Below are 57160 nucleotides of genomic sequence, written 5' to 3'. Positions count from 1 at the left end.
AGAACGCACTGGTCGAGCTGCGCCGGCGCATCGGGATGATCTTCCAGCACTTCAACCTGCTCTCGGCCAAGACGGTCGCCGAAAACGTCGCGCTGCCGCTGAAGGTCGCCGGCGTACCGCGCGAGCAGCGCGAACGGCGCGTGGAGGAACTGCTCGAGCTCGTCGGCCTCGCCAGCAAGCGGGACACCTATCCCAGCCGGCTCTCCGGCGGCCAGAAGCAGCGCGTCGGCATTGCGCGTGCGCTCGCCCACCACCCCGAGATCCTGCTGTGCGACGAGGCGACCTCCGCGCTGGACCCCGAGACGACGCAGGCCATCCTGCAGTTGCTGCGCGAGATCAACCGCAGGATGGGCATCACGATCGTGCTCATCACGCACGAGATGAGCGTGATCCGCGAGATCGCGGACGACGTCCTGGTGCTCGAGCAGGGCGAAATCGCCGAGTGCGGCCCCGTCTGGCAGGTGTTCGGCTCGCCCCGGCACGCGGCCACCCGCGCCCTGCTGGCGCCCCTGCAGCATGAGCTGCCCGACGACATCCGCCGTCGTCTGCAAGCCACGCCGCCCGAGGGCCCATACGAAACCATCGTCCGCCTGCGCTACAGCGGCGACGGCGGTCTCGAACCGGAGCTGGCGCGCATCGCTGCGCTCGCCGGCGGCCGCGCCCGCCTGCTGCACGGCGGCATCGACCGCATCCAGGGCCACGCCCAGGGCCGGCTCCTGCTCGCCGTTCCCGGCACACGAGGCTTGTCCGAGGACGCATCCCACCCGTCGAACCTTTCCGGTATCGCTCACGACTTCGAGGTGCTCGGCCATGTCGCTCTCGCCTGATCGCTACTGGCAGGCCTTTCTGGACACGCTGATGATGGTCGGCGTGTCCGGCGGCATCGCCCTGCTCGCCGGCATCCCGATCGCCGTCCTGCTGATCGTCACCGCCCCCGGCGGGTTTCTCGAGTCGCCGCGGCTCAATCGCGTCGTGGGCGGCGTGGTCAACGGCTTTCGCGCCACGCCCTTCATCGTGCTGCTGGTGGCGCTCATTCCGTTCACGCGCATCGTCGCGGGCACCACCATCGGGGTCTGGGCGGCGATCGTGCCGCTGGCCATCAGCGCCACGCCGTTCTTCGCGCGCATCGCGGAAGTGAGCCTGCGCGAGGTCGACGCCGGCCTGATCGAGGCGGCGCAGGCGATGGGCTGCCGCAAGTGGCACATCGTGCGGCACGTGCTGCTGCCCGAGGCGCTGCCCGGCATCATCGGCGGCTTCACCATCACGCTGGTCACGCTGATCGGCGCCTCCGCCATGGCGGGTGCCGTCGGCGCCGGCGGCCTGGGCGACCTGGCCATCCGCTACGGCTACCAGCGCTTCGACACACAGGTGATGCTGATCGTGATCGCGATCCTGATAGCGCTCGTCACCAGTGTGCAGTGGATCGGTGATCGCGCCGTGCGCCGCCTCAAGACTCGCTGAACCCGCCCGTTCCCTCCCCCGGGCATCCGCGCCCATGCAGCGCGGGTGCCCGCCTCTTTCCGCCTTTCTTGCCGGACTCTCCCATGATTCGCATGCCTGCCCTGCTGCGCGGCCTGGCCGCCTCCGCCTTCGTGCTCGCCTTTTCCGCCCACGGCCAGGGCGCCCCCCTGAAGATCGGCGTCACGCCCGGCGCCATCGCCGACTCCATCAACACCGCCGCGGCGGACGCGAACCGGCAGGGCCTGCCGGTCGAAGTCATCGAGTTCTCCGAGTGGCGCGGGCCCAACACCGCGCTGGCCGCCGGCGACCTCGACGTCAACTACTTCCAGCACCTGCCCTTTCTCGCCAACGCCGTGCGCGAGGGCAAGTACGACTTCAAGCCGGTGGCGATCGGCCTGCTGCCCAACGTGGGCCTCTTCTCGTTGAAGTTCGACGACATTCGCCAGGTGCCCGAGGGCGCCCGCGTTGCCGTGGCGAGCGACCCGGCGAACCAGGGTCGCGGCCTGTTGCTGCTGCAGCAGGCCGGTCTGCTGCGTCTGAAGCCAGGCATCGAGGGCAACGTCAGCCTGGCCGACATCGCCGAAAACCCGCGCCGGTTGCGCTTCGTCGAGATCGAAGGGCCGCAGCTCGTGCGCTCGCTCGAGGACGTGGACCTGGCCTACGGCGTGACGTCGCACTACGTCGCCGCCGGCAAGGCCGATGTCGCCGCGCGGCATGGCCTGCTCTTCTCGGGCGTCGAGGACGGACGCTGGGCGATCCACTTCGTGACCCGGGCGGACAACGCCGACGACCCGCGCATCGCGCGCTTCGTGCAGATCTATCAAACATCCCCCGCGGTGCGCGAGCGCATCCATGCGTCGTACGCGAGCAACGAGAAGTTCTATGCCTTGCCCTGGCTAGAACGCAGCCCACCCCCTACGCGCTGACGCGCGCCCCTGGAGGGGGCGGCACTGGCGGACCGGCAAAGCCGGATCCGCTGTGCCCTGGATCGCATCGCCGCAGCGCCATAGACAACTGAAAAGAGCCATTGCGGCCCCGGGCTGGCCAATACTGCGCAAGTGGCCTGGCCACAACCCCCCAACTGCCGCATTAGCTTATGGGCCCAAACGATCTTCTCCATGAATATCAAGGCCTTGCGCAATCCCGGGATACCCATATCCAAATGCGAAATGCGTCATTCCCGTGAACGGGCTTCGGTGGTGGAATATCGCCATCGCCCCGTTCTCCTGATTCCATGACCCAACAAACTCCCGCGACCGATCCGGCCCGCCGCGTCGCTCCGCCCGGCACCGTACAACGCATCGCCGACGACGCAGAGGCGCTTGCCGTGGCGCGTGAACTCGCCGCCGTGTTCCGGCGCGAGGCTGCCGAGCGCGATCGGCAACGCCGCCTGCCCTGGGACGAGCTGGACCTCTACAGCCGGAGCGGCCTGGGCGCGATCACCGTGCCCCGCGCCCATGGCGGTGCGGACGTGAGCTATCGCACGCTCGCCGAGGTCTTCGTCATCCTGTGTTCGGCGGACGCATCGCTCGGGCAGATTCCCCAGAACCACTTCGCCCTGCTGCAAAACCTGCGCGACATGGGCTCGCCCACGCAACAGGCGCGCTGGTTTGCCGCCGTCCTGCAGGGCCACCGCCTGGGCAACGCGGGCCCCGAACGCAAAGCGCGCGCTGCACGCGTCACCGACGCGACGGCGCGCATCGTACGTTCGGCGCACGGCCTGTCGGTCTCGGGCACGCGCTTCTACTCGACGGGCGCGCTGTTCGCCCATTGGATTCCGTTTCGCGCCGAGGACGAAGCGGGCCGCCCGGTGCAGGTGTGGGTCCCCCACGATGCGCCGGGCGTGCGCGTCATCGACGACTGGGACGCCTTCGGCCAGCGTACGACCGCCAGCGGCACCGTCGTCCTCGACGACGTGCCGATCGAGCAGGACGACGTGCTGCCGCTGTACGCCCACACCGATCGGCCCAACCTGTCCGGCCCGGTATCGCAGTTGATCCAGGCCGCGATCGACGCCGGCATCGCGCGCAACGCTTTCGCCGACGCGCTGGACTACGTGCGGACGCACACGCGCGCCTGGGTGGACGCCGGCGTGGCCGCGGCGACCGACGACCCCTACATCATCCAGGAAGTCGGCGAGCTGGCCATCGCGGTCGAGGCGGCCGAGGAAGTCCTGTTCCAGGCGGCCGACCGGATCGACGCGATCGCCGCGCTCCCCGTGACAGCGCAGAGCAGCGCAGAGGCTTCGGTGGCGGTGGCGGAAGCCAAGGTGCTCACGACCGAAGCCGCGCTGTTCGCCAGCGAGCGCCTGCTCGAACTGGCCGGTTCGTCAGCCACCCGCGCGCAGCACAACCTCGACCGCCACTGGCGCAACGCACGCGTGCACACGCTGCACGATCCGGTGCGCTGGAAGCACCACCTCATTGGCAACTACCTGCTGAACGGCGCGCTGCCACGCCGTCACCAATGGAATTGAAGGCCTGCCCGACATGACCCTCGAACTTTCCGACCCTCCCGCCGCGACCGGCGGCGTGCACCGGATCGGCGACGACGCCGAAGCGATCGAGCTCGCCCGCGCGCTCGCCGAAGACTTCGCGCTCGAGGCGCGCACACGCGACCAGGAACGACGCCTGCCGTATGCCGAGGTAGAACGCTATTCGCGCAGCGGCCTGTGGGCCATCACCGTGCCGCGCGCACATGGCGGCGCCGGCGTCTCCACGCACACGCTGACGCGCGTCATCGCCCTCGTCGCGGCAGCCGACGGCTCGCTCGGCCATATTCCGCAGAACCACTTCTATGCGCTCGAAGCGCTGCGCGTCGGCGGCACCGAGGCGCAACAGGCCTTCTTCTACCAGCGCGCGCTGGCGGGCGATCGCTTCGGCAACGCGCTGGCCGAGATCGGGCACAAGGACTATCGCCGGCGCACCACGCTGCGCCGCGACGGTGCCGCCTGGCGGCTCGATGGCCGCAAGTTCTATTGCACCGGCGCCCTGTTCGCCGACTGGATTCCCACGCTCGCCGTCAGCCAGGACGAGTCCGGCGAGAACAGCCACCTGGTGTTCGTGCCTGCGGACGCGCCGGGCGTGCAGGTTACCGACGACTGGGACGGCTTCGGCCAGCGCGTGACCGGCAGCGGCTCGGTCCATCTGCAGGACGTGCACGTGCAGCCCGAGTGGATCGTGCCCTTCAAGGCGTCGTTCGAGCGGCCCACGACCATCGGCCCGTTCGCTCAGATCATGCATGCCGCGATCGATGCGGGCATCGGGCACGGCGCGCTCCAGGCGCTGCTGCCCTGGGTCCGCGAGCATGCCCGCCCGTGGGTGGACGCGGGCGTGGAGCGCGCCGACCAGGATCCGCTTCTGGTGGCGCAGATCGGCGACGTGCACGTGCGCCTGCGGGCGGCCGACGCCTTGATCGCGCGGGCCGCGCGCATCGTCGATGCGGCCCGCCGCGCCCCGGACGAGCAGAGCGTGGCCCGGGCTTCGGTGGCGGTGGCGCAGGCCAAGGCCGCGAGCACGCGCGCCAGCCTGCTCGCGGCCAACAAGCTGCTCGAGCTCGGCGGCACCTCGGCCACGCTGAACCGGCACGGCCTGGACCGCTACTGGCGCAATGCACGCACCCACACGCTGCACGATCCGGTGCGCTGGAAATACCACGCCATCGGCAACTATTACCTGAACGGCCGCATTCCACCGCGCCACGGAGCCATCTGATGTCCGGCCCGAAAAAGCAGATCCTGGTCAATGCCTTCACGATGAACTGCGTTGGCCACATCCACCATGGCATGTGGACCCATCCGCGCGACCGCTCGCTCGAACACGGCGAACTCGGCTACTGGCTCGACCTCGCGCGCACCCTGGAGCGCGGCCTGTTCGACGCGGTGTTCATTGCCGACATCATCGGCAACTACGACGTCTACGGCGGGAACGTCGACGTCACGCTGCGCGAATCGGTGCAGATGCCGGTCAACGATCCCTGGATGCTCGTGTCCGCCATGGCGAGCGTCACCGAGCACCTGGGCTTCGCGGTCACCGCCAACGTCGGCGCGGAACATCCCTACACCTTCGCGCGTCGACTGACTACGCTCGATCAGCTCACGCGCGGGCGCATCGGCTGGAACATCGTCACCGGCTACCTGGACAGCGGCGCGCGGGGCCTGGGCCTGGACGGCCTGGCCGCCCACGACACCCGCTACGACCGCGCCGACGACTTCCTCGCCGTGGCCTACAAGCTGTGGGAAGACAGTTGGGATGACGACGCCGTACGCGCCGATCGCGCCGCGCGGCTGTATGCCGACCCGGACAAGGTGCGGCCGATCCAGCACGACGGGCCGTTCTACCGGGCACAGGGCTATCACATGAGTGCGCCCTCGCCGCAGCGCACGCCGGTGCTGTTCCAGGCGGGCAGCTCCGGGCGCGGCCAGCGCTTCGCTGCCCGCCACGCCGAAGGGATCTTCATCCATGCGCCCACGCCGCAGGCCGCGCGCAAGGCCACGCGCGAACTACGCCAGGCAGTCGCCGATGCGGGCCGCGACCCGTACGACGTGCGGATCTACGTCGGCATCGCGGTCGTGCCCGGAGCGACCGACGCCGAAGCCCACGACAAGCTCGCCGAGTATCTGCGCCATGCGAGCCCGGAAGGCGGCGTCGCGCACTTCGCCGCGAGCACCGGCATCGACTTCGCGCGCTACGGCCTGGACGAGCCGATTCCCTATGGCGAATCGAATGCGATCCAGTCCGCCGCGAGCGCCGCGCGCGAACGCAACGCGACCCGGCGCCAGTTGCTCGAACAGCATGCGCTGGGCGGGCGCTATCACGTCGTCGCCGGCACCCCGGCCAGCATTGCCGACGAGCTCGAACGCTGGGTGGACGAAGGCGACATCGACGGCTTCAACCTCACCCGCATCGTCACGCCCGAGTCCTACCAGGATTTCGCCGAGCTCGTCGTGCCCGAGCTGCAGGCGCGCGGGCGCTACCGCACGGCCTACGCCCCCGGCACGCTGCGCGAGCGGCTGCTGGGCGGCAACGGCCGGCTCGCTCCCCGCCACGCCGGCGCACGCGCACAGCGCCTGGCCGACCTCACCTTCTGATGCCCCGACCCGCCATGCCCCTCGCCCATTCGCCCCGCCCCCTGCGCGCCGTCCTGCTCAACGGCAGCCTGTCGCGCCCGTCCCGCACCCAGCAACTGCTCGAGGCCATCGGCGCCGCGCTGCAGGATCACCGCCCCCTGGAAATCGTGTCGGTCGAACTCGCCGACCTGGTCCCGCATCTCGGCGGCAGCCTGTCCGCGCAGACGCAGAGCGCGGCCGTGCGCCAGGCCATCGCCACCCTGGGCGAAGCCGACCTGCTGGTGGTCGGCTGCCCGGTGTTCCGCGGCAGCCTGCCCGGCCTTTTCAAGCACCTGCTCGATCTCGTCGAGCAGGACGCGCTGATCGGCAAGCCCGTCCTGCTCGCGGCCACCGGCGGCAGCAGCCGGCACGCATTGGTGATCGATCACCAGTTGCGCCCGCTGTTCGCCTTCTTCCAGACACTCACGCTGCCAATCGGCGTGTATGCCACCTCGGCCGACTTCGCCGATGGCAGGATCGTCGACCCGGCACTGGCCGCACGCGTGCGCCTGGCCGCCGAACTCGCCGCGCCGGCGCTGGCCCATCTGGGCGGCCCCGCGCGCACCGGCTGGCTGGAGCAGGCGGCATGATGCCCGCAGCCACGGCCAGGCACGGCGACCTGGCGCCGGCCTACGACGTGCCGCGCGGCGAGCCGCTCGCCGTCGCCCGCGCATTGGCGCGGCAGTTCGCGGCCACCGCAGCCACGCGCGACCTGGTCGGCGGCACGCCCAAGGCCGAGCGCGACGCACTGCGCGAAAGCGGCCTGCTGGCGCTCGCGATCCCGCGCGACTATGGCGGCCTGGGCGCCGACTGGACGGAGACGCTGGTCACGGTGCGCGCCATCGCGCAGGCCGACGGCTCGCTCGCCCACGTGTACGGCTTTCAGCACCTGCTGCTCGCCACGGTCCGCCTGTTCGGCCAGCCCGGGCATGGGAACCCTGGTTCGTACAGACGGCGGCCAAACGCTGGTTCTGGGGCAACACGCTCAACCCGCTCGATCGCCGCACGCTCGCGCACCGGCGCGACGGCTGGTGGGAGTTCTCCGGCAAAAAGAGTTTCTGCTCCGGCGCGCTCGACTCGCAGATGCTGATCGCCTCCGCGCTCGACGAGACCAGCGGGCGGCTGCTCATCGCCGCGATCCCGACCGAGAGGCGCGGCATCTCGCTCAACGACGACTGGAACAGCATCGGCCAGCGCCAGACCGACAGCGGCTCCGCCCTGTTCGAGAAGGTGCGCGTCGAGCACAACGAACTGCTGCTCGACCCCGGGCCGCTCGCCACCCCGCTGGCCAGCCTGCGCCCCTTGCTTGCCCAGCTCACCTTCGTGCAGCTTTTCATCGGCCAGGCCGCCGGCGCCCTCGAGGCCGCGCGCCACTACACCCTGCACGAAGCCTACCCCTGGGTCCGCTCGCCCGCCGAGCGGGCTGCCGACGACCCGCACGTGCTCGCCCGCTATGGCGAGTTCTGGGCAGACCTGGAAGCGGCCATCGCGCTCGCCGATCGCGCCGCGGCGCAGTTCGACGCCGCCTGGCGGCAGGGCGACTCGCTCGACTGGGATACGCGCGGCAAGCTGGCGCTGGCGATCGCCGCCGCCAAGGTGAGTTCGGCCCGCGCAGGGCTGGCGATCACCGGCGGCATGTTCGAGGTCACCGGCGCGCGCGCCACGCATGGCGCCCTCGCTCTGGACCGCTACTGGCGCAACGTGCGCACCCAGACGCTGCACGACCCGTTGCACTACAAACTGCAGGAGCTGGGTGAATGGGCGCTCAAGGGCGAGCTGCCATCCCCGTCGTTCTACGCATGACTCGCCCCGATTCCACACCTGCGCTTGCGGCATGGCCGCTGCGCGCCGCGCCGGGCCAACCGCTGCCGGGCAATGCCCGGATCTTCGAGGACGAGCGTTCGCGCGCGTTGCTCGACACCATGCGGCGGATCGGGCCGACTGACGCCGGCATCCTGATCGTGGGCGACACCGGGTCCGACAAGGAGACCGTCGCGCGCCATCTGCACGATCTCAGCCGGCGCCGGGACGGCCCCTTCGTGTCGGTCAACTGCGGCGCGCTGTCCGAGCCGATGGTCGATGCCGAACTCTTCGGCTACGAGCATGGCGCCTTCACCGGCGCATTCGGCGGCCAGCCCGGATGGCTGGAGGAAGCCCACGAGGGCACGCTCTTTCTCGATGAACTGGAAGCCTTGCCGCTCGCGGTGCAGACCCGTCTCGTGCGGGCCATGCTGGACAAGAGCGTGGCCCGGCTCGGCGGACGCACGCGCCGCCGGGTGGACGTGCGCGTGCTCGCCGCCGCCACCCCGGAGCTGGAACAGCGCGTCGCCAGCGGAGCCTTTCGCAAGGATCTCTACTACCAGGTGAGCGTGGTGCGCCTGTCGGTCGCGCCGCTCGCCGAGCGTCCCGGCGACATCCTGCCCCTCGCCCGGCACTTCATCGCCACCTACTGCCAGCGCCTGGGCCACGCACGGGCCGAACTCACGCCGGCGGCGCAGTCGGCGCTGCGCGAACATGCCTGGCCGGGCGACGTGCGCGAACTCGAAAACGCCATCCATCGCAGCCTGCTGCTGGCCCAGGGCCGCCGCATCGATGTGGCGGCCCTGGCGCTGCAACCCGCGCCGGCGGCGCCCATGCCCGAAGCGGGCCACGGCGGCTCCGACCTGGAGCGCGCGCTGCATGCGCTGTGCCGCAGCGAAGCCGAGGGCCTCGAACAGCAGGTGCTCGACCATCTGCTGCTGGCCGCGTGGCGCCACAACCGCTGCAATCAGGTACAGACGGCGCGCCAGCTCGGCATCAGCCGCAGCGTCGTGCGCGCCCGCCTGCATCGCCTCGGCCAACTCGCGCCGCCCGCCGGGACGGGCGCCGCCGCCCCCCCAACGGAGACGACCTCGTGAGCCCCGACATTTTCTGGTTCCTGCCCACCTCGGGCGATACCCGCTACCTGGGTACCTCGGCATTCGGCCGCGCGCCCTCCAACGCGTATCTGCGCAGCATCGCCACCACCGCCGACGAACTGGGCTATGACGGCCTGCTGATTCCCACCGGCAGCTCGTGCCTGGACCCCTGGGTGGTGGCGGCCAGCCTGGTCCCGGTCACCCGGCGCATCAAGCTGCTGGTCGCTCTGCGCACCTCGCTGGGCGGCCCCGCGCCGGCCGCCCGCCAGGCGGCCACCCTGGACCAGGCGCTGGGCGGACGCCTGCTGCTCAACGTCGTGCCGGGCGGAGACGCGGCCGAGCTCGCCGCTGACGGTGTGTTCCTCGCGCACGACGAACGCTACCAGGCCGCCGACGAATACCTCGCCATCTGGCGTGCGCTCATGCGCGGGGAGACCGTGGATTTCGAGGGGCGGCACCTGAGCGTGCGGCAAAGCCGCAACCTCTTCCCGCCGGTGCAGCGGCCCTATCCGCCGCTGTATTTCGGCGGATCGTCCCCGGCCGCTCACGAACTCGCCGCCAGGCACGTCGACGCCTATCTGACCTGGGGCGAACCGCCCGCCGCCGTGGCGCAGAAGATCGCCGACGTGCGCGAACGCGCCGCCCGCCATGGGCGCACCCTGCGCTTCGGCGTACGCCTGCATGCGATCGTGCGCGAGACCGCGGCCGAGGCCTGGGACGACGCCGACCGCCTGATCAGCCATCTGACCGACGAGGACATCGCCCGGGCGCAGCGGGTGTACGCGCAGATGGACTCGGTCGGCCAGCAGCGCATGGCCGCCCTGCACGGCGGCCGGCGCGACCGGCTGGTGGTCGCGCCCAACCTCTGGGCGGGGGTGGGCCTGGTGCGCGGCGGTGCGGGCACCGCGCTGGTCGGCAGTGCCGACGAGGTCGCCGCGCGCATGTACGAATACATCGAGGCCGGCGTCGATACCTTCGTGATGTCCGGCTATCCGCACCTGGAAGAAGCCATCCGCTTTGCCGAGCTGGTCTTCCCGCGCCTGGGCAAGGCGGCCGTCACGCTGAGCGACCGCGCGCTCACCGGCGGCGCCTTCGACGGTCGCGCCACCCAGCCGGTCCAACCCTCACCGACGCAGGAACCTGCATGACCCGCATCATCGACATGCGCTGCCGCCCGGCGTATCTGCACGACTTCTTCGGCGCCACGCCGGGCTCGCCGGAACACGCCACGGCGCGCTGGCTGAACCGGCGCGTCGGCACGCGCGGGCCCGACGACCACTTCGAGCGCTCGCTCACGCGCGACGGCTTTCTCGCGGAAATACGCGACGCCGGCCTCGCGCGCGCGGTGGTCGTGGGCCGGCACACGCCGGCCCAGCAACTGCCCAACGATACGATCCGCGAGATCGTGGGCGACAGCCCGCTGCTGCTGGGCATCGGCGCGGTGGACCCGGCCCTGCAGGGCACCGACGCCGCGCTGGCCGAGGCCGCGCGCGCGATCGACACCCTGGGCCTGGCCGGTATCGATCTGGAGCCCGGCTTCGGCGCGCCGGCCCGGCATCCGGACGACCCGGTGTACTGGCCGGTCTACGAGTACGCCGCGCGGCGCGGCGTGCCTGTGTTCCTGATGAGCGGGCCGACCACGCCCGACCTGCGCCACAACGACCCCGCGCCGCTCGCGCGCGTGGCCCAGGCGTTCCCGGACCTGCCGCTGGTCGTCTACCACGGCTACTGGCCCAATGCCCAGCAGGCCGTCGGCCTGGCGTTTCGCTACGCCAACGTGCACCTGGTGCCCGACATGTACCTGTTCCAGCCCGGCAGCCAGGTCTATGTGCAAGCCGCCAACAGCTTCCTGCGCGAGCAGTTGCTGTTCGGTTCGTCCTATCCGTTTCGTCCGATCCGCCAGAGCATCGAGGATGCCGGCGGGCTCGGCCTCGGCGACGCGGCGCTGCAGGCATTCTTCCACGACAACGCGGCGCGCCTGTTCGGGCTGGACGGCGGCTGACCCGCGGGCGAGCGGCCCGGGATGGCTACCGACTCGCCGCGTATCACGTGCGCTCGGGCTGAGGCGCGGGCGGTTCCTTGCGCTGGCCGTCCTCGTCGTAGACGGTGTCCAGCTCGTTGCCCAGCACGTCGGCCTTGTCCTTGGCGTGCGCGGGCTGCGCCGCGGCGAGCGGCCGGAACATGGCGCCGTTGCCCGGCGCGTTGCCTTCGAGCACCTCGCGCGCCTCGACCGTGTGGACGTTGGCGGCGGGCGCCTGCCCGTTCTTGTCCTGGCCGAAGTAGACCACCGTATGCGGGTACGGCAGCTCGATGCCGGCGGCATTGAAGTGCTTCTTGACCAGGCGGTTGTACGCCCGCTGCACCGCCCACTGCATGCCCGGGGTGGTCTTGATGAGCACGCGCACGGTGAAGCCGCGCTCGTCGAGCTTGGTGACGCCGGCGATGGTGATGTCCTCGAGCAGCTCGGGGGCCAGCACTTCGTCCTGCTGCATCTCGTCGTAGGCCGCGCGCAGGTGGAAGAACACGTCGTCGACGTTCTCGCGATGCGCCACGGTGTACTCGCCCCAGTGGTACGAGAAGTCGCGCATGTGGTTGGACACCTTGTCGACCGAGGAAAACGGGATCAGGTGATAGCCGCCATCCAGCGTGCGGATGCCCACCGAGCGGATGGTGAGCTTTTCCACCGTGCCGAAGATGCCGGCCACCTCGACCACGTCGTTCTGGTTCATGCCGTTCTCGAGCTGGATGAAGACGCCGGTGATGACGTCCTGCACCAGCTTCTGCGCGCCAAAGCCGATGGCCAGGCCGACCACCCCGGCGCCGGCGATCAGCGGGCCGATGTTGATACCGATCTGCGAGAGCAGCACCAGCACCGTCATGGTCACGATCACCACCAGCGACGCATTGCGGAACAGCGACAGCAGGGTCTTCTCGCGCGCGCTGGGCAGCTTGGTCTTGCCCGCGGCGTCGGGGCCGAGGTTCAGGCGGTGCTCGATCACGCTGGCGATGACCGTCCAGACGGCCATGGCGACGAACAGGATGATCGCCACGCGCACCACGGTGCCGATGAACGCCGCTCCGCGCTCGGAGGCGACCCACGCCGACAGGTTGAACGCGTGCCAGGCATCCAGCACGATCAGCGCGACCGCGACCAGGATCACCAGGCGCAGGCCCTTGAGCGTCGCGGGCACATAGGAATTCAGCCGCGCCTCGAGCATCGGCAGGCGGCGGTTCAGATCGGCCGACAGGCGGATGTGGCGCGACAGCAGCAGCGTGAGGATGGCCGAGATCAACATCCCGATCCCGACGGCCAGCACGGTCTGTGCGGTGGCGGCGGCCATGAAGGGCAGCGCGCCGGCCGGATCGACCTGGCTGGCCACCAGCAGCACGGTGAAATAGGCGATGGCCAGCACGTGCCAGGTGCGCGCCAGCACGCGCAGCAGCGTGCCGAAGAACGCCGTCGAGGCATGCTGGGCGCGCCGGGTGATGCGATCGCGGATGAGCTTGCGGTTGCGCCAGATCACCGACACGGCGTAGACGTACACGCACAGCATGATGACGAACCCGGCGAGCTGCCCGATGGCCGGCGACAGCATCGCGCCCAGCACGGGCACCACCACCAGCAGGCCGTAGCCCGCAATGCTCACCAGACGCTCGAGCCAGCGGTCCCAGTACTTGGCGACGTCATCGGCCATGGGCAGCAGGCGCAGGTTCTCGAAGCGCGTGGCAAACACCATGCGCACCAGCGCCCGCGCGATCTCGACGGCCACGAAGGCATTCACGAACAGCATGTCGAAGATGCCCACGAAACCGCGCACCCCCATGAAGACGGCCGTGCCGTAGCCGACCGCGCCCGCGAGCAGGATCACCGCCACGTCCACCACCAGGGCGAGGACGATGGCCGCGACTCGCGTGGACCACAGGTGGACGCGGCTGCCCAGGGCGGAAAAGCGCGTGCGCAAGCCGGGCTCGGCGGCGGGCGGGGGCGTCTTGCCGCGATGCACGACCCACTGGTCCAGCCGGCGGAAGAGGCCGGTCGCCAGGGCGCGCAGGATCAGGAAGGCGACGATGGTGGCCACGGCGACGACGGCCAGTTGCCCCAGCATCGCCGGCCAATCGACCACACGGCTTGCGGGCTGCGCCTCGCCCGTGAAGAGATCGCGCAGCGTGACGGCGGCGGTGCCGGCGTCGTCGATCAGATCGCCCACGAAGCTCTGCATGCCGTCGGCGATGCGCCCGGCCAGCGACACCTCGGCCAGGCGGTTGTTGGCTGCAGCCTGCCCGGCCCGGTCCTGGGCCGGGGAAGCGGTTGCAGGCGGCGTGGCCGAGGCGGGATCCGCCGCCGCGCTCGTGGCCGGCGCCGCGGCGCCGGCGGGCGGCTGCTCCGCGGCCAGGGTGCGCAACTGCTCGATGAGCCGCTCGCGCGTCGCGTCGTTCTCGAGCACGTCGGCCAGCGTGCCGTAGTTGGCCGCGGCCGAAGGCGCCGACGCAGAGGCCTCGGCCGCCACCGCGGTCTGCAGGAAGCACACGCTGCACAGAACGACAAGCCAAGCCATCAGCCAACTTCGGCCCCACGTCCCGATGCGCTCGAAACTTGGGGAATGGATCGGGATTGCTTGTCGTCTTGCCACTACGCAGGTCCTCCGGTTGAGCGCGCTGCGAAGCCTCGGACGCCCCGCCTACGAGTCGCGCTGGTGAGGCGGGCATTGTCGCCCGAACCCCCGGATCCGGCCAAATCGGGTGGGTTCGCCCCTGGCGGGGGCGATCTAGCCGCTAAAATAGTGGATTCGCTTGCGAAAAACCCGCGCCGGGCGCGAAGCCCCCGGGCGCCGCGCATGCAGACGCAAATACGATGGGCTTTCCATGCTTACCTTTCAGCAACTGATTCTTCGCTTGCAGGACTACTGGGGCAACCAGGGCTGCGCGCTCCTGCAACCCTACGACATGGAAGTAGGCGCGGGCACCTCGCACACCGCCACCTTCCTGCGCTCGCTCGGCCCGGAACCCTGGCGCGCGGCCTACGTGCAGCCCTCGCGCCGGCCCAAGGACGGCCGCTACGGCAACAATCCGAACCGGTTGCAGCACTATTACCAGTATCAGGTAGTCCTCAAGCCCGCCCCCCCGGACATCCTCGAGCTGTACCTCGGCTCGCTGCGCGCCATCGGCATCGACCCGGCGGCGCACGACGTGCGCTTCGTGGAGGACGACTGGGAGAACCCCACGCTGGGCGCCTGGGGCCTGGGCTGGGAAGTCTGGCTGAACGGCATGGAAATCACGCAGTTCACGTACTTCCAGCAAGTCGGCGGCCTGGACTGCAAGCCCATCACGGGCGAGATCACCTACGGCCTGGAACGCCTGGCCATGTATCTGCAGGGCGTGGAGAGCGTCTACGACCTGGTCTGGACCGAAGGTCCGTCCGGCGTCATCACCTACCGCGACGTGTTCCACCAGAACGAAGTCGAGCAGTCGACCTACAACTTCGAGCACGCGATGCCCGAGATCCTGTTCGCGCACTTCAGCGACTACGAGAAGCAGGCGCAGGCCCTGCTCGCGCTCGAGACGCCGCTCGCCCTGCCCGCCTACGAGTCGGTGCTGAAGGCGGCGCACACCTTCAACCTGCTCGATGCGCGCGGCGCGATCAGCGTGACCGAACGCGCCGCCTACATCGGCCGCATCCGCAACCTGTCGCGGGCCGTCGCACAGGCCTACTACGATTCCCGCGAGCGCCTGGGCTTCCCCATGCTCCCGGGCGCCCAAGCTGCACAGAAGGAACCCGCATGACCGCCGGCACCGACCTCACCGTCCGCCCCCTGCTGGTGGAACTGTTCACCGAAGAACTGCCGCCCAAGGCCCTCGCGCGCCTGGGCCAGGCCTTTGCCGACGGCATCGCCCAGGGCCTGGCCAAGCGCGGCCTGATCGCCGGGGGCGCCGCCGCGCCCGAGGGCTATGCCAGCCCGCGCCGCCTGGCCGTGCTGCTGCCCGCCGTGCTCGCGCAGGCCGCCGACAAGCCCTACAGCGAGAAACTGATGCCGGTCTCGGTCGGCCTCACCGCCGAGGGCCAGGCCAGCCCGGCGCTCTCGAAGAAGCTCGCCGCCAAGGGCCTGGCCGACATCGACGTGGCCAGCCTTGAGCGCGAGTCCGACGGCAAGAACGAACAACTGGTCTACCGCGGCATCGCGCGCGGCGCCGTGCTCGCCGCCGGCCTGCAGGAGGCCCTGGACGAGGCCATCGCCAAGCTGCCCATTCCCAAGGTCATGAGCTATCAGCTCGCCGACGGCCAGACCACCGTGCGCTTCGTGCGCCCGGCCCACAGCCTGATCGCCCTGCACGGCGAGGACGTGGTGCCGGTCACGGCGCTGGGCCTGGAAGCCAGCCGCGTCACGCGCGGCCACCGCTTCCAGGCGCCGCGCGACCCGCTCACCGTCACCGCCGCGCAAGACTACGCGCGCGACCTCGCCGAGCACGGCAAGGTGATCGCCTCCTTCGCGGAACGCCGCGCACAGGTCGAGCAGCAACTGCGCGCCGAGGCCGCGCGCCTGGGCGCCTCCCTGGGCGACGAGGCCGACGTGGCGCCGCTGCTCGACGAAGTCACCGCCCTGGTCGAATATCCCACGGTGTACGTGGGCGAGTTCGAGCCGGCCTTCCTGGAAGTGCCGCAGGAATGCCTGATCCTCACCATGCGGCTGAACCAGAAATACTTCCCGCTGTTCGACGCCGACGGGCGCACGCTGACGAACCGCTTTCTGATCGTGAGCAACATGCAGCTCGACGATCCGGCCAACATCGTGCAGGGCAACCAGCGTGTGGTGCGCCCGCGTCTGGCCGACGCGCGCTTTTTCTTCGAAACCGACCGCAAGGCCACGCTCGAGAGCCGCGTGCCCGCCCTGGGCAGCATCGTCTACCACAACAAGCTGGGCAGCCAGTTGCAGCGCACCGAGCGCGTGGCCGCGCTGGCCGGCTGGGTGGCCGAGGCCATCGGCGCGGATGCCGCCGCCGCGCGCCGCGCGGCCACGCTTGCCAAGGCCGACCTGGTGTCCAGCATGGTGGGCGAGTTCCCCGAGCTGCAGGGCATCATGGGCGCCTACTACGCCGCCAATGACGGCGAGAGCGCCCCGGTGGTGCAGGCGATCCGCCGCCAGTACGACATCCGCCTGGACGCCCCGGTGGCCGCCGACACCGCCGCGGGCGCCGCGCTCTTCATCGCCGAACGCGCCGAGACGCTCGCCGGCATCTGGGCCATCGGCCTGCAGCCCACGGGCGACCGCGACCCCTACGGCCTGCGCCGCGCGGCGCTGGGCCTGATCTCCGCCTTCGAACAGCTCACCGCGGGCGGCCAGCTCGACGTGCGCAACGCGCGGCCGGCGCTGACGCTGGACGCGTTGCTCGAGCGCGCGGTGGCGGGCTTCGTCCCGGCCGTGGTGCCGCAGGACAAGCCCGCCGGCCTGGTCGACGAGCTGCGCGGCTTCGTGCACGAGCGCGTGCGCAACCAGCTCGGCCAGCAGTACGAGCGCGACGTCATCGACGCCGTGCTCGCCCTGCAGCCGCCGCTGCACCAGGTCCAGGCGCGCGTGGCCGCCCTCGCCGCCTTCCGCCAGCAGCCCGCCGCCGAGAGCCTGGCGGCGGCCAACAAGCGCATCGGCAACCTGCTCAAGAAAGCCGAGAACGTGGGGGCCGAGGTCGACGCGGCGCTGCTCAAGGAGCCCGCCGAACAGGCGCTGGCCGCCCAGGTGCGCGAACTGGCGCCGCAGGCGCAGCGCCAGGCCGCCCAGGGCGACTTCGCCGCGGCGCTGACCACCCTGGCCGGCGCGCGCGAGGCGGTCGATACGTTCTTCAACGATGTCATGGTGATGGCGCAAGATCCCGCCGTGCGCAACAATCGCCTGGCCCTGCTCGCTCAACTGCACGGGCTGATGAACCAGGTGGCGGATCTGGGCCGCCTGGCTTGACGCGCTACGCGGGAGTCGCCATGAAACTCGTCATCCTGGATCGCGACGGCGTCATCAACCAGGACAGCTCGAACTTCGTCAAGACACCGGACGAATGCATCCCGCTGCCCGGCAGCCTGGAGGCCATCGCCCGGATGAACCGGGCGGGCTGGCGGGTGGTCGTCGCTACCAACCAGTCCGGCCTGGGGCGCGGCCTGTTCGACATGGACACGCTCAACGCCATGCACAACAAGCTGCGCGACGAACTCTCGGTGCTGGGCGGGCAGATCGAAGCCTTCTTCATCTGCCCGCACCTGCCCGACGAGCGCTGCGACTGCCGCAAGCCCCTGCCCGGCATGCTCCTGGACATCGCGCGCCGCTTCGATGTCGATCTCGCCGGCGTGCCCGCGGTGGGCGACTCCATGCGCGACCTGGAAGCCGCCGCCGCCGCGGGCTGCACGCCCTGGCTGGTGCGCACCGGCAACGGCGCGCGCACCGAGCATCAGTACGAACTGCCGCAAGGCACGCAGGTGCGCGACGATCTCGCGGCCGTGGCGCTCGCCCTGGAAGCCCTGTAATGCTGGCCCGGCTGCGCTCGACGCTCTACGCGCTCTTTCTGGCCATCACGGTCATTCCCTACGCCTTCGCCTGCACGCTGGCCGCGCCGCTGCCGCTGCACTGGCGCTACCGCTTCACCATGGGCTGGCCGCGCCTGGCGATCTGGGGCGCCCGGACCATCTGCGGCGTGCGCTACGAAGTGCGCGGCTGGGAGAACCTGCCCGCCGGGCCCGCGGTGGTGCTGTCCAAGCACCAGTCGGCCTGGGAGACGCTGTTCTACCCGTCGCACTTTCCACGCGAACTGTGCTTCGTCTACAAGGCCGAGCTGCACTGGGTGCCGTTCTTCGGCTGGGGCCTGAAGCTGCTCGACATGATCTCCATCGACCGCAACGACAAGCGCAGCGCGATGCAGCAGGTGCTCAGCAAAAGCGCCGCGCGGCTCGAGGAGAACCGCTGGCCGATCCTGTTTCCCGAGGGCACGCGCGTGCCGCCCGGACAGGTCGGGCGCTACCAGACCGGCGGCGCGCGCATCGCGGTGAACGCCGGCGTGCCCGTCGTCCCGGTGGCCCACAACGCCGGCGAGTGCTGGGCGCGCAACGCCTTCGTCAAGAAACCGGGGCTCATCACCGTCTCCATCGGCCCACCGATCGCATCGGATGGCCTGTCCGCGGCCGAACTCAACAGGAAGGCCCAGGACTGGATCGAAGGCGAAATGCGGCGCCTCAGCCCGCATCGCTATCGCGATGCGGCCGCCTGAGCCTCAGCTCGCCCTGCCGTGGGGCGAACCGGGGGCCGAGCCGCCGGCGCCCGCCGCGCACGCGCCCGCGTCCGCCGCCCCCCCGGCCGGGCCCGTGCGCGCGCAGCCGCCCGCCACGCTGCCGCCCCAGGCCCGCTGGCGCGAAGTGGCGCTCGAGGACCAGACCATCGGCTTCGTGCTGCAGCGCTCGCGCCGGCGCACCATCGGCTTTCTCATCACCGACGACGGCTTGCGCGTGACGGCGCCGCGCTGGGTCTCGCTCGCCGAGATCGACAACGCGGTGCGCGGCAAAGGGCGCTGGATACTCTCGCGGCTCGCCGCCTGGCAGGAACGCCAGCGCCGCGTCGCCCTGCATCGCACGCGCTGGGAGGACGGCGCGCGCCTGCCCTACCTGGGCGTGCAGATCGTGTTCCGCACCGGTGGCCGCGCGCGCAGCTACGACGGCGACATCGATGCGCCGCGCGATGGCGACGTGCTGTGGCTGGGCCTGCCGCCCGACGCCGACGCCGGCCGCATCCGCGATGCCGTGCAGGCCTGGCTGCAGGCGCGCGCCCGCGCCGTCATCGGCCAGCGGCTGGAATATTTCCTGCAGCGCACCGGCCTCACGATCAACCGCTGGCGCCTGTCGTCGGCACGCACGCGCTGGGGCTCGTGCACCAGCCAGGGCAACATCATGCTGAACTGGCGCCTGGTGCATTTTCCGGCCGGCGTCATCGACTACGTCGTCGCACACGAACTCGCCCATCTGCGCGAGATGAACCACGGCCCCGGCTTCTGGTCGGAGCTGGGCCAGATCCTTCCCGGCTACCGGGAACACCAGCAGGCCCTGCGCCAGCACGACCCGGCCAGCCTGCCTTCGTTCAACTAGGAGAAACCCACATGCGTATCCTGCACACCATGCTGCGCGTCGGCAACCTCGAGCGCTCGATCGCGTTCTACACCAAGGTGCTGGGCATGCGGCTGCTGCGCCAGAAGGACTACCCGGACGGCAAGTTCACCCTCGCCTTCGTCGGCTACCAGCCCGAATCCGAAGGCCCGGCGCTGGAGCTTACCTACAACTGGGACACCGACCAATACGACCTGGGCACCGGCTACGGCCACATCGCCCTGGAAGTCGAGGACGCCTATGCCGCCTGTGCGCGCATCAAGGAACTCGGCGGCAAGGTCGTGCGCGAGGCCGGCCCCATGAAGCACGGCACCACCGTGATCGCCTTCGCCGAGGACCCGGACGGCTACAAGGTCGAACTGATCCAGGCGGCGGGGCGGGAAGACTGAGGACGGCGGCCCACGGTCAACCTCCGGTAAAACCACGGCAAACGAATGGCAAACCTCGACGGGCGCGAAGCACCTACATTGAGGCTTCCGTCCGGCAGCGATGCGCACAAGCACCTGACCGGACCCCGAGGAGACATAACCCATGCCTATTTGCAAGCCCCCGACGATGCCGTCGGGCCATCAGGAGTCCCCACTCGCCGAATCCGCAACGCCCATTTCCCGCCGCCGGCGCCAGATCAGCCTTTTGATCGGCGCGGCATCCGTATTGCCCGCGCCGGTGCTGTCCGCGGAGCCCTACCCCAGCCGGCCCATCCGCATGGTATTGCCGAATGCGCCCGGCTCGTCCGTCGACACCATGGCGCGGCAGATCGCCCATTGGTTGACGGGGGCGGTCGGACAGTCCGTCGTGGTCGAGAATCAACCGGGCTCGGGCGGGGTGATCGGTGTGCAGCAGATCCTGCGCGCGCCCAAGGACGGTTACACGATCGGCGTCGTGGCGAACAACTTCAACATCAGCGCCTACCTGTACAAGCTGCCCTACGATCCGGTCAAGGACGTGGTGCCGGTGACGATAGCCACCACCGGCCCGATGGTGCTCCTGGTGAATCCCAAGGTCCCCGCCAACAGCCTCGCCGAATTCATCGCCATGGCCAAGGCGCGTCCGGACAACGCCACCGTCACCTACGGCAGCGCCGGCGTGGGCACGCTCGGCCATCTGGCAGGGGCGCTGCTGGAGTCGATGGCCGGCGTCACCATGCTGCACGTACCGTACAAAGGCCAGAACACCTTCACTACCGACTTGATGAGTGGGCAAGTGGAGGCCGGGTTCATCGCCCCCTCGATAGCGCTCCCGCTGATCAACCGGGGCGACCTGCGCGCGGTGGCGGTGTCCACCGCAACCCGGTTTCCGCTGCTGCCGGACGTGCCGACCATCGCCGAGGCCGGGCTGCCGGGCTACGAGATCGCCGGTTCGCAGGCCGTCATCGTGGCGGCGGGCACGCCGACCCATGCCATCGACCGCCTCAACACCGAGGTCGTCCGCGTCCTGAACTCTCCGGAATTGACCAGGTTCGTGGAAGAACAGGGCAGCCAGGTCGTCGGCAGCACGGTGGAGGAAGCGCAGCGCTGGTTCGCGCGCGACTTCGAGGTCTTCGGCCAGCTCGCGCAGCGCATCGGCCTGAAGCCCGAGAACTGAGCGATGCCCAGGCCCCGGGGGTCATCCGCCCTGCCCATCCCCCCGGGCCGCCTCGCGGCAATGGGCGAGGAAGAGCCGCGCCGGACCGGCCAGCCCTTCTTCGCTCGCGCTCGCGCGCACGCCCAGCAACAGTTGGCGCCGGGCCCACGGCTCGTCCAGTTCGATCACCTTGATGTCGCCGGCGCGCCGATAGTTGCGCGCCGCTTCGCGCGGACACACGCCCACGCCCAGCCCCGCGCCCACCATGCGGCACAGCGCGTCGCTGCTCTGCACGTGGATGCGCGTCCTCAAGCGGCCGGCGCTCTCGATCATCAGCAGGTGCACGATGGAGCTGCTGCGCCCCAGGACGATGAACTCGTACTCCAGCGTGTCCGCAAAGCGCACGTGGGTGCGCCGTGCCAGGGCGTGGCCGCGCGGCACCACCAGGCACAGGTGGTCGCTGCGATACTCGTACGTGGTCAGCTCCGGATTGTCCGCCGGGCCGAAGAAGATCCCGATGTCCACGCGCCCTTCGAGCACCGCGTCCACGACGTGCTGCGAGGTCGACTCGGTCAGGTCTATGCCCACGTTCGGATGCCTGTCGGCAAAAAGCTTGAGGTCTTCCGGCAGGAACTGGGCCACGGCGGAGCCCGCGGCCGCGACGCGCACCGTCCCTACCCTCCCCTGCGCAAGCTGCCGAAGCTCGACCTGCATCCGATCGACGCTGAAGATGATCTCGCGCGCGTGCTGCAGCAGGGTGTGGCCGGCGGCCGTCAACGTCATGCCACGCGCATGGCGCAGGAAGAGTTGGTTGTGGCTGGACTGCTCCAGGTCGCGGATGCGCTTGCTGACCGCGGCCACCGTGAGGTTGCACTTGTCGGCCGCGGCGGAGATGCTGCCGCTTTCGGCGACCGCGGCGAAGAGCTTCAGAGTCGTGAATTCGAGTTGCTTCATGGTGGACACACCTTAGGGCCGGCACGCGGGCAGGCTCAGTTCGCGGGGTTCAGGCCAATGCGCTGCGCGAGCTTGCCATAAACCTCGAAGTCGCGCGCGAACCAGCGCTGCGCCTGCTCCATCGTACTGCCCACGATGTCCGTACCCTGTTCATTCGCGTACTGCGTCACTTCGGGCGAGTGCATGGCATCCACGATCGCGGTGTTCAGGCGCTGCATGACGGCCGGCGGCGTGCCCGCCGCTGCGATGGCCGCCAGCGAGCCGTCGAGTTCATAGCCCGGCAGGCCCGCCTCGGCTATCGTGGGCAGGTCGGGAAAGCTGGCGGCGCGACGGGCCGCGGTCACCGCGATGGGGCGCAGACTTCCCCGCCTGACCAGCGGGACGGCGGCCGCCGTGGGCATGAAGCCGATGTCGATCTGTCCGCTCATGAGGTCGGTGATATAGGTGCTCATGCCCTTGTAGGGCACGTGCAGCAGCTCCACGCCGGACAGCGTGGTCAGCAACGCGCCCGCCAGGTGGGGGACCGAACCCAGCCCGGCGCTGCCGAAGGTGAGCGAGGTCTTGCCGGTGCGCGACCTCGCGAGCGCGAGCAGCTCCTGCAGTGTGTCGACGGGCAGGCCCGGGTTGACCGTCAACACCAGCGGCCCGCTGCTCAGGATCGATATCGGCACGATGTCCCTGACCGGGTCGTAGGGCAGCTTGTACAGATAAGGGCTGATGCTGAAGTTGTTCGAGACGACGCCGATCGTATGGCCGTCCCGGGGCGCGCGCAGGATCTGCTGCACGCCGATCACCCCGCCCGAGCCGGCGTTGTTCTCGATCACGATGGGCTGCCCGAGACTGGCCGACATGGGCGCCGAGATTCGCCGCGACATGGTGTCGACCGACGAGCCGGGCGTGTTGGGCACGACCAGCACGATGGGCCTGGACGGATAGTCCGGCTCCTGCCGCGCATGAAGCGCCGGCACAGGTGAGATCAGGCAGGCGCCGGCGGCCAGGAGCATGCGACGGCGACGGGCGAAGCGTCCAGGGTCTCGCATTGGAGTGTCTCCATTTTCTTGTGATTTTTTATGTAAGAAAGAGCAGACGCGATGCGTCTGCCCGGGAATGCGGACCGGCTCAGGATGCGTGCGCGGACGCCAGGGATTCGCGTACCAGGTTGGCCCACTGCGCGCCGTGCATGTCCCTGTCCTCGAGCGCGCCCTGCACGACCGGCCTGGGCAGGCTGATCTTGATGACGTTCAAGGCGTCGACGTGGAAGGTCTTGATGCCTTCGGGCGAGGTGCGCAGCAGCCGGCCGATGGCCTCGGGGCCCAGCAGCGGCTCGTCGCACATGCGCCGGTAGACGCCGGCATCGTCGCAGAAGATGTCGATGGTGAGCCAGAACGGCCCCGCGTTCTTGGAACGGATGTGGTAGCCGGTGTCGGTGGGCTTCATGGCGCGACTCCGAAAGTGGCGTAGCTGAAACGGAAAGGCGACAGAGGGTCGTCCACGGTCATCACATGGTTGAGCACGAACTCGTAGACCACGCCCCTGTCCATGGTGGCCGGCGAGAACGGGAATGCATGCGTGGGCAGTTCCTCGTCGTCCGGCAGCGGAAAGTGCAGCATCGGCGAGTTCAGCATGGACAGCAGTTCCTTCGTGCGGGCCTGGCTCGGCGAGGTCACGATGCCCATGACGCCGATCTCCACCGGGTCGGCGCTCGCCGTTTCCAGTTCCCCCAGCGTGGCATTGCGTCCGATGGCGCGAAACTGCAGGTGGTAGTCCGTCGGCGCCAGCCCGAGCTGGGACGCGATGCCCGCGCGGACCCGGGTTTCGAGGCTGCTGAGCCATTCGTCGAACCGCCCCTTGTAGCGCGGCGAGCGCAATGTGTTCAGGATCACGCCCTGATAGCCGACGGGAGCCGCGCCTTCGAGCTTGACGGTATAGCGTTCGCTCGGCGTCCAGGTCGAGCCCTCCACCCGCACGCTGCGCTCGTCCACCGAGGTATAGGTGGCCTCGGTCACGTCGAGCACGCCACCGGGCTCGACCAGCACGTACGGGTTGGAGTTCTCGTACAGCATGTGCGCCAGCACCGTGCGCGGCGTGGCGCGCCCGCCTTCGGCCAACGCATGGATCGTGAAGCCCGTGCCGTCCACCGTGGCCAGCACGGCGCCGGAAGCCGGCTTGGTGGTGCACATGGCGCCGCATTCGAGGATCTTGCCCGCGTGCCACGAGGCGCCGGGGGCCATGCCCTGCATGATCGGGACCGCGGCCATGAGGGCGGTGTCGGTCGCGCGGCCGGCCAGCACGATGTCCACCCCCTGTTGCAGGGCATGGATGATGGGCTCCACGCCCATGGCCGCCACGATGCGCGAGCAGCGATCGATCAGCGCATCGTCGAGCGCGCGCTCCGGCTTCAGGGCGCTGATGCGGCCTTCGCGCAGCGCGGCCTTCAGGGTCTCGCCCGACTGCTCGCTGTAGATGCATGCGACGCGCACGGTCTGCCCGAGTTCCTTGGCGATGTCTTCGCACAGCGCGCGCATGACGTCCACGCCATTGTCGGAACCGGAGGTCCCGCAACTGCCCACGATCAGCGGCACGCCGAGCTCAGCGCGCGCGACCATGACCTGGCGCAGTTCGGCGCGCAAGGCGCCGCGCGGAGGCTTGGGTTCGCCCGAGCCCAGGTAGTACGGGCCGGAATCCGTGGAGCCGCCGTCGACCGCGATCACGTCGGGGCGCTCGCGCACACCGCGTTCGAAGGGCTCGGGGGACCGGGTTGCGCCCGCGCCGATGGCGCCGGAGGGGACCAGAATCTTCACTGCGGTTTTCACGCTTGCCTCCTGGTAGTAAGGGGGGTGCCTGCCGCGGCGCGGCCATCGGCGATCAGGCACGCTGCCGGCGGGGACCGGTCTTGGAGCACGGCGAGCACGCATTCGGCCGCGATGCGGTTCGTCCTGTTCAGGCCTTCGTGCGTCGAGGCGCCCGCATGCGGCGAGGCCACCACGTCGGCGCGCGCCACCAGGGCCCGCGTCACGTCCGCGTAGCCGGCGTCCGCCTCGCTCACGAAGACGTCCAGCCCGGCGCCCTGCAGCCGGCCGGCTTCCAGCGCCTGCAGCAGGTGCCGGTCTTCGACCAGGCCGCCGCGCGCGGTGTTGACGAGGATCGCGCTCGGCTGCATGCGCGCGATGGCCGGCGCATCGATCAGAAAGCGCGTCTCGGTCGTGAGCGGGGCATGCAGCGTCACCACGTCGGACTGCGCCAGCAGCGCGTCCATCGGCACGGCTTCGACGCCCTGCGCCTCGGCCCAGCCGGCATCGACGTGCGGGCTGTGGACCAGGATGCGGCACTCGAACCCGCGCAGCCGCTGCACCACACCGCGCCCGATGCGGCCCAGGCCCACCACGCCCACGGTCTTGCGGTACAGGTCGTTGCCCAGCGGGATGGCCCAGGAATCTGCTTCGAGCCGGCGCTGGCCTTCGCGCAGCCGGCGGGACACGGCCAGCATCAGCGCCAGTGCGTGGTCCGCGACGCAGGCGTCGTTGCCGCCGGCGGCGATGGTGGCGACCATGCCGTGGCGGCGCACCGCGGCCAGGTCCACGCGTTCGTAGCCCACGCCGCGCCGCGCGATCACCCGAAGATGCGGCAGGCCGGCCAGCAGCGTGTCCGTCACACGGGCATGGCCCACGATCCAGCCGGCCGCGCCGTCCAGCAGTTCGCGCAGGCGCGGCTCGTCCAGATCGGCATCGGCCTGGCCGGGCGGCAGTTCGGCCTCCACGACCTCGCAGCCGTGGGCCTGGAGATGGTCGCGCGTGGCCGCGTCGAAAAAGCGCTGGGTCACGACCACGCGATGCCGTACGGCGCTCGATGCGGCGGTCATTGGAGCACTCCTTCGGCTTGCCGCGCTTCGGCGCTCCCCGCAAGGGCGAAGTCCGGATCGATGTCAATGACCAGATTGAAGTGGGCGTCGATCCGGAAACTGCAGTCCGGCCCGAAGCTGCAGCTCGATTCGCGCTCCTCCACCACGGCCGGGCCCTGCAGATGCATGCCGGGCTTCAGGGCATAGCGGTCGTAGACGGGGGTCGCGATGTTGCCGAAGCCGTGGAAGAACACCTCCCGTTCACCGCGCCGGGCCGGCGTGTCCACCGGCTGGTGCGCCAGGCTGATGTGCTGGGCCGGCAGCGAGGCCGACAGCCGCCAGTTGATCACCTCGACGTCGACGTCCTGCACGACGCGGTCGAACCGTTCCGCATAGGTATCCAGGAAGGACTGGCGAATCGCCGCGACATGCTGCGGCCCGAGCGGCGCGGCCGGAATCGGCACGGTGATCTCGAAGCCCTGGCCCAGGTAGCGCATGTCGGCCGACAGTTGCAGGCAAATCCGGGCGTCCCGCCCGGCGGCACCCTGGAGGATCGCGGTGGCGGCATGCTCCATCTCGGCAAAGATCGCGTTGACGTGCGTCCAGTCGGCGCTGTCGAGCCCGGTGACGTAGCCGCGCACCTCGTCCACCGCGGGAGCCGCCACCAGAAAGCCCAGAGCGGACACCACCCCCGCGCCCATCGGCACGATGATGCGGCTCAGCTTGAGCCTCCTGGCCAGCGCGTAGGCGTGGACCGGGCCGGCGCCGCCGAAGGCGAACAGCGTGTAGGCGCGCGGGTCCTTGCCCTTCTCGGCCAGGTGCATGCGGGTGGCCGCCGCCATGTTCTCGTTGACGATCTCCTGGATGCCGCGGGCCGCGCTTTCGTTGTCCAGGCCCAGGGGCAGCGCCAGGCGCTCGTGGATGGCGCGCCGCACCTTGTCCAGCGAAAGCGCCATCTCGCCGCCGAGGAAATACTCGGGGTTCAGGTAGCCGAGCAGCAGGTCGGCGTCGGTGACCGTGGGCTCGGTGCCGCCGCGGTCGTAGCACACCGGCCCCGGTACCGAGCTTGCGCTGCGCGGGCCGACCTTCATGAGCCCCGTGGGGTCGGCCATCGCGATCGAGCCTCCACCGGAGCCGATCTCGATCATGTCGATGACCGTGACCTTCAGCGGCAGGCCCGAACCCTGCATGAACTTGCGCAGCCGCCCCGCCTCGAAATCGTGCTTGATGTGCGGGCGCCCCTGCTCGATCAGGCACATCTTGGCCGTGGTGCCGCCGACGTCGAAGGAGATCACGCGCTCCTCGTCCGTCAGGCGCGCCATGAAGGCCGCGGCCATGGCGCCGGCCGCCGGCCCGGATTCGATCAGGCGCACGGGATAGCGCTTGGCGTCTTCGACCGTGGTGATGCCGCCGCCCGACAGCATGATGTACAGATTGCCCTCGAAGCCCAGGGCGGCGAGATCGCCGCCGAGCCGCTCGAGATAGCCGTGCACCCTGGGCTGCACGTAGGCATTGACGCAGGCCGTCGTCGTGCGCTCGTACTCGCGGATCTCCGGCGCGACCTCGCAGGACAGGCTCACCAGCAGGTCCGGGTACAGCGCGTGCACGATCTCCCGCGCCCGGCGCTCGTGCGCCGGGTTGCGGTAGGCATGCATGAAGGCGATGGCCAGGGCCTCGATGCCGTGGTCTTCCACCAGCGCGCGCACTTCGCGCGCCACGGCCTGCTCGTCCAGCGGCTCTTGCTCGCCGCCGTCGGCCCGCAGGCGCCCGCCGATGCCGCGCCGCAACTGGCGCGCAACCAGCACCGGCACGGGCTGCATGAAGAGGTCGTCCACGTCGTAGCGGCTTTCCCTGCCCATTTCCAGCACGTCGCGCAGGCCCGCCGTGGCCAGCAGGCCCACCTTGGCGCCCGTGCGTTCGAGCACGGTGTTGGTGATGAGCGTGGTGCCGTGCACGATGTCGGCGATCTGGCCCGCGCTCGTGCCGGTCTCCGCGAGCAGGCGCTCGATGCCCTCGACGATGGCCCGGCTGGGCTGCTCGGGCGTGGTCGGGCGTTTGCCGGTGCGCGTGATGCCTCGCGCCTCGTCGTGCAGGACGAAGTCGGTAAAGGTGCCGCCGATGTCGACGCCGATTCGGGTGGTACGCATGTTCATATGAGGATCTCGTGCGGGGTGGAAGGCTGCGCCGTGTCCGCGGCCTCATCGAAACCGTAGTCCCGCTGCGCCGCCGCGCGCGAGACGAAGCCAAGGGCGATGTCGCGCCGGATATCGTCGCGGCTGCGCTCGGTCGGGTCGCCGTAGCCGCCGCCGCCGGCGAACAAGAGCGTGAGCGTCTCGTCGGCCGGCAGGCTGACGCGGCTCTTCAAGCTGAGCGGCTCGCCCTCGCGGCCCAGCATGGCGGCGCCGGACGCGCCCGCCAGGCCGCCCGCCAGGCCGAGCGCGCGGTGATGCTCGCGATCGCCCAGCAGGACGACCTGGACCGGCGAGCGGTTCAGGTTCTGCACTTCGCAGCGTTGGCCGAGGCCGCCGCGATGCCGCCCGGCGCCGCCGGAGTCCTCGCGATACTCCTTGCAGCGCACGAGCAGCGGAGACACGGCCTCCAGGGCCTCGACGCTGCCGGCGCCCGAGTTGGTGGGGAACATGGTGGTCGACAGGCCGTCGCCATGCAGCGAAGCGCCCATCCCGCCGCTGGAGAACAACAGTTGCGCAAAGCGCGCATGCGTCTGCGTGCTGCCGCTGAAGCGAATGCGCATGGCCGGAGCGCTGCCGCTGTCGGCCAGCACGTTGCCCGGCATGGCCGGGGCCAGGGCCTGGTAGATGGCGCAGCACAGCAGGTGGCCCGACAGATGGCGCGCGCTGACGGCGGCCGGATAGCGGGCGTTCAGGATGCTGCCTTCGGGCGCGACGATGCGGATGGGCCGGTACGAACCCTCGTTGCGGCGCGTGCGCGGGTCCAGCGCGCACTTGAGCGGATACACCGAGTACGCCTGGGTGTAGTTCATCGTGCAGTTGATGCCCGCGGCGACCTGCGGCGAACTGCCGGTGTAGTCCACCGTCAGATTGTCGCCTTCGATCTCGATGACGCAGCAGATGCGCGTGGGCTGGCCGGGAATGCCGTCGGCGTGGATCTCGGACTCGTAGCGGCCGTCGGGTATCGCGGCGATCGCCTTGCGCATCGCCCGCTCCGAATGGACATGCACTGCGTGCCCCAGCGCCTGGAGATCGTCCAGGCCGGTGTCGGCGAGGAACTCCAGGGTGCGACGGCGGCAGACCTCGTTGGCGGTGACCTGCGCTTCGAGGTCGCCGAGCACCTGCCCGGGCACCCGCACGTTGTTGAGGAACAGCTTGAGCATGTCCTCGTTGCGCCGGCCGGCGCGGTACAAGTGCATCGGCGGAATGCACACGCCTTCCTCGTACAGATCGCGGCTGGCGGCGGTCCCGTTGCCGCCGACGTCGGGCGAGTGGGCCGCCGACCCCGCAAAGCCGACCAGCCGGCCCTGATGGAAGATCGGCGTGATGATCGCCATGTCGGGCAGGTGGCCGGTGGCCAGCCACGGGTTGTTCGTGATCATCACGTCGCCCTCGCGCCAGCTCTCGGGGGCGTATTCCCTGAGCATGGCCTTGGCCGTGCGCGGGATGATGCCCGCGAAGGCGGGAATGCCCCCGGTGGATTCGGCGATGGACTGGCCTTCGCGATTCATCAGCACGGTCGCGAAATCCTTCGATTCGCGCACGATGGTGGAGAAGGCGGTACGCAGCAGCGTGGTGGCCGCCTCGTCGGCGATGGCGACGAGGCGGCTCCACCAGATCTCGAGCGTGACGGGATCGATGCTGTGGTCTGAAGAGGAGGTCTCTGGCATGGGCTCGCGGTATGTGGTTGTCACATGGCCTGCGGTGGGTACATTGCAGGCAAAGGGCGCAGAGACCAATTTAAGTGACGAACGCAAGCCGCGGCTTGACGTTCGCTTGCCGAGGTTTTCCTGTGCGTTTAATCCGGCAGAGGCCGCGCGTGGCGGCCTGTGCCTGCCTCAAAGAATGGTTGAGGCCGTGGAGGTGCGCGGTTGCGGCGGTGGCGCAGGCTGGCCGGCTTGGGGCGGGGGTGGGCGCCGAGCAGAACGCCTGAGGCGGCTACGTCGCGCTCTGCTGGACCGCACGCAGCCCGGGATTGGCCAATGGCGTCAGGTTGCCCGGCCCGATCGAGGCATAGCTGGGTGCGCTGATCCGGCTGCCGCCCTGATCGACGCAATCCGGAGCTACATGCCGGGCATCATCGATGAACGCCCCCTGAGGCCGTTCAATTCCGCGAGTTGATCACCCGCATGGCCTGCATGCGCTCGCCGCCGTCCAGCACGCGCACGGTGATCTGGCGCGCCTGCATGCCGTCGGGCAAGGGGGCGCTGCCGTGCACGTTCCGATAGTCGCCCATCTCCAGCGGGATGGGGCCGAGCGTGACGTTGCCCGGCCTTCCGCTGGGGTAGCGGCCCTCGACGACGAACTGCACCGCGCCCTTGAAGGGCTTGCCGACCTGCTGCCGGGTCAACACGATGTGGTAGTCCAGGCCCGAGCCCTCGTTCAGGAAGCGGCCGGCGCGGATCTGCAGGGCGCCGCCGCGCGGGTCGGGCGGCAGCACGTCCTTGAGCAGGGCGAGGTCGTCCTGCAGCGGCTGCAGTTCGGCGCGCGCGGTCTCCAGTTCCTCGGCCAGCGCCACGCTCTCGGCCTGCTGCCGGGCGAGCGCTTCGCGCGCCTGCTCCAGCTCGTTGCGCGTCTGCTGCAACGCCAGGTTCAATTGGGAGTTGGTCTCGGTCAGCCTGGCCGATTCCTGGGGCGAAAGGCGCGGCGGCAGGTATTCCTCCTGCACCAGCAGCACGGCCGCGCCCCCCAGGACGATGCCGATCACGAGCAGGATCGGCCAGCGCGGAAACTTGCGCTTGGGTTTGGCGCCAAACGCATAGGGTTTGAAGGGGGCGGGTTTTCTTCCGAACATCGTGCGGGGAATTCCTTGGAGCGGCGTTTGCTACGACAGATATTGCTATGAAACACGACGTCGCAGCAGGCATGGCCGCCGCGACGCCGGGCGCCCGCGCGTGGCGCCTCATGCAACCGTACAGGATAACTCGTATCGGCTAGTTACGTTAACCATCGATACGGCTGGTTTCGCCTGGACAATTTCGGCAACCCCGGCACCCGGGCACTTTTCCCGCACGCAAAGGCCTGCCGAACGCAGCCGCCCAGGCCGCAGACCACAGGGCGCCGGCCCCGCGCCGCAGGGGGCGCTATAGATAGGGCGACACCAGCCAGATCAGGCGGTTGCGCAAGCGTACCAGGAACGGCCGCGCGGCCAGGGTCTGCAAGGTCTCGGGGCGGGCGCCGGCGATCTTCACCTCGATGTGCTCGACGATCCATTGAGCGAGCCTGCGCCCGAACACCTCGATGTCCAGTTCGAAGTTCAGGCGCATGCTGCGCGGATCGAGGTTGGACGAGCCGACGTAGCTCCACATGCCGTCCACCGCCATGAGCTTGGAGTGGTCGAACGGCCCGGTTGCCCGCCACACCCGCACGCCCTTGGCCACGAGCTGGTCGAGCTGGGCGGTCATGGCATAGTCGACCAGCCGCAGGTTGTTGGTGCCGGGGATCACCACGTCCACGCGCACGCCGCGCTGGGCGGCGATGGTGAGCGCCGAGATCTGCGCCTGGTCGGGCAGGAAATACGGCGACTGGATGCAGACCCGCTCCTGCGCCATGGACAGTGCCCCGACGATCATGTCGTGCGAGATGCCCAGGTTGCGGTCGGGGCCGGAAGCCACCGCGCGCACCGGCAGCCCGTCGGCGACGAAGGCCGCCGCGCCGGGCGGGAACCAGGTTTCGTTGCGCAGCGATTCGTGCGTGGTGAATTCCCAGTCGTGCGCGAAGACCGTCATGAGCTGCGCCACCACCGGCCCTTCGAGGCGAAAGTGCACGTCGCGCGCGGGCTTGGGCCCGTCCGGCGCCGACGCGAAACCCGCGCGGATGTTCATGCCGCCGGTGAAGGCGATGTGCCCGTCGACGATGCAGATCTTGCGGTGGCTGCGCAGGTTGGCATAGGGAAGGCGCAGCCCCAGCTTGTTGCTCATGAAAAGGGCGGTGCGTATGCGCCCGCGATTGAGCCGCCACGTGATCGACGGACGCGAGTACTTGGCGCCGATCGAATCGATCAGCACGCGCACCTCCACGCCGCGGGAGCGCGCCTCGATCAGGGCGTCGGCGAACTCGCGCCCGACCCTGTCGTTGTCGAAGATGTAGCTGCCCAGCGCGATGCAGCGGGTGGCCGAGCGCAGGGCTTCGAGCATGGCCGGATAGGCCTCGTCGCCCCCGTCGAGCGGTTGCACGACGTTGCCGGCGGTCAGCGCGAACTGGCTCACCCGGTCGCCGAGCACCTTCATGGGGAGCAGGCGGGGCGAACTCGTCACCGCGACGTCCACGTCCGAGACCACCGGACGATGATGCATCAGCGGGTCGGACAGCGCGCGCAACTGGCCCACCTTGCTGTAGCGCACGCGATTGACCCCGGCCACCAGGTAGAACACAACGCCGGCCACGGGCGAGAAGAGCACCAGGGCGACCCAGCCGATGGCCGCGCGCACATCCTGCTTGGTCATGGCCGCATGGATGGCTGCGCCTATGCTGCCCAGGGTCGTGATGACCAGGACCACATGCGGCCAGTACTCGGCCACGAACTCGCTGAGACTTTGCATCGGCGGCGCATTGCTCCGGGGTGGATACCCGCCGATGTTAGCTGATTTGCGTTGGTAGAATCCGGGGTCTGCCGGGGCGCGCGGCGGGGGGCCGCGCCTGCCGGCAACGCCACGCCGCCCGGGCCCGTGCCTCGCTTCGCCTGAGGGCCCATGCTCAACTACCTGTGGTTCGGATTCTTCGTCGTCGCCGCGCTCGCGGCCATGGCCCGCTGGCTGGTGGGCGGCGATGCCGCCGTCTTCCCGGCACTGGTCGATGCGCTGTTCGGCATGGCCAAGGTTTCCGTGGACATCATGATCGTGCTGTTCGGCACGCTCGCCCTCTGGATGGGTTTTCTCAAGATCGCCGAGAAGGCCGGCCTGATCGACGGCCTCGCCCGGCTGCTCACCCCCCTCTTCGCCCGTTTGATGCCCGAGGTGCCGCGCGGCCACCACTCGATCGGCTTGATCACGATGAACTTCGCGGCCAACGGCATCGGCCTGGACAATGCCGCCACGCCGATCGGCCTGCGCGCCATGGCCGCCCTGCAGGAGCTCAACCCCAGGCCCGACACCGCCACCAACGCGCAGATCCTGTTCCTGGCGCTGAACGCATCCTCGCTGACCCTGCTCCCGGTCACCATCTTCATGTACCGGCTGCAACAGGGCGCGCCCGACCCGGCCATGGTGTTCCTGCCGATCCTGCTCGCCACCTCGGCCTCGACCCTGGCCGCCCTGTTCGCCGTGGCCTTCGTGCAGCGGCTGCGCCTGTGGGACCCGGTCGTGCTCGCCTGGCTGGGCGGCACGGCCGTGGTGATCGGCACGTTCATGGCACTGCTCGCCGGGCTGTCCTCGGCGGCCATGGCGGCGTTCTCCTCGCTGCTCGGCAACCTCGTGGTCTTTGCCGTGATCCTGGTCTTTCTGGTCGTCGGGGTGCTGCGCAAGGTACCGGTCTACGAAGCCTTCGTCGACGGCGCGCGCGAGGGCTTCGACGTTGCCAAGAACCTGCTGCCCTACCTGGTCGCCATGCTGTGCGCGATCGGCGTGCTGCGCGCTTCGGGCGCCCTGGACTTCCTGCTCGAAGGCATCCGCTACACGGTGTCGTGGATCGGCTGGGACACCCGCTTCGTCGACGCCCTGCCCACCGCGCTCGCCAAGCCCTTCTCGGGCAGCGCGGCCCGGGCGCTGATGATCGAGACCATGCAGAACTTCGGCGTGGACAGCTTCCCCGCCCTGCTCGCCGCCACCGTCCAGGGCAGCACCGAAACCACCTTCTACGTGCTCGCGGTGTACTTCGGCGCGGTCGGCATCCAGCGCAGCCGGCATGCGGTGGGCTGCGCCCTTCTGGCCGATCTCGTGGGCGTGCTCGCGGCGATTACGGTGTGCTATTGGTTCTTCGGGTGAGCAAGCGGCCCCTCCGGCGTGCGGACCGGCTCAGGCCGCATTGCGCGGCCGCCTATTCTGCTAAACCTTGCGTATGGGACCGGCATATCCGCACGGGATGCCCGTAAGCGCGACGCCCCATGCTGTCACGCAAGCGTCACCTGCGATTGCTAGCCTCTGCCGAAGAAGGCACGTCGGCAGAGGCTGGATGCCGCATGCCGATCATCCGGTCGCGCTTTGCGCATTCCGCAACCGGCGCAACCGGCCCAACCCTGGAAAACGAAGCGCAATGATGTCATATGACAGCAAAGGCAACGGCGCCGCCGAATGGCTCAAGGCCGAACTCCAGGACACGCTGGACGAGGACTACGAACTCGAGCTGTCCGAACCCGCCCTGTCGCTGGAACTCGCCAAGATCTACAAGAAGGCGCATCCGGACATTCTCGAGCGCCACATCTATTTCCAGGAGCTGATTCGGCTCCAATCGGAACTGATCAAGCTCCAGGACTGGGTGGCGCACACCAAGGAAAAGGTCGTCGTGCTCTTCGAGGGACGGGACTCGGCGGGCAAGGGCGGCGTGATTAAGCGCATCACACAGAGGCTCAATCCGCGCAACGTGCGCGTGGCCGCGTTGCCCGCACCGAGCGATCGCGAGAAGACGCAGTGGTATTTCCAGCGCTACGTGCCGCATCTGCCGGCAGGCGGCGAGATCGTCCTGTTCGACCGCTCCTGGTACAACCGGGCGGGTGTCGAGCGGGTCATGGGCTTTGCGACGCCGGAGCAGGTCGAGGACTTCTTTCACGACGTACCCGAATTCGAACGCATGCTGTTGCGTTCCGGCATCCGGCTCATCAAATACTGGTTCTCCATCACCGACGAGGAGCAGCAACTGCGCTTTCTCATGCGCATCCACGACCCGATGAAACAGTGGAAGCTCTCCCCGATGGACCTGCAGTCGCGCGTACGCTGGGAGCAATACACCAAGGCGAAGGAAGAGATGTTCGCCCGGACCAGCATTCCGGAAGCGCCCTGGTACATCGTCGAAGGCAACGACAAGAAGCGGGCCCGCTTGAACTGCATCGACCATCTGCTGCAGCAGGTTCCGTACGAACCCGTGCCGCATGAGGAAATCACGCTGCCGGACCGAGTCTTCAATCCGGAGTATGAGCGGGCGACACTGCCGCGCGAGCTTTACGTGCCGGAGAAATACTGAGCATCCGGCCGCGCGTGAGGCTCTCCGGCGTCAGCCCGGCGCAGCGTGGCCGTGCCGGCGCTGCTCGAGCAGGCGCACCAGCGCGTGCAGCGCCCGATTCACCGGCGTGGCCACGCCGAGCTGCGCGCCCTTGCGCAGCACGTAGCCGTTCAGGTGGTCGATCTCGCTGGGCTTGCCGCGCGCGAGATCCTGCGCCGTGGACGAGACCTGCGCCGGCATGGTGACGGCGATCTTCTCCACGCCCGCCCAGATGCCGTCCGGCAGTTCGATGCCGGCCGCGCCGGCCACGGCGATGCACTCGTCGACGGCATCGCGCATCACAGCCCAGACGTTCTCGCCCTGCACCAGCTCGCCATACGGCCGCTGCACGATGGCCGACAGCGCGTTGTAGGCGCAATTGGTGATGAGCTTGGCCCACAGCGCGCCGGCCACCCGGGACGATACGGCCGCATCGACGCCCGCTGCGCGCAGCGCCTGCGCCACGCACTCGATGCCGGGCGCCGCGCCGAGCACGAGCTCGCCGCCGCCGCGGTGACGCACGATGCCGGGCCCGGCCATGGCCACGGCGGCATACACCACGCCCGGCACGACCACCTGGCCGAGCCGCGCGGCCAGGCGCTCGACGTTGTCCACGCCGTTCTGCAGGCTGATAACGGTGGCGTCCGCGGCGAGGTGGGGCGCCATCTGGGCCGCCGTCCGCTCGGTGTCCGTCGCCTTGACGCAGAAGAGCACCACCTCGGCGCCGGCCACACCGGCCGCCGAGGTGGTGGCGCTCACCGGCACCGCGCCGGTCCAGGCGGCCGACTCCAGCCGCAGGCCGTCGCGGCGCATCGCCTCGACGTGCATCGGCCGGCCGACGAGGGCCACCTCATGTCCGGCACGCGCGAGCATCGCGCCGTAGTAGCAGCCGACGGCGCCCGCGCCCATCACGGCGATCTTCATGTTCCGACTCCAGCATGGCAACGTCCCGATGTTACGCCGGGACGCTCCTGCCGTTCTGTCTGTGCGGACCGGGCGCAGCCCGTGCGCAGCGCGATGGCTCAGGGCGCGCTGATGCCGGCCTTGCGGATCACCGCGCCCCAGCGATCGAGTTCCTGCTGCGTGTACTGGGCCAGCGCCGACGGCCCCATGAACTCGGCCTTGGCACCCAGGTTCTCGGCCTTCTCCCGGAACTCGGCGGTGGCCATGATGCGCTCGATCTCGCCGGCCAGCCGTTCGACCACCGCGCCCGGTGTGCCCTGCGGCGCATACATGGCGAACCAGGACGACACCAGCAGGTCGGGATAGCCGGCCTCCGCGGCCGTCGGCACGTCGGGCAGCGAAGCCAGGCGCTCGGTGCCCGTCACGACCAGCGGGCGCAGCTTGCCGGCGGCGATGTGCGGCAACAGCGGCGGCGGCGTGGTGATGGTCAGGTCCACCGAGCCGCCGATGAGGTCGTTCATCGCGGGGCCGGTGCCGTTGTAAGGGATGTGGACGAGCCTGGTGCCGGCCATCTGGTTCAGCAGCTCGGTCGACACCTGCTGCAGCGACCCCACGCCCGAGGAAGCGTAGTTGAGCTTGCCGGGGTTGGCCTGGTCGGCGGCGACCAGTTCGTCCAGCCGCGCATAGCCCAGGCCTTCGCGCACCACCAGCACCTGCGGCGCCGAGAGCACGTTGGCCACCGGCGCGAAGCTCTGCACCGGGTCCCACGGCAGGTTGGGTGTGATGTGCGGCGTGATGACGTGAAAGCCCGAGTACTGCAGCAACAGCGTATAGCCGTCCGGCTTGGCGCGCGCGACGGCCTGCGCGGCGATGCTGCCGGCGCCGCCGGGGCGGTTCTCGACCACCACCGACTGGCCGAGCGCGCGGCCGAGCGGGTCGGCGATCATGCGCGCGGCGATGTCGGTGGTGCCGCCGGGCGCGGCCGAGACGATCAGGGTGACGGGCCGGTTCGGGTACTCGGCGGCCGCGGCCGGGCCGGCGGCGATGCCCAGGGCCAGGACGGCGCAGGCGCCCAGTCGGCGCGAGAAAGCGAGGGCGGACATGGTTGGTCTCCTATTGTGCTTGTGACGATGCAGGGGATGGCGGCTCGTGGCCGTGCGCAACGGCCGGCTTCAGGCCGCGAAATGGGTGTCCGTCCATGCCGGCGCGGCATGGCGGCGCAGGCGGTGGCCCGCCTGCAGCAGAGGCAGCGCGAGATCGCGCCGCACCAGCGCGGGCAGCATGGCGACGCAGTCCAGCAGGCGCGCGAGATCCACGCCGCAGGGCACCCGCATGCTGTCGAAGAGGTGGACCAGCTCCTCGGTGTTGACGTTGCCGCTCGCGCCCGGGGCGTACGGGCAGCCGCCGAGGCCGCCGGCGGCGGCGTCGAAGCGGCGCACGCCCACCTGCCAGGCGGCGAAGACGTTGGCCAGCGCCATGCCGCGCGTGTTGTGCGTATGCAGGGTGAGCGCCAGGCCCGGATGGGCCTGCAGCACCGCCGCGCACAACCCGGCGACCTGGGTCGGATAGGCCATGCCGGTGGTGTCGCACAGGGTGATGCCCCGCGCGCCGGCGGCGGCGAAGACGCCGACCAGGCGCTGCACCTCGAACGCGTCGACCTCGCCCTCGAAGGGGCAGCCGAACGCCGTCGAGATCGACACATTGCACGGCACCCGGGCCGCCTCGATGATGGCGAGCAGGTGGCCCGCCGACTGTTCGCGCGTCATGCGCAGGTTCGCGCGGTTGTGCGTCTCGCTCGCCGACATGACCAGGTTGACCTCGTCGACCCCGGACGCGAGCGCGCGCTCCAGCCCGCGCACGTTGGGTACCAGCGCGGTGTAGCGCGTACCGGGCGCGCGCGCGACCCGCTGCAGGACGGCCTCGGCATCGGCCAGCGCCGGGATGGCCTTGGGCGAAGTGAAGCTGGTGACTTCGATGCGCGCAAAACCGCAGGCCGACAACGCATCGACCAGACGCACCTTCTCGTCGGTGGGCACGAAGACCGGCTCGATCTGCAGGCCATCGCGCGGGCCGACTTCGTTGATCTCGACACGGGCGCAAGCCATGCCGGCCGCGCCCTGGCGCAGAGGCGATCCTTCCGGGCGCCGCTCCCCCTCCTTGCCCGGGACGAGCTCGCCGCCGCCGGACGACCCGGTGACGGGGCTCATGCGATCACCCCGCGGCGGCGCAGCTCGGCAATGCGCTCGGGCGCGAGCCCGGCTTCGGCCAGCGCCGCGTCGGTGTGCTCGCCCAGCGTGGGCGCGCGCTCGCGCACCTTGCCGGGCGTCGCCGAGAGCAGCGGCACCACGTTGGGCATGGCCACCTCCGCGCCGCGCGCGCTGCGCACGGTGACGATGGCCTCGCGCGCGCGATAGTGCGCATCCTCGGCGATGTCGCGGGCCGTGTAGTTGCGCCCGCAGGGCACCTGGGCGCTGCGCACGATGTCGAGCACCGTGTCGATGTCGCGCACGGCGGTCCAGGCCGAGATCGCGCCGTCGATGCGGTCGATCTGTGCCACCCGCCCGTCGTTGTGCGCAAGCGCCGGATCGTCGGCCAGGTCGTCGCGCCCGATCGCGCGCATCAGGCGCTGGAAGATGGCGTCGCCGTTGCCGGCGATCAGGGCGTACTGGCCATCGCCGCACAGATACGCATTGGACGGGGCGATGCCCGGCAGCGAAGCGCCCGCGGGCTGGCGCACGGCGCCGAAGACCGAATACTCGGGCAGCAGGCTCTCGGTGAGGTTGAAGATGCTCTCGAACAGCGAGGTGTCGATCACCTGCCCGATGCCGCCGCGCGCATCACGCTCGTACAGCGCCAGCATGACGCCCAGCGCGCCGTGCAGCCCGGCGATGGTGTCGCCCAGCGACAGGCCGGCGCGCACCGGCGCGCGGCCCGGCTCGCCGTTCAGGTAGCGCAGCCCGCCCATGGCCTCGGCGATGGCCGCGAAACCCGGCTCCTGTGCCTTGGGCCCGCTCTGCCCGTAGCCCGAGACGCGCAGCAGGATCAGGCGCGGGTTGAGCGCGTGCAGCACGTCCCAGCCCAGGCCCCATTTCTCCAGCGTGCCGGGACGGAAGTTCTCGATCAGCACGTCGGCCTGGGCGGCCAGGGTGCGCACGAGCGCCTGGCCCTCGGGGCCGCGCAGGTCGATGCACACGGATTCCTTGTTGCGCGACTGCGATTCCCACCATACCGATGTGTCGCCGTCCAGCATGCGCCATTTGCGCAGCGGATCGCCCTGCCCGGGCGGCTCGACCTTGACGACGCGCGCGCCGAAGTCGGCGAGCGTCTTGGCGGCGAAGGGCCCCGCGATGAGCTGGCCCAGCTCGAGCACGCGGATGCCGGAAAGAATCTGATGAGCGGGCATGCCTGTCATCCATCGACGATGAAGTGGGGCAGTATCCCGCACGCGCGCTGCGCCGCGGAAGCCGTCATCCGGCAACGGGGTTTTCGCGGATCGCGAAAGCCTATGCGCCTCAGCCCGTACGCGCGGCCGAAGTGCGCAGATGGCCGAGCAGCGACCTGCCCGCCGCGTCCAGCGCGGCCGCGTCGCGCGCGCCGATGCGCAGTTCGCGCTGCGACCAGGCATCGCGCAGCGGGATCAGCACCAGCCGCATGGATTGGGCGTGCGGCTCGGCCGCCAGCCGGGGCAGGATGCCGATGCAGCCGGTGGACACAGCCATGCGGCAGATCGAATCGAAACCGCGCACCTGGATGCGCAGGCGCATTTCGTGGCCCAGGCCGGCGCAGGCCGCCTCCAGGCGCTGCGCGAGCGAGGTGCCGCTGGACAGGCCGACGAAGTCGTAGCCGAGGGTGTCGGCGAAGGCGATCTCGCCCACGTCGGCCAGCGGGTGGCCGCTGGGCGCCACCACCACCAGTTCGTCTTCGCGATACACGAAGGTCTGCAGGCCCTCGCAAGGCGTGCCCTCGGCGAAGATGCCGAGGTCGGCCTGGTTCTCGAGCACGGCGCGCACGATCTGCCCGCTGTCCTGTTCCTGGAGCTGGATGCGCACGGCCGGGTGCGCGGCCATGAAGCCGGCGAGGTCGTCGGCGAGGAACTGGGTGATCGCCGAGGTGTTGGCGCGCAGGCGCACGGTGCCGCGGATGCCCTGCTGGTAGTCCACCATGCTCCCGCGCAAATGCGCCACTTCGCGCAGCACGCGCTGGGCGTGGCCCAGGCAGGCCTCGCCGGCGTCGGTGAGCGCCACCCCGCTCGCCGAGCGGTACAGCAACGGTGTGGCAAGGGCGTCCTCGAGATCGGCGATGCGCTTGCTCGCGGCGCCCACGGCCAGGTGCACCTGGCGCGCGCCCGCCGAAATGCTGCCCGCCCGGGCGACGGCATCGAACAGGGCCAGCGTGACCAGATCGATCCGGCCCGGATGCACGGCCGGCCGGTCAGTCGCCATCGCCCACCGCGTCGCCCGGCACGCGCCAGAGGGTCATCGCGTTGGTGCCGCCCACGCCGGCCTCGAGATCGCCGCGCGTGAGCACCACCCAGTCGCCCTGCGCGACCAAGCCGCGGTGGCCCAGCTCGGCGATGATCGCCGCGGGCAGCCGGCTCTCGGGATACTCGCCCGCATCGAAGGGCACCGGGCTCACGCCGCGCACCAGGGTCATGCGCCGCAGCGTCGTGGCATGGCGCGAGAACGCGTAGATCGGCACGGCCGAGCGGATGCGCGACATGATGAGCGGCGTGTGTCCGCTCTCGGTCAGCGAGACCACCGCGGCGACGCCCGAGAAGTGGTTGGCCGCGTACATGGCCGACAGCGCGATGGCCTCGTCGCCGCGCTCGATGACCTCGCCCAGGCGATGCGTGGATTCGTCGGTGCTGGCGTGGCGCTCGGCGCCCAGGCATACGCGCGCCATGGCCTGCACCGCCCCCACCGGATAGCGGCCGGAGGCGCTCTCGGCCGACAGCATCACCGCGTCGGTGTAGTCGAGCACCGCGTTGGCGACGTCGGACACTTCGGCGCGGGTGGGCATCGGGCTCGCCACCATCGACTCCATCATCTGGGTGGCCGTGATGACCAGCTTGTTGCACCGGCGCGCGTGGCCGATGATGCGCTTCTGGATCGCGACCAGCTCGGCGTCGCCGACCTCCACGCCCAGGTCGCCGCGCGCGACCATCACGCCGTCGCTGGCGGCGATGATGTCCTCCAGCGCTTCGTCGTCGGCCACCACTTCGGCGCGCTCGATCTTGGCGATCAGCCAGGCGCTGCTGCCCGCGGCGCGGACCAGCCGCCGGGCCTGCTCGATGTCCTGGCCGCGCCGCGGAAACGACACCGCCACGAAGTCCACGCCGATGCGCGCGGCATGCCCGATGTCGCGGTGATCCTTCTCTGTGAGGGCCGGTGCGGACAACCCGCCGCCGCGCCGGTTGATGCCCTTGTGGTCCGACAGCTCGCCGCCGACCGCGACCGTGGTGCGCACGCAATCGGGCTCGACCTTCTCCACGCGCAGCACGATGCGGCCGTCGTCCAGGAGCAGTTCGTCACCGGCGCCGCAGTCGCGGGTGAGCGGCGCGAAATCCACGCCCACGCCTGCCGGTGTGCCGAGCCCGGCGTCCGGCGAGGTCCAGAGATCGAACGACTGCCCTTCGCACAGCTCGACGCGCCCCGCCGCGAACCGCCCGATGCGGATCTTCGGCCCCTGCAGGTCGGCCATCAGCGCCACGTAGCGCCCGTGCCGCCGCGCATGTTCGCGCACCAGTTCGGCACGCTGGCGATGCTCGTCGGCCGTGCCGTGCGAGAAGTTCAGGCGCGCCACGTCCATGCCGGCGAGCACCAGCGCCTCGATGCGCTCGGGCGAGCTGGACGATGGGCCTAGCGTGGCGACGATCTTGGTGCGGCGTGCTTGCATGGAGGGCTCCCGGGATGCCTGCATGCATTCTAGGGCCTGTGAACGCCAGGGGCGCCGTGCCCGGGCCCCGCCCCGCGGGTAGCCTTGCCCCGCCCTGGGACATAGGGCCGCACGCCGTGGGATGTATCGACATCCATGCCCGCGGGCGCGGGCGTACGCCGAGGCGCCCCGGGCCCGGCTGCGCGCCGCGTCACGGCAGATGCGACAGAATGTTGATCAGCCGACCGAACGGGTCGCGCACGTAGAAGCGGCGCACGCCCCAGGGCTCGTCGGCCGGGCCATAGACGATGGCAATGCCGGCCGCGCGCAGGCGGGCGAGCACGGCATCCAGGTCGTCCACTTCGATGGAGACGTCCGGCACCGGCGTGCCCGAGCCGCCCTCGCTCGCGAAACTGATCTGCGGCGTCTGCCGGTCGGGCGCCGCGTAGGTTGCAAGCCAGCCGTGGTCCATCACCCGCTCCAGCCCCAGCAGCTCGCCGTAGAATGCGCGCGCCTGCGCAGGGTCCGCCACTTCGATATTGCTCACGATGCGCTTGACTGCCATGTGCCGTCTCCCGGAATGGGCGCCGCGGGCCGGCGCTTCGCCCTACATCGTAGCCGGGCACTGCGCGGGTATCATCGCCCCACCCCCAACCGAGGATCGTCATGCGAGTCGTCATTGCCCCTGATTCCTTCAAGCACGCGCTCAGCGCCGTGGACACCGCCGCCGCGATCGCCGCGGGCGTGCGGCGCGCCGCGCCCGCGGCCGAATGCGTGCTGCAACCCATGGCCGACGGCGGCGAAGGCACGGTGCTGGCCCTGTGCTCGGCGCTGGGCGGCGAACTGCGCACGGGCCGCGTCACCGGGGCGAGCGGCCAGCCCATCGAGGCCGCCTGGGCCTGGCTCGCCGACGGCACGGCGATCATCGAGGTGGCGGCGGCCGCCGGGCTGCAGGAGATTGCGCGCGAGGCGCTGGACGCACCGGCCGCGACCACGCGCGGCGTCGGCGAGCAGATCCGCGCCGCCCTGGATGCCGGGGCTCGACGCGTCTGGCTCGGCCTGGGCGGCAGCGCCACGACCGATGGCGGCGCCGGCCTGCTGCAGGCGCTCGGCGTACGCCTGCTGGATGGCGACGGCCGCGAGCTACCCATGGGCGGGGGCGCGCTGTCCCGGCTCGCCCGGGTGGACGCCTCCGGCCTGGATCCTCGCCTGGCCGACACGACGGTCACGCTGATCTCCGACGTGGACAACCCGCTCTGCGGCGCGAGAGGCGCGGCGGCCGTCTTCGGCCCGCAAAAGGGCGCGGACCCGGCGCAGGTGGCGCAACTGGACGCTGCGCTGGCGCACTATGCGGATCGCTGCGCCCAGGCGCTCGGCGTCGATCGGCGCGACGCGCCCGGCGCGGGCGCCGCCGGCGGCGTGGGCTACGCCGCGCTGGCCTTCCTCGGCGCCCAGCGCGAACAGGGCATCGCCTTCGTCGCACGCGTCTGCGGCCTGGCGCAGGCGATCGAGGGGGCCGCCTTCGTGATCACCGGCGAGGGCCGGCTGGATGCGCAGACCCTGCACGGCAAGACACCGGCCGGCGTCGCCCGTCTGGCCCAGGCGGCGGGCGTCCCGTGCTTTGCGCTGGCCGGCGCGCTGGGCGACGGCTACCAGGCCTTGTACGACGCCGGGATCGCGGCGGCCTTCGCGCTGGCTCCCTCGCCCGTGACACTGGACGAGGCGCTGCCGCGTGCCGGCGACTGGCTCGCCGACCGGGCCTGCGACCTGACCCGCGTGTGGCTGGCCGCGCGCAGCGCGGCGGCCTGATTCCACGGGCAGCGCATCACGCGGGCAGCGCACGCGCAGGCCGGCGTCACAGGCCCAGCAGCTCCTTCAGGCCCGGTTCGCGATGCTCCGCGCTCAGCGAGACGCTGCGCTCCAGCGCGAGCAGGTGCGCCTCCATCAGGCGCAACGCCCCTTCGGCATCGCCCCGCTCGATGCAGTCGACGATGGCCAAGTGCTCGTCGTGCTCGCAGCAGGCGTTGCCGGGGGGCTCGTAGAACGCCACGATCAGCGAGCAGCGCGACACCGTTTCCTCCAGATACCGCTGCAGGATCGGGTTGCGGCCGAGTTCGCCCACCAGCAGGTGAAAGCGGCTTGCCAGCCGCGCCCAGGCGGGCTGGTCGAAGCGGTGCATGGCATCGCTCTCTTCGCGCAACTGGCGGCGCAGGTTGGCGATGTCCCCGGGCGTCGCGTGCTGCACCGCCAGGCGCAGCAGCGCCGCTTCCAGACCGCGCCGCGCCGCGAAGATGTGGCCGGTTTCCTCGGGCGTGGGCACGGCCACGATGGCGCCGCGGTTGGGGCGCAGTTGCACCACGTGGTCGTGGGCCAGTCGCTGCAAAGCCTGGCGCACGACCGAACGGCTCACGCCGAACAGTTCGCACAACTGGGATTCGGGCAGCTTGGTGCCCGGCACCAGGCGCTGGCTGATGATGCTGTCGAACACCCGCCGGTAGATTCTTTCCTCGGCGGACGCCGTGGTGTCGTCCTCGTCGGGCTGACCGTGAATGTCGCGGGTCGCCAGCGATGCCGTCGGGGAAGATGATGAAGCGCACATACGTCTAGTCTAGGCTCGATTTCGGGTTCCGGCCCGTCCGGTGCCCTGTGCCGGCCGTGCCCCGGGGGAGGGATGGCAACAGCGTCATGGCGGTGGACGCAATGGCGGCGAGGCTCAGTCCGCCCAGTGTACGGCGGCGTGTTCGCAGATCGGACCGGGGGTGGCGAACCAGATCTCGCCTGCGTCGCGCAGGCGCGCGAGGTGCTCCAGCGCCGAGCGCAGATGGCGCAGACGGTACGGCTGGCCCACGATGTAGGGATGCAGGGCGACACCCATCACCAGCGGCTGTCCTGCCGATTGTTCCAACATTTCGTCGGCATTGTCGACGATCATGCGCGCGAAGTCCTTGGCGTCCATTTGCCGCGCCACGATCATCGGGATGTCGTTGAGCTCCTGCGGGTACGGGACCGCCCAGAGCGATGCGGGCCCGCTGCGCGTGCGCATGGGCACGGGCTGGTCGTCGTGGCACCAGTTCAGCGTGTAGCGATAGCCGGTCTCGGCGAGCAGATCGGGGGTGGCCCTGCTCTCCGATATCCATGGCGAGAGCCAGCCCTTGGGTGCGAGCCCGCTCTCGGCGCGGATACGGTCGCGGCACAGGGTGAGCAGGCGGCGTTCGTGCGTCTCGTCCAGCTCGCCCTGGCGCTCGGCGTTGGTGTGGCCGTGAGCCACGAGCTCGTCGCCGCGGGCCACGCAGGCGGCCACCAGTTCGGGGCAGTGCTCGTACAGCGCGGTATTGACGATGGCCGCGGCCGGCAGGCCCAGCCGGTCGAAGAGTTCCAGGCAGCGCCAGGCGCCCACCCGGTTGCCGTACTCGCGCCAGGCGTAATTGAGTACGTCGGGATGCGGGCAGGCCGGGCCGATCGCCGCGCCCATGCCTTCGCCGAATGCGAAGTGTTCGATGTTGAAGCCGAGATACACCGCCAGGCGCGCGCCGTTGGGCCACGCGTAGTCGGGACGCCGGGTGATGGGCAGATAGTCGAAACGGTCGTGGCCGGGCAGGCGGCCGTCATAGATCAGGCTCATGGGCGGCGCTCCTGTGGCTGCGGCGAATGGACGGATACGTTCATGCCGGTCTCACAGCGTGGTCAGGCCGGCGCGCGCCAGCAGCCATTCGGCGCTGTCGTTCCATACATCCATGTCGGTGATGCGGCCGTGCCGCAGGACGTAGCGGTCGACATAGCGATTGCCCTCGAACGGCGTGCCGTCCGGCCATTCGCCGTACAGCGTGCCCAGGCTGTAGACCACCGTCTCCTCGGGCGTGCCGCCGGCGACCACTTCGGTGCGTTCGATGCGCTTCTTGACCCAGCGGTAGCGGCTGGCGTTGAAGGCCGAACACTCGGCCGGGTCGGACATCGCGCGCCCGCCGGTGAAGCGGATGCGCAACCCGGGCGCCACGAAATGCTGCACCCCCGCCGGGTCCGGGATCATGAGGATGCGCAAGTATTCGTCGATCAGCGCTGCAGGGTCGGCCGGCACGCTCGGAAGGCCATCTTTTGGTGCGTCGCTCACTGTTTTCTCCATGTCGGTGCACGGACCGGGCGCAAATCACGCCACGACCGCACAGGCATGGATCGTATGCAAAACTCGCGCCAAATCGTTGACGATTTTATTTTCCTGGCGCAGACAAAAAAAGACTCGGATTATCAACAATTGGCATGATGCTTGCACTCGGACACAGGTAGGCGACCTCGCCGCATTGCGACTTCCTACCTGGAGATTTGCCATGAATCCGTTGTTCCCGCCCCGCCGTCGTCTCCTCGCAGGCGCGCTCGCCCTGGCCTGCGCAGCCGCGCTGCCGCCGGGTGCGGCGGTCGCCGACGAGCCCATCAAGATCGGTCTGGTGACCGCCATGTCCGGGCAATCCGCGCTCTCGGGCGAAGCCATCAGCCGCGGCGTGGCGATCGCCATCGACGAGATCAACGCCAACGGCGGCCTGCTCGGCGGTCGCAAGCTCGAACTGGTGCGCCGCGACGACGAAGCCAACCCGGCCAGGGGTGTGGCCGCCGCGCGCGAGCTGATCCATCGCGAGAAGGTCGCGGTGCTCTTCGGCGGGCTGGACACGCCCGTGTCCTTGGCCATCGTGCCGCTGGTCAATCAGGCCAAAGTGCCTTTCATGGGTCCGTGGGCCGCGGGCACGCCGATCACGCACAACGGGGCCGATCCCAATTACGTGTTCCGCGTCTCGGCCGTGGACGAGATCGTCAATGTCGGCATGGTGGATTACGCGCAGAAGACCTTCGGCGCGAGCAAGCCCGGCATGATCCTCGTCAACAACCCCTGGGGCGAATCCAACGAGAAAGGCCTGCATGCCGCGCTCGAGGCCAAGGGCCTGAAGGCGGCGGGCGTCGAGAAGTTCGAAGCCAACGATGTGGACGTCGTGCCCCAGCTCACCCGCCTGAAGAACGCCGGCGCCGACACCTTGTTCATGGTCGGCAACGTGGGGCCTTCGGCCCAGGTGGTCAAATCGCTCGACCGCATGGGCTGGCAGGTGCCCATCGTCTCGCACTGGGGCCCGGCGGGCGGGCGCTTCACCGAACTGGCCGGCCCCAACGCCAGGAACGTGCACTTCGTGCAGACCTACAGCTTCTTCGGCGAGCAGTCGCCGGTGGGCGAGAAGGTGATCGCAGCGCTCAAGGCCAAGTACGCCGACGTCAAGGGCCCGGAGAACATCACGCCCGCCGTGGGCGTAGCCAATGCCTACGACGGCATGATGCTCGCCGCCCGCGCCATCGAGGCCGCCGGCTCGACCGACGGCGACGCGATTCGCCAGGGCTTCTACAAGATCGGCAAGTACGAGGGCCTGATCAAGACCTACGAGCAGCCCTTCACGCCCGAGCGGCATGACGCCGTCGCGGCCGACGACTACGTCTGGGCGCAGTTCATCGGCGATCGCATCCTGCCGGTCGGCATGAACCCATAAGCCGCAAGGCACGGGCGCCGGCGCATGCCTTCGCGCGCTGGTCGGCACGCCATGCGCCCCGCCAGCCGTGCCCGCCAACGCTGTCTTCACCCAAGGAACCCCCACGATGCTCTTGTCAGCGCTCATCAGCGGGCTCGGCCTCGGAAGCATGTACGGGCTCATGGCCCTGGGCTTCTACGTCACCTACGCGGTGTCCGGCACGGTCAACTTCGCCCAGGGCAGCTCGATGATGCTCGGCGCGGTGCTGACCTTCACCTTCGCGCACACGCTGGGCTGGGCCATGCTGCCGGCGGTCCTGGCCGCGCTCGCCCTGTGTGCGCTGTACGGGCTGGTGGTCGAATTCGTCGCTGTACGCCCCTTCGCCAGCCGCGGCTCGGACGCCTGGCTGATGGCCACCGTGGCGCTGGGCATCGTGCTCGACAACGTCGTCATGTTCACCTTCGGCAAGGAGCCGCGCGCGCTCGCCTCGCCGCTCGCGCAGACCCCGATCGACGTGGGCGGGGTCGGCCTGGGCGTGTATCCGCTGCAGATCCTGATCCCGCTGGTCGGCCTCGCGCTCGCCGCGGCGCTGCACCTGCTCTCGCGCCGCACGCGCTGGGGCACCGGCATGCTCGCGGTGGTGCAGAACCCCGCCGCCGCACGTCTGATGGGCATTCCCATCCGGCGCGCCGTCGCCGTCGCCTTCGCGCTGTCGACGCTGTTCGCCGGCATCGCCGGTGTGCTCATCGCGCCGCTCTTCAACGTGCATTCCGACATGGGCACGCTGTTCGGCCTCAAGGCTTTCGCGGTCGCCATCCTGGGCGGCATCACCAGCGCCTGGGGCGTCATGATCGCCGGCCTGCTGTTCGGCCTGATCGAAGCGTTCGTCACCGCCACGCTGGGCTCGGGCTACACCCAGATCATCACCTTCGGCCTGGTCATCGTCGCGCTCGCCCTGCGCCCCGCGGGCCTGTTCGGCCGCACCGAGGTGAAGAAAGTATGAACGCCATCGTTTCCGCCATCGCCGCGCCGCGCACGCCGCCGCGCCCCTTCGGCCTGGGCTCGCCGCTGCAGATCGGCGCGCTCATCGCCCTCTTCGGCGCGGGGGCCGTCATGGCCCTCACCGTCAATCACTACTACGTGTTCGTGCTGGCCAACGTGGCCCTGCTCGCCGTTGTCGGCATCGGCCTGAACGTCCTGCTCGGCCTGACGGGCCAGGTGTCGTTCGGCCACGTCGGCTTCTATGCCATCGGCGCCTACACGGTGGCCATCCTCACCACCCGGGCCGGCCTGAGCTTCTGGCTCGCCTGGCCGCTGGGCGCACTCATCGCCGCGGCCATGGGCGCGCTGCTCGCTTTGCCCGCCCTGCGCGTCAAGGGCCCGTACCTGGCCATGATCACGATCGCCTTCGGCTTCATCGTCGAACATGGCATCGTCGAGATGCGCGATCTCACGGGCGGGCAGAACGGCATCATGGGCATTCTGCCGCCCGGCCTCGGCCCGCTGGGCGCCGACGAACGGGCGGTGGCCCTGCTCGCCCTGGCGACTGCCGCTGTCGCGCTGTGCGGCTACGCCTGGCTCTCGCGCGGCACCTGGGGGGCAGCCATGCGCGCGGTGCGCGACAGCGAGACCGCCTCCGAATCCATCGGCCTGAACCCGCTTGCGATCAAGGTGGTCGCGTTCGCCATCTCCGCCGCCTGCGCGGGAGCGGCCGGGGCGCTGTTCGCGCCGCTCTCGGGCTTCGTCACACCGCACACCTTCGGCTTCGTGCAGTCGATCCTGTTCGTGCTGGTGGTCATGATCGGCGGCGCGGGCTCGGTGGCGGGCCCCCTCATCGGCGCCTTCATCGTCGGCATGCTGCCCGAACTGCTCTCGAGCATGGAGGAATACCGCCTGCTGTTCTTCGGGCTGCTGCTGCTCGTGGTGCTCTGGGTGGCGCCCGGCGGCCTGGTCGGCCTCCTGCAGCGCCTGCGCCAGCGCCTCGGCGCGCAGGCCGGTGCAGCCGACGGCATCCCGGCGCCCGCGGGCGCGGTCCAGCTCGATGCGCGCGCCCGCCAGCCGATCTCGGCCCAGGGGCTGACCATGCAGTTCGGCGGCGTGCGCGCGGTCGGCGATCTCGGCCTGCAGGCGCGCAACGCCGCGGTGACCAGCCTGATCGGGCCCAACGGCGCGGGCAAGTCCACCGTGCTCAACATGCTGAGCGGCTTCTACCGGCCGACCGCGGGCCAGTTCTCGCTGGGCGGCCAGGCGCTGGCGGGCAAGCCGGCGCTCGCGTTGGCGCGCCTGGGCATCGCCCGCACCTACCAAACCTCGCAGCTCTTCGGCGGGCTGAGCGTGGAGGAGAACGTGGCGCTCGCCATGAACCGGGGCAAGCTCGGCCCGATCCTGGGGGCGGCCCGCCTGCGCGAGGCGAGCCGCGTCGAGCGCGCCCGCGCCCTGCTCGCCTGGTGCGGCTATACCGGCTCTCCCACGGCGCGCGCGGCCGACCTGCCGCACGTCGACCGGCGTCTGGTCGAAATCGCCCGCGCCCTCGCGCTCGACCCCGAGGCGCTGCTGCTCGACGAGCCTGCCGCCGGCCTGTCGCGCGAGGACAAGAACGCGCTCGCCACCCTGCTGCGCCGCATCGCCGACGCCGGCATCGGCGTGCTGCTGGTCGAACACGACATGGCCCTGGTCATGGGCATCTCGGACCACGTCGTGGTACTGGATGCCGGGCAGTTGCTGGCCGCCGGCGACGCCGCCACCGTGCAGTCCGATCCGGCCGTGCAGCAGGCCTACCTGGGCGAATCGCTCGAGGCCGCGCGCCATGCCGGCGCTGGCCGCAAGCCGCCCGCGGGCGAGATGCTGGGCGTGGGCGAGCTTGTCGCGGGCTACGGTGCCGAGCCCGTGCTGCACGGCATCAGCCTGCAGGTGCGCCGCGGCGAGGCGGTTGCCCTGCTCGGCGCCAACGGCGCGGGCAAGTCCACGCTGATGAAGGTGTTGAGCGGCCTGCATCGCCCCCTCGACGGCGGCGGCATCCATCTGGAAGGCCAGGATCTGTCGAACGCCGGGTCCGAGGCCATCGTCGCGCGCGGCCTGGTGCTGGTGCCCGAGGGCCGCCAGGTATTCGCGGAACTGAGCGTGCTCGACAACATCCGCCTGGGCGCCTTCCTGCAGCCGAAGAACCGCGAGGCGCGCGTGCAGGAGATGCTGCAGCGCTTTCCGCGCCTGCGCGAGCGCCTGCACCAGCGTGCCGGCCTGCTCTCGGGCGGCGAGCAGCAGATGCTCGCCATCGCCCGCGCGCTGATGTCGCGCCCACGCATCCTGCTGCTCGACGAGCCCTCGCTGGGCCTCGCGCCCAGGATCATTGCCGAACTGTTCGGTGCGCTCGAGCGCCTGCGCGACGAAGGCATGACCCTGCTGCTGGTCGACCAGATGGCCGGTCTCGCGCTGGCCGTGGCCGATCGCGCCTACGTGATGGAGAACGGTCACATCGTGGCGCAGGGCACCTCGGCCGAGATTGCGGCCGACGCTGCGCTCGCCAAGGCCTATCTGGGCGGGCATTGAAACCCGGATAGCAGGCGCCCCGGCCGCGGGCACGCCGGCGCGCCCCGGCCCTCGACCCTTTCCCCGCCCCCGGCGCAGGGCGATAATCCCGACAGCCCGTGCCGGACTGCGTGGCATGCCCGCTATCCGGCCCTTTGCCTTTCCATTCAGGAGTCACTCGCATGTCCAATCCCGTTCGCGGCCGGCGCGGCATGGCCGTCGCCCCCCACGCCCTCGCTTCGCAATCGGCGCTCGCCGTCCTGCGCGAAGGCGGCAACGCCATCGAGGCGATGGTCGCCGCCGCGGCCACCATCGCGGTGGTCTATCCGCACATGAACGGTATCGGCGGCGACAGCTTCTGGCTGGTCGGCCTGCCCGGCGCCGGCAACACCGAGGTGCTGGGCATCGACGCGAGCGGTGCAGCGGCGCAGGCGGCACGCATCGAGAACTACGCCGGGCGCAGCGCCATCCCGTTTCGCGGCGGCGACGCGGCCATCACCGTGGCCGGCACGCTCTCGGGCTGGGATCAGGCGCTGCAATTGAGCCGCGACAGGCTCGGCGGCAGGCTACCGCTCTCGCGCCTGCTCGCCGACGCCATCGACTATGCGCGCCACGGCGCGCCCGTCACCGCCAGCCAGCATCGCAACACGGCCGGCAAGGCGGCCGAGCTCACGCCGATTCACGGCTTTGCCGAGGCCTTCATGCCGGGCGGCGCGGCGCCGGCCATCGGCAGCCTGTTCCTGCAGCCGCGCATGGCGGCCACCCTGGAGCACCTGGCGCGCGCCGGCCTGGACGACTTCTACCGCGGCGAACTCGCCCATGGGCTCGCGCGCGATCTCGCCGACGCCGGCAGCCCGCTCGCCCTGGCCGACCTGCAGGCCCATCGCGCGCAACTGCGCCAGCCGCTGGCGCTCGCGCACAGCCACGGCCGCGTCTTCAACATGCCGCCGCCCACCCAGGGCCTGGTGTCGCTGATGATCCTGGGCCTCATGGACCGCCTGGACACCGGCCGCCACGACCCGCTGGGGGCGGACTACGTCCACGCCGCCGTGGAGTCGGTCAAGCAGGCCTTCGCCGTGCGCGACGCCCACATCACCGATCCCGCGCACATGACGGTCGACCCCGAGAGCTTTCTGGAACCGGCCGCGCTGGACGCCATGGCCGCGCGCATCGACATGCACCGCGCCGCCGAGTGGGGCCAGGGCAAGGGTCCGGCCGATACCATCTGGATGGGCGTGATCGACGGCGAGGGACGCGCCGTGTCGATGATCCAGAGCATCTACCACGAGTTCGGCTCGGGCGTCGTGCTGCGCGAGAGCGGCGTCAACTGGCAGAACCGCGGCGCCTCGTTCTCGCTCAAGCCGGACCACATCAACACCCTCGTTCCGGGCAAGAAGCCCTTTCACACGCTCAATCCGGCCCTGGCCCTGCTCAAGGACGGGCGCACCATGGTCTACGGCAACATGGGCGGCGACGGCCAGCCGCAGAGCCAGTCCGCGGTGTTCACGCGCACCGTGGTACACGGCATGAACCCGCAGGACGCCGTCGCCGCCCCGCGCTGGCTGCTCGGCCGGACCTGGGGCCAGGTCTCCGACACCCTGAAGCTCGAAAGCCGCTTCCCGGCCAACACCGTCTCCACCCTGCAGGCCCGCGGCCACGAAGTGGAAGTGCTGGGCGACTTCGACGAGACCTTCGGCCATGCCGGCTGCGTGCTGCGCTCGCCGGACGGCACGCTGGAAGGCGGTTTCGATCCGCGCTCGGACGGCGCGGTGGCAGCGTTCTGAGGCGTCGGACCGGCCGTCGGCACCGCGCGCTCCGGGCGGGCGTGCCGGGCGGGCGTGCCGGGCCGACGGGCATGGGCGCGACGCCTGGCGCGACCCTCGGCGCCCGGGAAGGCCGCGCGGCCGGCACAGCGGCCGCGGCGGGCTTGCCCCACCGCGATTTCACCGCCATAGTTCGATGAAATCCGAATTTCATCACGAATGACACCCGCTTCCGCCCCCCGCTCCTTTCTCGCCCGCGTGCGCGACGCCCTGGGCAGCCTGCACCCCGCCGAACGCCGCCTGGGCGAATTCGTCTGCGACTTCCCCGGCGAACTCGCCAGCTACAACGCGCAGGAACTGGCCAGCCTGGCGAACGTGTCCAAGGCCACCGTCTCGCGCTTCGTGCGCCGGCTGGGCTACGCCAGCTACGAAGACGCGCGGCGCCATGCGCGCGAGGAACAGAAGACCGGCTCGCGCCTGTTCCTGTCGCTGCCGGGCGACGATGCGCCGGAAGCGCACATGGCGGCCAACCTCGAACAGGCCAAGGCCAACCTGGACCGGACCTACGCGGCGATCGCGCCGGCCGAGGTCGACGACATGGTCCGCGAACTGCTCGCGGCCCACCGCATCTGGGTGGTCGGCTTTCGCGCCGGCCATCCCTTCGCGGCCTACCTGCGCTGGCAGCTTCTGCAGGTGCACGACGGCGTTGTCACGCTCCCGGGCGCGGGCGAAACCCTAGGCGAACACCTGGCCAGCGTCGGCGACCGGGACTGCGCCATCGTCTTCGGCCTGCGCCGGCGTGTCTCGCGCATGCCGCAGATCGTGCAAAGCCTGGCCGCCGCCGGCGCCCGCGTACTGTACGTCACCGACGAAGGCGCCGAGCCCGAAAAGGCGGCCCGCTGGCATTTCCGCTGCCATACCGCGGCCCCCGGCCCGCTGTTCAATCACGTCGCCGTGATGTCGCTGTGCCACCTGATCGCCATGCGCGCGATAGAACTGGCCGGCGGGGCGGCGCGCGTGCGGCTGCGCGCGATCGAAACCCTCAACGACACGCTGGACGAACTCTGATCCAGCTCGTGCGGCCCGACCGCGCGGCGGCACCGTCGCGGTGCCGCCAACGTCCATGCGCCACCATTTCGGCGCGCACGCGCACCACGGTGTCGCGTTCGGCCCCGGGTTGCCCGTCTAGCGATTGGCTTCGCCGTTTATGAAACTACAGTTTCATATATAAATGGCATGAAATCTGCATAACACGGGGCCAGGGCCCGGCATCCGCCGTCCCTGCCATCCGGCCCCGGCGCCGGTTTTCCCAACGGAGGTTCCCGTGCTCAAACGTTCACTGCTCGCGGCTGGCGTCGCCGCCCTCGTCGTTGCCGGCCCCGTCCCGGCCGCGCCCCTCACCCTCAAGGTCCTCGGCCAGCCGGCGGGCTCGGGGCTGATCGCGCAGAAGATGGAACAACCCTTCTTCGAGTCCCTGGGCGCCGCCCAGGGACTGGACGCGAAGGTCGAATACCGGCCAGTGGACGTGGCCGGCATCCCCGATTCGGACGGCCTGCGCGTGCTGCGTTCTGGCCTGTTCGACATCGTCTCGATCCGCGGCCCCCAGGTCAGCCGCGACGAACCGTCCCTGCTCGGCCTGGACCTGGTCGGCCTGAACACGACCTTCGAAGCCGGACGCCGCAATACCGCGGCCTTTTTCGACACGGTGGACCGCCGCCTGCAGGAACGCTTCAACGCCAAGCTGCTCGGGCTGTGGCCGGCCGGCCCGCAGGTCATCTTCTGCAAGCCGGAGATCGCCGGCCTGCAGGACCTTAAAGGCCTGAAGGTGCGCGTGGGCGATCAGAACAGCGCCAACTTCATGGCCGGCATCGGCGCCACCGGCGTGCCCATGCCCTTCGGCGAAGTCCAGCAGGCGCTCGCGCGGGGCGTGGTGGACTGCGCCGTGACCGGGCCGTCGTCGGCCAATTCCGCGGGCTGGCCCGAGGCGGCCACCACCGTGCTGCCGCTCGCGCTGCAGTTGGCCATCAACGGCTACGCGATCAACCTCAAGACCTGGAACCGCATGACGCCCGAAGACCAGACGGCGCTGCAGGAGGCGGTGGCCGGCCTGAGCGACGACATCTGGGCGTATTCCGAGGAACTGTACGAGGACGCCATGCGCTGCAACACCGGCGCCCAGCCCTGCACCCAGGGCAAGCCCTACGCGCTCAAGCGGGCCGCCGTCCAGCAAGCCGATCTGGCCACGGTGGCCGCCGCGCTCACGTCGACCTCGCTGCCGGTCTGGGCCACCCAGTGCAACGCGGTGGCGCCGGACTGCGAAGCCGACTGGCGCCGCACCGTCGGCGCACTGCAACCCTGACGCCGCACAGGGAGATCGCCATGCATACCTGCGCCCGCCTCTGCGGCCTGGTCTTCGGCGCCATCATGATCGCCCTGTCGCTGGCGATCACGGCCGAGGTTCTGTTGCGCAAGTTCGCCGCCCACTCGCTGGGCGGCGTGGACGAGCTGGCCGGCTACGCGGTCGCGGTGGGCGCCCCGCTCGCCTTCACCGTCGCGCTGATCGAACGCTCGCACATCCGCATCAACCTGCTGCATGCGCGCATGTCGCCGCGCGCGCAGGCCGTCCTCAACGGCACGGCCAGTCTGAGCCTGGCGGCGCTCGCCCTGGCGCTGCTCGCCTTCGCCGGCGCAACCCTGCTCGATACCTGGCGCTACGGCTCGATCGCGCAGACGCCCTGGGCGACCCCGCTGATCTACCCGCAGACAGCGTGGCTGCTCGCCACCGCGGTATTCGCGGCCGCCGCCTGCGTGTATGCCGCGCGGGCGCTGGGCCTGATGCTGCGCCGCGACTGGCGCACGCTGAACCGTCGTTACGGACCCGAGACCATCGAGGAGGAGCTGGCCGCCGAACTCGACGATCTGGCACAACGCGAAGGAGCCGTGAAATGAACGTCGCTCTGGTCGGACTGGGCTTTCTGGTGATGCTCGTCCTGATGTTCCTCAGCCTGCCGGTGGCGGTGTCCATCATCGCCGTGGGCGCGCTGGGCGGCTTTCTGATCTACGGCTACCCGCTGGTCGACATGATCGGCGGCGTGGTGTGGAGCAGTTTGAACAGCCCGTCCATGCTCGCCATCCCGCTCTTCATGCTGCTCGGCGAACTGCTGCTGCGCGGCGGCATCGCCGACCGCATGTTCGACGCGCTGGCGCTGTGGCTGGACCGCCTGCCCGGCGGCATGCTGCACACCAATATCGCCACCTGCACGCTGTTCTCGGCCACTTCGGGCTCGTCGGTCGCCACCGCGGCCACCGTCGGCACCCTGGCCCTGCCCGCGCTGCACGGGCGCAACTATCCGATCCGCCCGGTGCTCGGCACCCTGGCGGCCGGCGGCACGCTGGGCATCCTCATTCCGCCCAGCGTCAACCTGCTGGTCTACGGCTCGCTGGCCAATACCTCGGTGGGAGAACTGTTCGCGGCCGGCGTGGTGCCGGGGCTGACCCTCGCCATGCTGTTCTCGCTCTACGTGTTCCTGTTCCACCGCGACGCCGGCCGGCACGCGCCCGGCGCCAGCACCACCGTGCCCTGGCGCGTCAAGTTCGCCATGCTGCGCCACCTGGTGCCGCCGCTGCTGATCTTCACTGTGGTGATGGGCAGCATCTACGGCGGGCTCGCCACGCCCACCGAGTCGGCCGCGCTGGGCGTCATGCTGGCCCTGGTCCTGCTCGCGCTGAACCGCAGGCTCACGCTCGCCCTGCTCGCGCAGTGCTCGCTGCAGGCCGCGCGCACCACCGGCATGGTCGTCATCGTGCTCACCTGCGCCCTCATGCTCAACGTCACCGTCTCCATGACCGGCGCGACGCAGGCGGTCACGCAGTGGGTGGGCTCGTTCGGCCTGGACCGCCTGACCCTGCTGCTCATCCTGGTGGTCTTCTACGTGCTGCTCGGCACCTTCCTCGATGCCATGTCCATGCTGGTGCTGACCGTGCCCATCGCCGTGCCCATGGTGGCCGCGGTGGGCGTCGATCCGGTCTGGTTCGGCATTTTCATCGTGGTCATGTGCGAGATCGCCCTCATCACCCCGCCGGTGGGCATGAACCTTTTCGTGGTGCACGGCGTACGCACCGACGGCGGCGGCTTCGGCGACGTCATCTGGGGCGCGCTGCCCTATGTGGCCATCATGATCCTGTTCACTTTCGCGCTGATCGCCTGGCCGGGCCTGGCCACCTGGCTGCCCAACGCGATGGCGGGCCGCACATGATCCGGCCCGGTTCGATCCGCGGCCCGCAGGCCATGCGCCAGGGATCTGCGGCGTGCGCCCTGCCGGCACGCGCCG

At 70.2% G+C, this 57160-nt stretch carries 48 protein-coding genes and 1 pseudogene (1 of these 49 cut by a window edge); 29 read left to right on the top strand and 20 right to left on the bottom strand.

The genetic code is table 11. The features are described 5' to 3' along the window. The 11 genes and pseudogenes from FOZ76_RS12235 to FOZ76_RS12185 all read left to right on the top strand — a co-directional run. On the top strand, positions 1-827 hold the 3' portion of the coding sequence (locus FOZ76_RS12235; protein ID WP_143948548.1) for a methionine ABC transporter ATP-binding protein. It extends 337 nt beyond the left edge of the window; 827 of the gene's 1164 nt are visible here — the last part of the coding sequence; its start codon lies off the left edge, out of view; it ends in the stop codon at positions 825-827. Further along, positions 811-1461 (top strand): methionine ABC transporter permease, encoded by a 651-nt coding sequence (locus FOZ76_RS12230; protein WP_143948547.1) that lies wholly within the window; start codon positions 811-813, stop codon positions 1459-1461. Before FOZ76_RS12235 ends, FOZ76_RS12230 begins: the two co-directional genes overlap by 17 nt. Positions 1462-1544: 83 nt before the next feature. Beyond that, positions 1545-2387, top strand: a complete 843-nt coding sequence (locus FOZ76_RS12225) for a MetQ/NlpA family ABC transporter substrate-binding protein (RefSeq protein WP_143948546.1) — start codon at positions 1545-1547, stop codon at positions 2385-2387. Positions 2388-2695: 308 nt separating this feature from the next. After that, complete coding sequence (locus tag FOZ76_RS12220; RefSeq protein WP_143948545.1) at positions 2696-3937, top strand: SfnB family sulfur acquisition oxidoreductase; 1242 nt, start codon at positions 2696-2698, stop codon at positions 3935-3937. A 13-nt stretch (positions 3938-3950) separates the two neighbouring features. Next, on the top strand, positions 3951-5174 hold the full coding sequence (locus FOZ76_RS12215) for an SfnB family sulfur acquisition oxidoreductase (RefSeq protein WP_143948544.1): 1224 nt from the start codon (positions 3951-3953) through the stop codon (positions 5172-5174). After that, positions 5174-6550, top strand: a complete 1377-nt coding sequence (locus FOZ76_RS12210) for an LLM class flavin-dependent oxidoreductase (protein ID WP_143948543.1) — start codon at positions 5174-5176, stop codon at positions 6548-6550. Before FOZ76_RS12215 ends, FOZ76_RS12210 begins: the two co-directional genes overlap by 1 nt. A gap of 14 nt (positions 6551-6564) precedes the next feature. After that, positions 6565-7158 carry an FMN reductase gene (gene msuE / locus FOZ76_RS12205; RefSeq protein ID WP_143948542.1) on the top strand — a complete coding sequence of 198 codons (594 nt, stop codon included), beginning with the start codon at positions 6565-6567 and terminating at the stop codon, positions 7156-7158. Further along, a pseudogene (locus tag FOZ76_RS12200) lies at positions 7158-8371 on the top strand (acyl-CoA dehydrogenase family protein). Before msuE ends, FOZ76_RS12200 begins: the two are co-directional and overlap by 1 nt. Next, on the top strand, positions 8368-9465 hold the full coding sequence (locus FOZ76_RS12195; RefSeq protein ID WP_246129467.1) for a sigma 54-interacting transcriptional regulator: 1098 nt from the start codon (positions 8368-8370) through the stop codon (positions 9463-9465). Before FOZ76_RS12200 ends, FOZ76_RS12195 begins: the two are co-directional and overlap by 4 nt. After that, complete coding sequence (gene ssuD, locus FOZ76_RS12190; protein WP_143948540.1) at positions 9462-10613, top strand: FMNH2-dependent alkanesulfonate monooxygenase; 1152 nt, start codon at positions 9462-9464, stop codon at positions 10611-10613. Before FOZ76_RS12195 ends, ssuD begins: the two co-directional genes overlap by 4 nt. Then, positions 10610-11467: an amidohydrolase family protein gene (locus tag FOZ76_RS12185; protein WP_143948539.1), complete on the top strand. Its 858-nt coding sequence runs from the start codon at positions 10610-10612 to the stop codon at positions 11465-11467. The genes ssuD and FOZ76_RS12185 overlap by 4 nt, the downstream gene beginning before the upstream one ends. Positions 11468-11510: 43 nt before the next feature. Here FOZ76_RS12185 and FOZ76_RS12180 read toward each other — a convergent pair whose 3' ends face one another. Next, positions 11511-14021 (bottom strand): mechanosensitive ion channel domain-containing protein, encoded by a 2511-nt coding sequence (locus FOZ76_RS12180; protein ID WP_143948538.1) that lies wholly within the window; start codon positions 14019-14021, stop codon positions 11511-11513. A 307-nt stretch (positions 14022-14328) separates the two neighbouring features. Between FOZ76_RS12180 and glyQ the strand changes: the two genes are divergently transcribed. The 7 genes from glyQ (at position 14329) to FOZ76_RS12145 (ending at position 21175) form a co-directional block, all read left to right on the top strand. Continuing rightward, the gene (gene glyQ, locus FOZ76_RS12175) at positions 14329-15246 is read left to right on the top strand and encodes a glycine--tRNA ligase subunit alpha (RefSeq protein WP_143948537.1); all 918 of its coding nucleotides are present in this window, start codon (positions 14329-14331) and stop codon (positions 15244-15246) included. Continuing rightward, positions 15243-17411 (top strand): glycine--tRNA ligase subunit beta, encoded by a 2169-nt coding sequence (gene glyS / locus FOZ76_RS12170; protein ID WP_143948536.1) that lies wholly within the window; start codon positions 15243-15245, stop codon positions 17409-17411. Before glyQ ends, glyS begins: the two co-directional genes overlap by 4 nt. Before the next feature lie 20 nt (positions 17412-17431). Further along, positions 17432-17968 carry a D-glycero-beta-D-manno-heptose 1,7-bisphosphate 7-phosphatase gene (gene gmhB, locus FOZ76_RS12165; protein WP_143948535.1) on the top strand — a complete coding sequence of 179 codons (537 nt, stop codon included), beginning with the start codon at positions 17432-17434 and terminating at the stop codon, positions 17966-17968. 2 nt (positions 17969-17970) lie between these two features. Then, entirely contained in the window at positions 17971-18705 is a 735-nt protein-coding gene (locus FOZ76_RS12160) for a lysophospholipid acyltransferase family protein (RefSeq protein WP_143948597.1), read from the top strand. Beyond that, a complete protein-coding gene (locus FOZ76_RS12155; protein WP_143948534.1) occupies positions 18692-19573 on the top strand; it encodes a M48 family metallopeptidase in 882 nt (293 codons plus the stop codon). Before FOZ76_RS12160 ends, FOZ76_RS12155 begins: the two co-directional genes overlap by 14 nt. An 11-nt stretch (positions 19574-19584) precedes the next feature. Continuing rightward, a complete protein-coding gene (gene gloA / locus FOZ76_RS12150; protein WP_143948533.1) occupies positions 19585-19980 on the top strand; it encodes a lactoylglutathione lyase in 396 nt (131 codons plus the stop codon). Between the two features lie 142 nt (positions 19981-20122). Continuing rightward, on the top strand, positions 20123-21175 hold the full coding sequence (locus FOZ76_RS12145; RefSeq protein WP_143948532.1) for a Bug family tripartite tricarboxylate transporter substrate binding protein: 1053 nt from the start codon (positions 20123-20125) through the stop codon (positions 21173-21175). 21 nt (positions 21176-21196) lie between these two features. Here FOZ76_RS12145 and FOZ76_RS12140 read toward each other — a convergent pair whose 3' ends face one another. The 9 genes from FOZ76_RS12140 to FOZ76_RS12100 form a co-directional block, all read right to left on the bottom strand. After that, on the bottom strand, positions 21197-22108 hold the full coding sequence (locus FOZ76_RS12140; protein ID WP_143948531.1) for a LysR family transcriptional regulator: 912 nt from the start codon (positions 22106-22108) through the stop codon (positions 21197-21199). A gap of 35 nt (positions 22109-22143) precedes the next feature. Continuing rightward, positions 22144-23148, bottom strand: coding sequence for a Bug family tripartite tricarboxylate transporter substrate binding protein (locus FOZ76_RS12135; protein WP_143948530.1), 1005 nt, complete (start codon positions 23146-23148; stop codon positions 22144-22146). 79 nt (positions 23149-23227) lie between these two features. Continuing rightward, positions 23228-23545: a DUF4387 domain-containing protein gene (locus FOZ76_RS12130; RefSeq protein WP_143948529.1), complete on the bottom strand. Its 318-nt coding sequence runs from the start codon at positions 23543-23545 to the stop codon at positions 23228-23230. Next, complete coding sequence (locus FOZ76_RS12125) at positions 23542-24921, bottom strand: acyclic terpene utilization AtuA family protein (RefSeq protein WP_143948528.1); 1380 nt, start codon at positions 24919-24921, stop codon at positions 23542-23544. The genes FOZ76_RS12130 and FOZ76_RS12125 overlap by 4 nt, the downstream gene beginning before the upstream one ends. Then, positions 24918-25967 (bottom strand): phosphoglycerate dehydrogenase, encoded by a 1050-nt coding sequence (locus tag FOZ76_RS12120; protein WP_143948527.1) that lies wholly within the window; start codon positions 25965-25967, stop codon positions 24918-24920. The genes FOZ76_RS12125 and FOZ76_RS12120 overlap by 4 nt, the downstream gene beginning before the upstream one ends. Beyond that, positions 25964-28099, bottom strand: coding sequence for a hydantoinase/oxoprolinase family protein (locus tag FOZ76_RS12115; RefSeq protein WP_143948526.1), 2136 nt, complete (start codon positions 28097-28099; stop codon positions 25964-25966). The genes FOZ76_RS12120 and FOZ76_RS12115 overlap by 4 nt, the downstream gene beginning before the upstream one ends. Beyond that, positions 28096-29805, bottom strand: coding sequence for a hydantoinase B/oxoprolinase family protein (locus FOZ76_RS12110; protein WP_143948525.1), 1710 nt, complete (start codon positions 29803-29805; stop codon positions 28096-28098). The genes FOZ76_RS12115 and FOZ76_RS12110 overlap by 4 nt, the downstream gene beginning before the upstream one ends. A gap of 434 nt (positions 29806-30239) precedes the next feature. Beyond that, positions 30240-30929 carry a coiled-coil domain-containing protein gene (locus FOZ76_RS12105; RefSeq protein ID WP_143948524.1) on the bottom strand — a complete coding sequence of 230 codons (690 nt, stop codon included), beginning with the start codon at positions 30927-30929 and terminating at the stop codon, positions 30240-30242. 289 nt (positions 30930-31218) lie between these two features. Beyond that, positions 31219-32676: a phospholipase D-like domain-containing protein gene (locus FOZ76_RS12100; RefSeq protein WP_143948523.1), complete on the bottom strand. Its 1458-nt coding sequence runs from the start codon at positions 32674-32676 to the stop codon at positions 31219-31221. Positions 32677-32826: 150 nt separating this feature from the next. Here FOZ76_RS12100 and FOZ76_RS12095 point away from each other — a divergent pair, with 150 nt between their 5' ends. Beyond that, positions 32827-34056, top strand: a complete 1230-nt coding sequence (locus tag FOZ76_RS12095) for a nucleoside recognition domain-containing protein (RefSeq protein WP_143948522.1) — start codon at positions 32827-32829, stop codon at positions 34054-34056. Positions 34057-34324: 268 nt separating this feature from the next. Then, on the top strand, positions 34325-35248 hold the full coding sequence (gene ppk2 / locus FOZ76_RS12090) for a polyphosphate kinase 2 (RefSeq protein WP_246129464.1): 924 nt from the start codon (positions 34325-34327) through the stop codon (positions 35246-35248). Positions 35249-35278: 30 nt separating this feature from the next. On the opposite strand, the gene FOZ76_RS12085 is transcribed toward ppk2, so the two are convergent. From FOZ76_RS12085 to FOZ76_RS12055, 7 genes are all read right to left on the bottom strand, one after another. After that, complete coding sequence (locus FOZ76_RS12085) at positions 35279-36190, bottom strand: ketopantoate reductase family protein (protein ID WP_143948521.1); 912 nt, start codon at positions 36188-36190, stop codon at positions 35279-35281. A 98-nt stretch (positions 36191-36288) separates the two neighbouring features. After that, positions 36289-37272, bottom strand: a complete 984-nt coding sequence (locus FOZ76_RS12080; protein WP_143948520.1) for a Bug family tripartite tricarboxylate transporter substrate binding protein — start codon at positions 37270-37272, stop codon at positions 36289-36291. A 69-nt stretch (positions 37273-37341) separates the two neighbouring features. Beyond that, on the bottom strand, positions 37342-38274 hold the full coding sequence (locus tag FOZ76_RS12075) for a hydroxymethylglutaryl-CoA lyase (RefSeq protein ID WP_143948595.1): 933 nt from the start codon (positions 38272-38274) through the stop codon (positions 37342-37344). A 98-nt stretch (positions 38275-38372) separates the two neighbouring features. Further along, positions 38373-39572, bottom strand: coding sequence for a CaiB/BaiF CoA transferase family protein (locus FOZ76_RS12070; RefSeq protein ID WP_143948519.1), 1200 nt, complete (start codon positions 39570-39572; stop codon positions 38373-38375). A gap of 109 nt (positions 39573-39681) precedes the next feature. After that, a complete protein-coding gene (locus FOZ76_RS12065) occupies positions 39682-40590 on the bottom strand; it encodes a LysR family transcriptional regulator (RefSeq protein ID WP_143948594.1) in 909 nt (302 codons plus the stop codon). 10 nt (positions 40591-40600) lie between these two features. Next, a complete protein-coding gene (gene pyk, locus FOZ76_RS12060) occupies positions 40601-42064 on the bottom strand; it encodes a pyruvate kinase (RefSeq protein WP_143948518.1) in 1464 nt (487 codons plus the stop codon). Between the two features lie 190 nt (positions 42065-42254). Beyond that, positions 42255-42608, bottom strand: coding sequence for a VOC family protein (locus FOZ76_RS12055; RefSeq protein ID WP_143948517.1), 354 nt, complete (start codon positions 42606-42608; stop codon positions 42255-42257). Between the two features lie 101 nt (positions 42609-42709). On the opposite strand from FOZ76_RS12055, the gene FOZ76_RS12050 reads away from it, so the two are divergent. Then, positions 42710-43852 carry a glycerate kinase gene (locus FOZ76_RS12050; RefSeq protein WP_143948516.1) on the top strand — a complete coding sequence of 381 codons (1143 nt, stop codon included), beginning with the start codon at positions 42710-42712 and terminating at the stop codon, positions 43850-43852. 46 nt (positions 43853-43898) lie between these two features. Here FOZ76_RS12050 and FOZ76_RS12045 read toward each other — a convergent pair whose 3' ends face one another. From FOZ76_RS12045 to FOZ76_RS12035, 3 genes are all read right to left on the bottom strand, one after another. Next, entirely contained in the window at positions 43899-44642 is a 744-nt protein-coding gene (locus FOZ76_RS12045) for a GntR family transcriptional regulator (protein ID WP_143948515.1), read from the bottom strand. A 114-nt stretch (positions 44643-44756) separates the two neighbouring features. Further along, positions 44757-45665 (bottom strand): polysaccharide deacetylase family protein, encoded by a 909-nt coding sequence (locus FOZ76_RS12040; protein WP_143948514.1) that lies wholly within the window; start codon positions 45663-45665, stop codon positions 44757-44759. A 51-nt stretch (positions 45666-45716) separates the two neighbouring features. Continuing rightward, entirely contained in the window at positions 45717-46163 is a 447-nt protein-coding gene (locus FOZ76_RS12035) for a nuclear transport factor 2 family protein (protein WP_143948513.1), read from the bottom strand. A 202-nt stretch (positions 46164-46365) separates the two neighbouring features. Here FOZ76_RS12035 and FOZ76_RS12030 point away from each other — a divergent pair, with 202 nt between their 5' ends. The 8 genes from FOZ76_RS12030 (at position 46366) to FOZ76_RS11995 (ending at position 57085) form a co-directional block, all read left to right on the top strand. Next, entirely contained in the window at positions 46366-47562 is a 1197-nt protein-coding gene (locus FOZ76_RS12030) for an ABC transporter substrate-binding protein (RefSeq protein ID WP_143948512.1), read from the top strand. Between the two features lie 106 nt (positions 47563-47668). Then, positions 47669-48544 (top strand): branched-chain amino acid ABC transporter permease, encoded by an 876-nt coding sequence (locus FOZ76_RS12025; protein ID WP_143948511.1) that lies wholly within the window; start codon positions 47669-47671, stop codon positions 48542-48544. Further along, entirely contained in the window at positions 48541-51087 is a 2547-nt protein-coding gene (locus tag FOZ76_RS12020; protein WP_143948510.1) for a branched-chain amino acid ABC transporter ATP-binding protein/permease, read from the top strand. Before FOZ76_RS12025 ends, FOZ76_RS12020 begins: the two co-directional genes overlap by 4 nt. A gap of 161 nt (positions 51088-51248) precedes the next feature. After that, positions 51249-52850: a gamma-glutamyltransferase family protein gene (locus FOZ76_RS12015; RefSeq protein ID WP_246129463.1), complete on the top strand. Its 1602-nt coding sequence runs from the start codon at positions 51249-51251 to the stop codon at positions 52848-52850. A 198-nt stretch (positions 52851-53048) separates the two neighbouring features. Beyond that, positions 53049-53897, top strand: a complete 849-nt coding sequence (locus tag FOZ76_RS12010; RefSeq protein WP_143948509.1) for a MurR/RpiR family transcriptional regulator — start codon at positions 53049-53051, stop codon at positions 53895-53897. A gap of 256 nt (positions 53898-54153) precedes the next feature. Further along, positions 54154-55188: a TRAP transporter substrate-binding protein gene (locus FOZ76_RS12005; protein WP_143948508.1), complete on the top strand. Its 1035-nt coding sequence runs from the start codon at positions 54154-54156 to the stop codon at positions 55186-55188. Between the two features lie 20 nt (positions 55189-55208). Further along, positions 55209-55778 carry a TRAP transporter small permease subunit gene (locus FOZ76_RS12000; RefSeq protein ID WP_143948507.1) on the top strand — a complete coding sequence of 190 codons (570 nt, stop codon included), beginning with the start codon at positions 55209-55211 and terminating at the stop codon, positions 55776-55778. Further along, positions 55775-57085 (top strand): TRAP transporter large permease, encoded by a 1311-nt coding sequence (locus tag FOZ76_RS11995; protein WP_143948506.1) that lies wholly within the window; start codon positions 55775-55777, stop codon positions 57083-57085. Before FOZ76_RS12000 ends, FOZ76_RS11995 begins: the two co-directional genes overlap by 4 nt. The last annotated feature ends 75 nt before the right edge of the window (positions 57086-57160 follow it).

Source organism: Verticiella sediminum, assembly GCF_007558815.1.
Taxonomy (GTDB): Bacteria; Pseudomonadota; Gammaproteobacteria; order Burkholderiales; family Burkholderiaceae_B; genus Verticiella; species Verticiella sediminum.
The sequence above is the reverse complement of the archived record's forward strand: the minus strand, read 5'-3'. Positions and strand labels throughout refer to the sequence as shown.

What these genes read in the sequence shown, in the direction of transcription:
- FOZ76_RS12100 (WP_143948523.1), bottom strand. Translation starts at nt 32,676, where the DNA reads ATGCAAAGTCTCAGCGAGTTCGTGGCCGAGTACTGGCCGCATGTGGTC.
- msuE (WP_143948542.1), top strand. Translation starts at nt 6,565, where the DNA reads ATGCCCCTCGCCCATTCGCCCCGCCCCCTGCGCGCCGTCCTGCTCAAC.
- FOZ76_RS12210 (WP_143948543.1), top strand. Translation starts at nt 5,174, where the DNA reads ATGTCCGGCCCGAAAAAGCAGATCCTGGTCAATGCCTTCACGATGAAC.
- FOZ76_RS12015 (WP_246129463.1), top strand. Translation starts at nt 51,249, where the DNA reads ATGTCCAATCCCGTTCGCGGCCGGCGCGGCATGGCCGTCGCCCCCCAC.
- FOZ76_RS12215 (WP_143948544.1), top strand. Translation starts at nt 3,951, where the DNA reads ATGACCCTCGAACTTTCCGACCCTCCCGCCGCGACCGGCGGCGTGCAC.
- FOZ76_RS12050 (WP_143948516.1), top strand. Translation starts at nt 42,710, where the DNA reads ATGCGAGTCGTCATTGCCCCTGATTCCTTCAAGCACGCGCTCAGCGCC.
- glyS (WP_143948536.1), top strand. Translation starts at nt 15,243, where the DNA reads ATGACCGCCGGCACCGACCTCACCGTCCGCCCCCTGCTGGTGGAACTG.
- FOZ76_RS12010 (WP_143948509.1), top strand. Translation starts at nt 53,049, where the DNA reads ATGACACCCGCTTCCGCCCCCCGCTCCTTTCTCGCCCGCGTGCGCGAC.
- FOZ76_RS12230 (WP_143948547.1), top strand. Translation starts at nt 811, where the DNA reads ATGTCGCTCTCGCCTGATCGCTACTGGCAGGCCTTTCTGGACACGCTG.
- pyk (WP_143948518.1), bottom strand. Translation starts at nt 42,064, where the DNA reads ATGCAAGCACGCCGCACCAAGATCGTCGCCACGCTAGGCCCATCGTCC.
- FOZ76_RS12120 (WP_143948527.1), bottom strand. Translation starts at nt 25,967, where the DNA reads ATGACCGCCGCATCGAGCGCCGTACGGCATCGCGTGGTCGTGACCCAG.
- FOZ76_RS12195 (WP_246129467.1), top strand. Translation starts at nt 8,368, where the DNA reads ATGACTCGCCCCGATTCCACACCTGCGCTTGCGGCATGGCCGCTGCGC.
- FOZ76_RS12045 (WP_143948515.1), bottom strand. Translation starts at nt 44,642, where the DNA reads ATGTGCGCTTCATCATCTTCCCCGACGGCATCGCTGGCGACCCGCGAC.
- FOZ76_RS12225 (WP_143948546.1), top strand. Translation starts at nt 1,545, where the DNA reads ATGATTCGCATGCCTGCCCTGCTGCGCGGCCTGGCCGCCTCCGCCTTC.
- glyQ (WP_143948537.1), top strand. Translation starts at nt 14,329, where the DNA reads ATGCTTACCTTTCAGCAACTGATTCTTCGCTTGCAGGACTACTGGGGC.
- FOZ76_RS12130 (WP_143948529.1), bottom strand. Translation starts at nt 23,545, where the DNA reads ATGAAGCCCACCGACACCGGCTACCACATCCGTTCCAAGAACGCGGGG.
- ppk2 (WP_246129464.1), top strand. Translation starts at nt 34,325, where the DNA reads ATGATGTCATATGACAGCAAAGGCAACGGCGCCGCCGAATGGCTCAAG.
- FOZ76_RS12075 (WP_143948595.1), bottom strand. Translation starts at nt 38,274, where the DNA reads ATGGCTTGCGCCCGTGTCGAGATCAACGAAGTCGGCCCGCGCGATGGC.
- FOZ76_RS12020 (WP_143948510.1), top strand. Translation starts at nt 48,541, where the DNA reads ATGAACGCCATCGTTTCCGCCATCGCCGCGCCGCGCACGCCGCCGCGC.
- FOZ76_RS12070 (WP_143948519.1), bottom strand. Translation starts at nt 39,572, where the DNA reads ATGCCCGCTCATCAGATTCTTTCCGGCATCCGCGTGCTCGAGCTGGGC.
- FOZ76_RS12220 (WP_143948545.1), top strand. Translation starts at nt 2,696, where the DNA reads ATGACCCAACAAACTCCCGCGACCGATCCGGCCCGCCGCGTCGCTCCG.
- FOZ76_RS12135 (WP_143948530.1), bottom strand. Translation starts at nt 23,148, where the DNA reads ATGCGAGACCCTGGACGCTTCGCCCGTCGCCGTCGCATGCTCCTGGCC.
- FOZ76_RS12180 (WP_143948538.1), bottom strand. Translation starts at nt 14,021, where the DNA reads ATGGCTTGGCTTGTCGTTCTGTGCAGCGTGTGCTTCCTGCAGACCGCG.
- FOZ76_RS11995 (WP_143948506.1), top strand. Translation starts at nt 55,775, where the DNA reads ATGAACGTCGCTCTGGTCGGACTGGGCTTTCTGGTGATGCTCGTCCTG.
- FOZ76_RS12145 (WP_143948532.1), top strand. Translation starts at nt 20,123, where the DNA reads ATGCCTATTTGCAAGCCCCCGACGATGCCGTCGGGCCATCAGGAGTCC.
- FOZ76_RS12080 (WP_143948520.1), bottom strand. Translation starts at nt 37,272, where the DNA reads ATGTCCGCCCTCGCTTTCTCGCGCCGACTGGGCGCCTGCGCCGTCCTG.
- FOZ76_RS12095 (WP_143948522.1), top strand. Translation starts at nt 32,827, where the DNA reads ATGCTCAACTACCTGTGGTTCGGATTCTTCGTCGTCGCCGCGCTCGCG.
- FOZ76_RS12040 (WP_143948514.1), bottom strand. Translation starts at nt 45,665, where the DNA reads ATGAGCCTGATCTATGACGGCCGCCTGCCCGGCCACGACCGTTTCGAC.
- FOZ76_RS12110 (WP_143948525.1), bottom strand. Translation starts at nt 29,805, where the DNA reads ATGCCAGAGACCTCCTCTTCAGACCACAGCATCGATCCCGTCACGCTC.
- gmhB (WP_143948535.1), top strand. Translation starts at nt 17,432, where the DNA reads ATGAAACTCGTCATCCTGGATCGCGACGGCGTCATCAACCAGGACAGC.
- FOZ76_RS12025 (WP_143948511.1), top strand. Translation starts at nt 47,669, where the DNA reads ATGCTCTTGTCAGCGCTCATCAGCGGGCTCGGCCTCGGAAGCATGTAC.
- FOZ76_RS12155 (WP_143948534.1), top strand. Translation starts at nt 18,692, where the DNA reads ATGCGGCCGCCTGAGCCTCAGCTCGCCCTGCCGTGGGGCGAACCGGGG.
- FOZ76_RS12000 (WP_143948507.1), top strand. Translation starts at nt 55,209, where the DNA reads ATGCATACCTGCGCCCGCCTCTGCGGCCTGGTCTTCGGCGCCATCATG.
- FOZ76_RS12185 (WP_143948539.1), top strand. Translation starts at nt 10,610, where the DNA reads ATGACCCGCATCATCGACATGCGCTGCCGCCCGGCGTATCTGCACGAC.
- FOZ76_RS12035 (WP_143948513.1), bottom strand. Translation starts at nt 46,163, where the DNA reads ATGGAGAAAACAGTGAGCGACGCACCAAAAGATGGCCTTCCGAGCGTG.
- FOZ76_RS12030 (WP_143948512.1), top strand. Translation starts at nt 46,366, where the DNA reads ATGAATCCGTTGTTCCCGCCCCGCCGTCGTCTCCTCGCAGGCGCGCTC.
- FOZ76_RS12105 (WP_143948524.1), bottom strand. Translation starts at nt 30,929, where the DNA reads ATGTTCGGAAGAAAACCCGCCCCCTTCAAACCCTATGCGTTTGGCGCC.
- FOZ76_RS12115 (WP_143948526.1), bottom strand. Translation starts at nt 28,099, where the DNA reads ATGAACATGCGTACCACCCGAATCGGCGTCGACATCGGCGGCACCTTT.
- FOZ76_RS12140 (WP_143948531.1), bottom strand. Translation starts at nt 22,108, where the DNA reads ATGAAGCAACTCGAATTCACGACTCTGAAGCTCTTCGCCGCGGTCGCC.
- FOZ76_RS12085 (WP_143948521.1), bottom strand. Translation starts at nt 36,190, where the DNA reads ATGAAGATCGCCGTGATGGGCGCGGGCGCCGTCGGCTGCTACTACGGC.
- FOZ76_RS12055 (WP_143948517.1), bottom strand. Translation starts at nt 42,608, where the DNA reads ATGGCAGTCAAGCGCATCGTGAGCAATATCGAAGTGGCGGACCCTGCG.
- gloA (WP_143948533.1), top strand. Translation starts at nt 19,585, where the DNA reads ATGCGTATCCTGCACACCATGCTGCGCGTCGGCAACCTCGAGCGCTCG.